The organism is Micromonospora sp. NPDC050187, assembly GCF_044459745.1.
Taxonomy (GTDB): Bacteria; Actinomycetota; Actinomycetes; order Mycobacteriales; family Micromonosporaceae; genus Micromonospora.
On record NZ_JBITJH010000013.1, the window covers coordinates 82,351 to 131,641 of the forward strand.

The window sequence follows — 49,291 nt, forward strand, 5'->3', positions numbered from 1 at the left end:
GGAGTTGCTGCGGCTTGCCGGCTGGCTCTCGTTCGACGACGGCCATCACAGCCAGGCTCAGCGGTTCTGGATCGCCGGCCTCTACCAGGCCCACACCGCGGGTGACCGTGGGCTTGGCGCGAACATCCTCGGTTTCATGTCCTGCCAGGCCAAGGACCTCGGTCAACTACGCCAGGCTGTGACCCTCGCGGAGACCGCGCGAGCCAGCTACCCCGATACCAGCCCAAAGGTGTCGACCATTCTCGACCTGCGGGCCGCCGAGGCGTACGCCAACAACCGGTCGGTGACCGACACCCGCCGTGCGCTCGACACCGCCTTCGACCGGCTCACCGACAGTCGGCCAGCGCACGGCGACCCGGACTGGGCCTACTGGGTCGACGAGGCGCAAGCCCACGCCCAAGCCGGTTACTGCTTCGTCAAGCTTGAGGACTGGTCTCGCGCACGGGAGCACCTGAGGGCAGCGCTGCGGATACAGAGCAACGAGTACACCCGCGAGGGCGCGCTGCGAAACGCACTGCTCGCCACCACCTACGTCAAGCAGGTCCAACCCGACCTGGACAAGGCACTGGCTCTCGGCGACCAGGCCGTCCAGACGCTCACCGGCCAGGTCACCTCCGCGAGGTGCATCAAGCACGTACGTAACCTGGTCGACGCCCTCGGCCCATACCGACGCACCCACGCCGTCCGCCGGTTTTACCAGGACGCGAGAGAACTCGTCGCCGTTTGAGGTGGCCAGGAGGTTCGCCGACGCACGACCCCTGGCCATCACGTTGCCTGATGACGCACCCGTACGACAACGTCAAGGTGCCGGACGTCCGGTCAACTCAGCGGACCGAGCCGGACAGCATGCTTGATGAAGACGACGCCGTCGATCGTGTCGAGCTGGGCCGGGTCCAGCGGGAAATAGGCGAAGTCGGGGGAGACGCGCGGGGCGGGTTCGGTGACGGCCTGGGCCAGGCGGCGGGCGTCGACGAGGGAGTGGTCCCACGGGAGCGTGGACAGGATGCCCTCGACGGTGTCCGGGGACGGGGTGTCCCCTCCGGTCGTGCCGAGGGCTGAGGCCAGGAAGGCGTACCGGTCGCCCAGGTGCGTCGCGACGATCGCGCCCGCGCTCCACCACTCCAGCTGCTGGTCGCCGAGCGCCATGAAGCTCCTGTTCCGCTGGAGATGGAGGTTGGCGGCGTAGACCAGGGCCGGACCGTGCTCGGCGACGGCGCGCAGGTTGGCGGCCATCATCCCGTCTCGCAGGGCCGACAGCCGGGTCCATCGCGCCGGGGACGCGTCGGCCATCCAGTGGTGGTAGCGGAGCAGGCCGGTGGCGGTGCGTCCGTAGAGCGCCGCGCGCTCCCTGTTCTCCGCGCTCAGCTGCGGGGCCTGCGTGTCGAGCAGCGTCACCAGGTCGTCGGCGATCAACCGCAGCCGCTGGGCGTCGGCGGACCGGCCGATCGACCGGGACGGATCCCAGGCCGCGGCCTCGTTCGACCACCGGTCGTCCGGGCCCAGCAGCGTGTCGAGGGTTTCGCTGGTCACCACGGCGCAGGGGAGCGGACCATCGAGGAGCGCGTAGAGGGCGGTGAGCGCCTGGCGCGGACTCGCCGCCCAGTACTCCAGAGGGCCGTCGAACCCGAAGAACCGGAGCTTCTCGTCATGCTTCTCGTTGTAGGCCCGCATCCAGCGCACCAGCTCGCGGTTGGCCGGTATGGCGCCGAAGCCGTGGCTGAAGCCGCGTTCCATGACGTCATCGAGCGTGCCCGCGCCCGTCGTGACGTAGTCGTCCACCACGAGGCCCGCAAGGCAGTCGCTCTCGATGGCGAACGACCGGTAGCCCTCGTGCTCGACCAGGTGCCGGAAGATCTCGTTGCGCAGATCGCCGAGCTCCCCCACGAAGTGTCGGGCCTCGCCCAGACCGAGCAGCAGGGGCCGGGCGGGAAGCGACCGGAGGAACGCCGAGACGCTCGCACCGTCGAGCGGCCGGGCCGTGTCCTTGATATCCATTCCTTCAACGGTATCGTTGAACCTTCGGTGTGAACTTTTCCTGGAGTTGCCTGCTCTCGTCGCGATGTAACCTTCAAACGGTGATGCAGCCATGAGGCCGGTGGACCTGGCGCGCGAACACGGCCTGTCCACCCAGGCGATCAGGAACTACGAGGACGTCGGCATCCTGCCCACCGCCGACCGCACCGTCCACGGGTACCGCACCTACAACCCGCTGCACGCGCAAGCCCTGCGCGCGTTCCTCGCCCTCGCGTCCGGGCATGGTCACCGGACAGCCACGTCGATCATGCGGGCGATCAACCGGGGTGCCGCCGAGGAAGCGCTACGGCTCATCGACGAGAGCCACGGCCAACTGCTCGATGACCGTCGTACCGTCCAGGCCGTCGAGTCGGCGCTCCGCGATCTGGTGCCCGTGCCGCAGGAACGCGGCGACACGTTCATCGGTCCCCTGGCCCGACGGCTCGGCCTCCGCCCTGCCACTCTGCGCAAATGGGAGAACGCCGGGCTGGTCCGGCCGCGCCGCGATCCGCAGACGGGCTACCGGGTCTACGACGCGGCCGACGTGCGGGACGTCCGGCTGGCCCACCAGCTCAGGCGGGGTGGCTACCTGCTGGAGCAGATCGCCCCGCTGATCGCCGAGGTCCGCTCCGCCGGTGGCGTCGCCCCGCTGGAGTCGACCCTGCGCGACTGGCAGGCTCGCCTGTCCGCCCGGGGGCGCGCCATGCTCAGGGGCGCGGCCGACCTGGACGCGTATCTCCGCGCCCGCGAGTCCTGACGCCCTTTGATATCCATCGTGAGCTATCCGAATTCCATTGCGTCCGCCGAACCCGGCGGGATGGCGGAATGACGGATAGACATTGAGCGATAGCTGTTTGTAGTGTGTGGACGGATGTGGTCGTCCGTGTTAAAGTCGGCCCCCGCGAGTGCCTACGATTGGGGTGGGCGGGGGATGCGATCGAACTGGCGTGCATGGGCGCTCGTCGCCGTCGGCAAATTTCGTGGCTGATCCGGGACTGCCTGGTGGCGCGACTTATGCGGTCAGTCGAGCGGATGCTCCACCGTATCGACCTGCGGGTATGTTGCGTTGATCCGTGCGTCAAGCTGAATCCAGCGTTATTTGCGCGCCTATGGGCTGCGCGGAGGAGGCGTTTCTCCCGTCGTCGTGTTCGATACCTTCGAGATCTGATGTGAAGGGCAGAGGAAGCTGATGGCATCTCATGGTCGCTACGACGTGGTGGTAGTCGGGAACGGAGTCGTCGGCTCCTCCATCGCCTTCGAGTTGTCGCGCCGGGGGACACGAGTCGCCCGCATCGGTGAGCCGAACCGGAAGTACGCCGCGTCGACGGCGTCCGGCGCCATGCTGGGCTGCTTCGGTGAGGTGACCACCGCACTGCTGGCCACCGCACACGGCCGCGCCAAGCTGGCCGTCGACTACGAGGCCCGGGGCATGTGGGCGGGCTGGGCCGACGCCCTGGCCGACGCCGCCGCCGACGAGCGGACATTGGTGACCTCGCGGGGCACGCTGGTGATGCTCAACAGCACCGGGTCCAAGGCGGTCGACACCGGCAACTTCCAGGCCATCGAGTCGGCCCTGAGGTCCTACGACGAGCCCTACGAGCGGGTGGACCCGCAGAACGACGCCTGGCTCACCCCGAACGACCTGCACCGGTCGTTGGCGGGGCTCTACATCCCGGCCGAGCGGTCGGTCGACTCGGAGCTGCTGCTGACCAAGCTGGACACGGCACTGGGCAACACGTCGGGGACGATCATCGACGGCCGGGCCCGGACGCTGGTCACGCAGGGGGACCGGGTCACGGGCGTCACCCTCGAGGACGGGACGGTGGTCGGTGCCGACACCGTGATCGTCGCCGCCGGTGCGACCTCCCTTGACCTGCTCGGAACCTTCGAGGACGTCGCCCGACGCGTCCCGCCCATGGTCAGCGGATACGGCGTCTCGGTCGTCGTCGGGACGGCGGACGGCCGGGTGCCCGACTCCGTGCTGCGCACGCCGAACCGCTCCTTCGCCTGCGGCCTGCACTGCGTGCCCCGTGGGGACGGCAGCCTGTACATCGGCGCCACGAACATCATCTCCCCCGATCCCCGTCAGCACGCGCTGCTCAGCGACGTGAAGTTCCTGATCGAGTGCGCCGTCGACCAGCTGCACACCGAGCTGGAGGACGCCTCCCTCCAGAAGCTCCAGGTGGGCAACCGGCCGATCCCGGCCGACGGGTTCCCGCTCTTCGGCCGGCTCGACGGGACCGCCAACGTCTGGATGGCAACCGGCACCTACCGCGACGGCCTGCACCAGTCGCCGCTGCTCGCCCGGCAGATGGCCGACATGCTCGACGGCGGCGAGGCGCACCCGGCCCTCCGCGACTTCGTGCCGGTCCGGGCACCGCTGTCGTCCGGCAGCCGTGAGGAGATCGTCGAGACCGCGGTGGACCACATGCTGGGCACCGGGTGGGAGGCGAAGTGGACCGTCAACCGGGAGTGGCCCACGATCCTCTCGTCGAATCTGCGTACCACGTACCGGAGCATCGCTGACGCCCTGCATCCGACCTTCACGCCGCCGTCGGAGCTGTTGGTGGAGTTGGACGACGTGCTGGACGAGACCCTGCACGACCCGCTGCGGCAGGCGCTGACGTCGTACTACAAGGAGTGGGAGTGAACCGGTCGGACCGTCCCTGACCGCTCCGGCGCCCGTGCACACGCCGGCCGGTCAGCGGGGACCTGCCGCGGTGTACCACCGTCCGCGGCAGGTCCCCGTGCTCGACAGCCGGTCGGCCCCGGCGCCCGCCTCCCCTCGGGTGCCGGTCCGGTCGGGCTCGCCGTCGGGTCAGGTCAGCGGATCCATGTAGAGCAGGCGCAGGTTGTTCACCACGGTCGCCTGGGCGACCAGGTACGCCTCCACCTGGGCCGGTGTCCAGGCCGGATTGTTCTGCAGCACCCGGGCAGCCGCGCCGGTGACGTGCGGCGCGGCCATCGACGTGCCGCTCACGATGCGGGTGGTGGTGTTGCTGCCGTGCGAGGACGAGAGGATGTTCACGCCCGGAGCAAGGATGTCCACACAGCTACCGAAGTTGGAGAAGCTTGCCCGGGTGTCGTTGCTCTGGGCGGCCCCGACGACGATCGCGGCGCTGACCGACTGGGGTGAGAAGTTGCACGCGTTGGTGTTGCTGTTGCCGGCGGCGATCGCGTAGGTCACCCCGTCGGCGATCGAGTTGGCCACTGCGGCGTTGAGCGACGTGCTCATGCCGCCACTGAGGCTGATGTTGGCCGCCGCCGGCTCGCCGGGCTGGTGGTCGGCGGTCACCCAGTTGATACCGGCGATGAGCCCGGCGAGCGTGCCACCGCCGGCACAGTCCATGATCCGTACCGGAACCAGTCGCACCTCCTTGGCCACCCCGTACGTCCTGCCACCGACGATGCCGGCGACCTGGGTGCCGTGGCCGTTGCAGTCGTCGGCGGGGAGCGCACCGTCCACCGCGTCGTAGCCCTGACCGGCCCGCCCGCCGAACTCGACGTGGGTGTGGCGGATACCGCTGTCGATGATGTACGCGGTGACCCCGAATCCCGTACTGGTGTAGCTGTACCAGCCGTTCAATGGCGTCGTCCGCTGGTCGATGCGGTCGAGGTTCCACGGCGCGTTGACCTGCGTGGCGGTGGTCCGCACGGTGTGGTTCTGCTCGACGAGGGCGACCGCCGGGTCGGCGGCGAGGCGTCGGGCGGCGGGTTCGGGTAGTCGTACCTCGAAGCCGTTGAGGGCGTGGCCGTAGCGGTGGCCGACTGTTCCGCCGTAGCGGTGGGCCAGTGTGTCGGCTTGTTGGGACACGGCGGCGGGTCGGGTGCCGGCCGGGCCGCCGACGGCGTTGTCCCGGAGGACGACGAGGTAGCTTCCCGGGACGGCGGTGGCACTGCCGGCGTTCAGGATGTCGCCGACGGCCGGTGCCGCGACCGCCGGGCCACCGACCGTGGCGGCGACCATGGCCGATACCGCGAGCACACCGACGACGCCCGATCGGCGTCGACGGGGGTAGAGGGATGTCATCGATTCGGTCCTCCCTGCTCAGGCCGCCACGGCACGCACGGGGCCGGGCGGTGGTGTGGACGGTACCGACGACGCTATCCGCTCGATTCAGGACAGTCGATGGTGAGGATTTCGGGACGGCGGTGCGGGGTCGTTCACCGGGCGACCAGGGTGTGCGCCGTGTCCGGTGACAGCGGTCGGTCGCTGTAGAGCAGCCGAATGGCCGAGGCGTCGGGATTGCCCGCGTCGGGTCCCCGCCAGACCAGTTCGAGTCCCGCGCGCTCCACCGTCCGCCGGGAGCGGTCGTTGCCCTCCAGCAGGTAGGCGGTCAGCGGCAGATCCGGGCGCAGGTGACCCGCCACCGTGGCGGCTGCCGTGCTGATCTCCTGCGCGTAACCCCGCCCCCAGAACCGGGGCAGAAGGCGAAAGCCGAGGTTCCACGCGACGCCGTAGCGGACGAAGCAGCCTCCGATACCGACGAAGGTGTCGTCCGCGTCCCGCTCCGTGCGCCAGGCGGTCCAGATGCCGAGGCCGTCCCGGTGCCACGCGGCGCGCCAGTTCTCGATCATCCGAGCGGTCTGCCCGGTGTCGTGGTGGCGGCTGAGCGGGTCGGGCCCCCACACCTGCGGGTCGGCGTACAGTCCGAACAGATCCGGCAGGTCCCCCCGGGTGGGAGTTCGCAGGATCAAGCGCTCGGTGGTGAGGCCATTCGCGGCGTCCTCGACGTCAGACACCGGGTCATCGTGGCCCAGTCTGCGCATCTCTCCAAACGATTTGCCGGACCACCCACGCGCCAGGCGGACCGCGTCACGTAACGCGGCGCAGGCTCGGGACGAAGTACCGGTGTCACCAACCGCCGCACCGAGGAGCCGCCGATGGGTCGCCCGCCACCACTGACCGCCCCGGAGGTCTTCACCGCCTTCTACCGCGCGCACGTCGACGCGGTGCTGCACTTCGTCACCCGCCGGGTCGACGATCCGCACCTCGCCGCGGACATCACCGCCGAGGTGTTCTCCGCCGTCATCGCCTCGGCGGCGAGCTACGACCCGGACCGGGGCAGCCCGGTCGCCTGGCTCTACGGCATCGCCCGCAACCAGATCGTCGACGACGCCCGGCGGCGGGCCCGGGAGACGGCCGGACGCCGCCGCCTGGCCGGCCGTCGCCTGCTCGACGACGACGACATCGGCCGGCTCGAGGAGCGCATCGACGCCAACCGGACCGCCCGCGAACTGCACCGGCGGCTGCAACGGTTGCCGGAGTCCGAGCGGGCCGTCATCGAACTGGTCGCCGTCGACGGCCTCACGGTCACCGAGGCCGCCACCGCCCTGCGGATCCGTCCCGGCGCGGCCCGCGCCCGGCTGTTCCGCGCCCGACGTGCCCTCGCCGACACCACCGTGGAGGAACCATGCCTGAGGATCCCGTGACGACCACCTTCGAGGAGCGCCTGCTCGCCCACCTCAGGACCGAGCTGCCGCCGCCCTCGCGAGCCGGCGGGAGGCGGTGGCTGGTCGCGGCAGCCGCGACGGTGGCGCTGGCCGGCACCGGGGTCGCCGGACTGGCCACGGTCCGGCCCGCCTACGCCATCGAGGTCGGATCCGACGGCAGCCTCACGGTGACCGTGAACAGCATCGACGCGGCCGACGTGGCGGAGGCCGAGGCCGACCTGAAGCGTCGCGGCGTGCGGATCGAACTCGTCGCCGCGACCCACGATTGCCTCGGCGTGCTCGGTGCGCCGCTGGTCGTCCCGTCGCACCCGCCGCTGACCGGTCCACCGTCGCGGGAGCAGCGTCCCGAGCTGTACGCGTTCCAGGCGACCGGCGACGGTGTCTTCGTCGTCCGACCCGATGTCATTCCTGCTGCCGAGGTGCTCTGGGTCGCCCTGGCCGACGACGGGAACACCCTGGCCACGGTCGCCGGCTTCGTCCCCACGGGCGCCCCCGGACCGGACTTCTGCGCCTGAGACCCTAGCGTCTCGCCAGTTCGGCCAACTGGTCGAAGGTGCGCACGAGGACCGCACGCCGCTGCTCCCGGTATTCCGGACCGGGCTCCAGCCCGTCGATCGTCCGGTCCCAGACGGCGAGGTACCTGCTCTTCCAGTCGGCGATCGTCTCCGGGGCGGGCAGGTTGGCCCCCACGTACCTCTGCTGCGCGAGGAGGTGGAGCAACTCCAGGTTGCAGGGCACCGCGACGCCCCAGTACTCGTCGGGCTCGATGCCGACCGGGTCGCCGGACATCGCCTCGGTGACCTCGGAGATCAGCCGGCCGGTCAGATCCGCCAGGTGGTCGGCCGCCGTGTCGTCGTCGAAGTTGCCGCTACCCCAGGTGCCCATTGGTCCTCGCTCCACCGCGTCCGATCGTTCGCGGCATTGAACCAGGCACCACCGACACCGCGGTGGTGGGTCGGCGTGCCGTCGTGGCAGGGCTCCGAGCGCACGGCTCCGAGCCCTGCCACGCACCGCGGGCCGGCAACGCTAGGCGAACGTGTACGGCGTCAGGTACTCCGGCACCAGGATCCGGGTACGCGGCGCGGCCCGGCGCACGGCGGCGAGGAACCGGTCGAGCCGGTCCTTGTCACCCGGCGTGACCGTCGGCGGGTTCCGCAGCGCCACCTCGAAATGGTCCCAGTGCACCGGCACCACCGTGGCCGGCCAGTCGAGCGCGGCCAGCAGGCGCGGCACGTACGCCGGGGTGACGTCGGTGTTCGGCACCGCGATCATCGCGACGTCGGGGGCGAGGCCGGCGAGGTTCCGCTCGACGAAGTCGCTCGCGCCCATGAAGAACACCGACGGGCCGCCCCTCGGCGTCAGCAGGAACGCGAGGGTGTCCCCCTCCGGCAGGTCCTCGACCTTCTCCGGTCGGGCCGGCACGGCGACGCGGACGCCGGGGAAGGCCATCGAGTACGAGGCGTTGCGGCTGTGCAGCGCCGCCACCACCTCGACGGTGTAGTCGCCGAAGTCCAGCACCTCGCCGCCGGAGACCGGGCTGAGCTGCGAGGTGGGCAGGCCGTAGGCCATCCCGAGGTGGTACGCCGTGAGCGTGCCGAACACCCGGGCGCCCGAGCGTTCCGCGATGTGCGGCACGTCGTTGAAGTGGTCCCAGTGCGTGTGCGTCACCAGGATCGTCTTCGGGCTGCCCGGGTGGTCGGCGATGCGGGTGGTGTCGACGGTCAGCTCGGTGGCCGGATCGAACGCTCCGTCGAACAGTCCGGTGTCATAGCGGCTCAGGTACGGATCCACCAGCACGGTCGTCGCGCCGATGTCGACGCGCCAGCCGGAGGTTCCGAGCCAGCGGAAGGTGGCTCCGGGACCGGACGATCCACGGCGACGGGGCGCGGCGGAGCCGGCGGACGGAATCGCGGAGGTGGTGGCCACCGTGGCCAGGGCCGCTCCGGCGGCGGTACCCAGGAACCGGCGGCGGCCGAGTGTTGAGTCGGTCATGGCGCGCAGCCAACCACCAGCCGGCGGGGCGCGTCCAAGACGCTCGGGGCACAGCCGCGATACCCGATCGCATATCGGTCCTGCGTGGCACGGCCGGTGGCGGCGTCGGCCGAGGTGACGATCACATCGCGCGCAGCGTCTCGACCGCCGCCCGGGCGGCTTCGCCCATGGCGAGGTCGACGTCGATGCGGCGGGTGGCCAACCGCTGGGTCCGGGCGAACACGGCGATCGCGTACCGGCCGCCGTCGGGGTACTGCGCCACGCCGGCCTCGATGTGCAGCCCGGGCAGGGTGCCGGTCTTGGCGGCCACCGCCACGTCCGGCGGGAAGCCGGACGGCAGCCGCGTCCAGAACATCTGTCGCGACATCAGGTCACGGACCATTGCGCACGCGGCGGGCGGCCCGGCCTCGTCCCGCCAGATCAGGGTCAACAACCGGGTGATCTCCCGCGCGGTGCTGGACGTGGTCCGGTCGGGGTCGAACACCCGCAGAGCGCGTATCCGCTGCTCGGGCAGCGTGGCGAAGGTCCGGGCGAACTCGGCGGCGTCGCGCGCCCCGACGTCGGCGAACATGGTCTCCAGGAGTTGCCGAGGTCCGCCGATCACCCGGGTCCGGGTGAGCCCCAACTCGGCGGCGAGCAGCGGCAGCAGGTCCGGGCCGACCCGGCGCATGAGCAGGTCGGCGGCGGTGTTGTCGCTGACCGACATGGTGAAGTACGCCAGGTCGCGCAGGGACAGCTCCACGTCGTCCGCGCAGCCGGCGGTGCCCCAGCCGCCCAGCCGGTCCTCGGCGCGTACCAACACCCGTTCGGTGGGGTCCAACTGCCCGTTCGCGGCCTGCCGGGCGAACTCCAGCACCAGCAGGATCTTGAACACGGACGCGATCACGACCTGTTCGTCCGCATCGACACCGACCTCGTGGCCGGTGTCGATGTCGACCGCGTGCAGGCGCGCGTCGACCCCCACCCGTGCGAAGACGTCCCCCGGTAGCATGCCGTCACCCTAGCTATCGTCGGTCAGGTGGATCTTTTCCGGCACTTGCGCTATTTCGTCGTGGTGGCGGAGGAGCTGCACTTCGGCCGCGCCGCCGAACGCCTCGGCATCGCCCAGCCCCCGCTGAGCCAGGCCATCCAGCGACTGGAGCGGGAGTTGGGCGTCGAGCTGTTCGACCGCTCCCGGCGTCAGGTCGAGCCCACCCCCGCCGGCCGGCTGCTCCTGGACCAGGCGCGCGGGCTGCTCGCCGGCGAGGAGCGGATGCGGGCGCTGATGCGGATGGTGCGTGAGGGCACCCTGGGCACGCTGCGCGCCGGCGTACCGCCGGAGACACCCGCGGCCACCCTCCAGGCCCTCCTTCGGCGGCTGGCCGAACGGGTCCCCGGTCTGGACATCGACCTGCAGGAACTGACCACGGGCGAACAGGTGCGGATGCTCGCCGACGCCCGACTCGACATCGGGCTGCTCCACCATCCGGTCGACGTCCCGGACCTGCGGTTCGGCCCCGCCGTGCGGGTGCGGCTCGGGGTGGTGCTGCCCCGGGTGTCGCCGTTGGCCCGCCTGCCCGAACCGGCCCTCGCCGACCTCGCCGGCCACGACCTCGTCCTGCCACCGCGCGTCACCGCCCCGGGCTGGCACGACCACGTCCTGGACGTGTGCCGACAGCACGGCTTCGCACCGGCCCGGATCCGGCACGCCCACAACCCCGAATTCCTCATCGGTCTGGTGCTCGCCGGGCGGGGCGTGGCGTTCGAACCGGAGAGCACCGCCCGGCGGGAGCCGCGCGTGGTCTGGCGACCCCTCGCCGGCCATCCGCTGGTCCGGACCACGTCCGCCGCGTGGCCGGCGCAGGCGCCGCACCCGGCGGCGGAGCGGTTCGCCGACATCGCCGCCGAGACGCTGGCCGAGGCGGCGCCGGTACCGGCAGCGCTGCGGGCGCCCACGGCGCCGGATCCCTGGACGGTCGTGTACGCCCCACGCGCCACCGAACCCTGAAGGCACCACACGGTGCCGTCGCTCCCGTCGGGAGGGCTGCGCCGGGCCACAGGTCCGACTTGGCCTCGGACCGCCGGCCGAGGAAACCTGGTCCATAACGGCTAGATTTTCTCAGGGGATTGGGGTAGCCTTCTTCAGGTCGAGAACAGAGAACAGCAAAGACGCAGACGGACCGCCCGGCCGTGAGGTCACGACGGGCTTGGGGGACGGGAGCACGTTGCGCCGTCCGCCATCGAACGGAACCAGAGGTACGCCAGCCCCGGGGCTACACGCGAGGGGATGGTGCAGGTGTACGGGGCCATGAAGTCGCGTGGGCTCCGACGCCGGTAGACCGCTCAGCAAGGGAAAGAAGAGGAAAGGGAGGGCCTTACACCGTTGGATCGCCCGCCGTCAGCCGTGAAACCAGGCTGGGCGGACACCGCAGTTTCCATCGAACGAAAGGTGGTCTCCGGTCACGCTTATGCGATCCCCGCACCCGAAGCCTTCACATCGGGCCGGTGCGGATACGACTAGCCGACACTCCTGTCGGCAGATGGTGTTCTGACCCGTAAACCCTGGGCCCCGGCGCGCGAGCGCCGGGGCCCTCGACGTGGAGGTGACATGGGGCAAAACCCCGATGACATGTTCGGCGACGAGGACTACCCCGCCTACACCATCGGCCAGGCCGCGGAGATGCTCGACACCTCCCAGGACTTCCTGCGCCGGTTGGACGAGGCGAAACTGATCGACCCGCACCGCTCCGCCGGTGGCCATCGCCGCTACTCCCGCTATCAGCTGCGCCTGGCCGCCCGAGCCCGGGAGATGGTGGACCAGGGCACCGCTCTCGAGGCCGCCTGCCGGATCATCATCCTGGAGGACCAGCTCGAGGAGGCCCTTCGGCGCAACGAGGAGCAACAGGGGACGCAGCAACCCGGTTGACCGCCCCGCACCCGCGTGACCTCCGCGTCTGCCAGCGTGGGGTGTGGATGTCCGGCTCAAGTGGTTGCTCCCCGTGATCCCTTGAGCCGGAATCTCGTCGTACGGCGTCTGCCCACTGCTGGTCACGGCGACCGTGACCGGTCGGGCGGCCGGTCCAGAAGGTGTGCAGGTCCAGGGAGCCCGGCGCGGGCACGGGTAATCCACCTGCACTGTCGAGGGTGACCGGACATCATGGGGCTGTGCTCTGCATCGACGCGCCTCTGGAGACCGACCGCCTACTGCTGCGCCCGTTCCGGGTCGACGACGTGGACGCGCTCCACGACCTGCGTACCCGTGAGGAAGTGCTCCGCCATCTGTACTGGCCGCCGGCGACTGTCGAGCAGACCCGTCACGTCATCGAGCAACGGCTCAGCATGAACACCCTGGCCGGCGAGAACGACTCCCTGGTGCTGGCAGTGGAGCAGCGGGACACCGGACGCATGGTCGGCGAGGTGGACCTGCGGTGGCTGAGTGTCGAACATCGGCAGGGTGAGGTGGGGGCGATCCTGCACCCGGAGGCGCAGGGACGCGGGTTCGCCACCGAGACGGTGTCGGCCCTGCTCGATCTCGCCTTCGACCGGCTGGGGCTGCATCGGGTCACCGCGCAGACCAACGCGCGCAACGCGGCGTCGATCCGGGCGCTGCACCGGCTCGGCATGCGTCAGGAGGCCCACCTCCGCCAGTGCATCCACTTCGCCGGCACCTGGCACGACGAACTGGTCTTCGCGATCCTGGCCGAGGAGTGGGCGTCGAGGACCCCGGCCGGTGGGTGAGTCCGCCCTGCCTCTCGCCCCCGCCCGTTGCCCTTCCTGACGTACCAACCCGCCGACCGACGGCGTCGGTGACACGGTTCCCGGAGGTTTCCCACCATGACCCGCAAGACCTACCAGGTCATCGTGCGCGGCAAGTTCGCGCCGCTCGACGAGGAGCAGCGGGCCGCGCTGCTCTCCAGAGCCGACGAGCACGACGTCTTCGGGGCCAGGTTCACCGAGGAAGGCACCGTGACCTACGAGCGGTCCCTGCTGACGTTCACCTTCCGCTGTGTCGTCCCGGCCACCGAGGAGGACGAGGAGGCTGCCGTGATCGGCCGGGCGGAAGCGCTCGCCGCGTCCGCCGTCCGGGGACTCGGTGCCGACCACCGCGAGCTCACGTCGGTGTCGACCGATCTCGACAGCATCAAGATCCGGCGGCGCGGACGATGACACCGGCGGTGTTCGGGTAACTACGGATTCACCTCCTGCCTGCCCCGTACGTAGGCGCCTTCCCGGGCGGCGGCTGCGGCAGCTTCGGCGGCCCGGTCGGCGGCGGCGACGTCGAGGGGGTCGCCGCTGATCAGCAGGCGGTAGTAGAGCGGTGCCGACACCGCGCGTATGACCTCGTGGCTGTCGGTGCCGTCGGGTACTTCCCCGCGGCTGACGGCCTGTTCCACGCAGGGGGCCCATTCCCTGATGCGGATGTCGTAGAACCGGCGTAGCGCGTCAGCCGTTCTGGGGTCGCAGGTGGCTGCCGCGATGACCGCCTTGAACAGCGCACCCTGGCGTGGGTCGGTGAGGGTCCGCTGCACGAGCCGCGCGTTGGCCCGCAGGTCGGTGCGGAGTGAGCCGGTGTCGGTGCGGGGCAGTGACTGTTCGGCCATGTCCACGAGCAGGTCCGCGACCAGGCCAGCCGGTGATCGCCAGCGGCGGTAGAGGGTTGTCTTGCCCACGTCCGCGCGACGAGCGACGTCGGCGAGGTCCAGGTGGTCGAAACCGTGCTCCGCGAGCGCGTCCCCGGCGGCCTGTAGGACCGCCGCGCGCACCCGCGCCGTGCGCCCGCCGGGACGGACGGTTCCGACTGCGGTCTCGTCAGCACTCATAACGGGTCTCCCGTTTCGTTTAGGGCTCGCGGCTGTTATCGTAGCCAGCGTCTTAATGGAACGCCGGAACCGTTAAGGGTTCGGCGGATGGGCTACGGCGCTGCCGGGCCACGGAAGGGTCACGATGGAATTCCGACGATTGGGTGCATCCGGGCTCAAAGTCCCCGCGTTGAGCTTCGGTGCCGGCACGTTCGGCGGCCGAGGGCCACTGTTCGGCGCCTGGGGGACCACGGATGCCCGGGAGGCACGCCATCTCGTGGACATCTGTCTGGAGAACGGCGTCACGATGTTCGACACCGCCGACGTCTATTCCGACGGCGCGTCGGAAGAGGTGCTGGGTCAGGCGATCAAGGGCCGCCGGGACGAGGTCATCCTGTCCACCAAGAGCGGCTTGCCGATGGGCGAGGGGCCCAACGACGCCGGCTCCGCACGCCTGCGGCTGATCAGGGCGTGCGAGGACGCGCTGCGTCGACTCGGCACCGAATACATCGACCTCTTCCAGTTGCACGCCTTCGACGCAGGCACGCCGATCGAGGAGGTGCTGTCCACGCTCGACGGGCTCGTGCAGGCGGGCAAGGTCCGCTACCTCGGTGTGTCGAACTTCGCAGGCTGGCAGTTGATGAAATCGCTCGCCATCGCGGAGCGGCGCAACCACCAACGCTACGTCGTCCACCAGGTCTACTACTCCCTGCTCGGCCGGGACTACGAGTGGGACCTGATGCCCCTGGGGATCGACCAGGGTGTCGGCGCGGTCGTCTGGAGCCCGCTCGGGTGGGGCCGGCTCACCGGCCAGGTGCGCCGGGGAAAGCCGCTACCAGCGCAGAGCCGGCTGCACCGGACCGCCGACTACGGCCCACCGGTCCGGGACGAGGACCTCTTCCGGGTTGTCGACGTCCTTGACGAGATCGCTCAGGAGACCGGCAAGGCCATTCCGCAGATCGCCCTCAACTGGCTACTGCAACGGCCCACGGTGTCGTCGGTCGTCATCGGCGCCCGCAACGAGGCGCAGCTCCGCCAGAACCTCGGTGCCGTCGGATGGACGTTGACTCCCGCCCAGATGGCCAGACTCGACGCGGCGAGCACACGGACAGCGCCCTACCCGCACTTTCCGTACCACCGTCAGGAGGGCTTCGCCCGCCTGAACCCACCGGTCGTACGCAGCGCGGACCGACCGGCCGCATGACGCGCTCGTCGTCACCCCGGCATCCGCCCCGGCAGCGGGGCGGTGCAACTCAGGTGCCGCAGAACGTCCGGTAGGTGCCGAAGTCCGGTGGGGCGGGAGCGGCGTAGCGGTCGCGGCCGTCGCGCTCGTCGTAGGGGGCGGTCACGACCTCCAGCAACCGTCCGAGCGGAGCCAGGTCACCGTCGGTCGCGGCGGCGAGAGCCTCCTCGACGAGGTGGTTGCGGGGGATGTAGAGCGGGTTGACCCGGTCCATCGCGTCGGCGTCCGGACCCAGGGCACGCCAGCTCGTCAACCAGTCGTCGACCGTGTCGGGGTCGAGGAACAGGCGGCGCGTGGGCTCGACCTCGCCCCGGGCGGCGGCGGCGAGCACGCGGAAGAAGGACGTGAAATCGACCTGGCTCGCCCGCAACAGGCCGAGCAGCTCCTCGACCAGCGGTGCGACGACCGCCTGGTCGAGGCCGTCGGGCAGGCCGAGCTTGGCCCGCATGCCGGCGGACCAGACCGCGTCGTACTGAGGACGAAACCCGCCGAGTGACTCCACCGCCAGGGCGACCGCTCGATCCTCGTCGTCGTGCAGGAGGGGGAGGAGGGCCTCGGCGAGTCGGGCGAGGTTCCACTCGGCCACCTTCGGCTGGTTGCCGTAGGCGTAGCGCCCGCCGTGGTCGATCGAGCTGTAGACCGTGGCCGGGTCGAAGGCATCCAGGAACGCGCACGGCCCGTAGTCGATGGTCTCGCCCGAGATCGTCATGTTGTCGGTGTTCATGACCCCGTGGACGAACCCCACGAGCATCCACCGGGCCACCAGCGACGCCTGGGCAGCGACCACCGCCTCGAAGAGAGCGAGGTACGGGCGCTCGGCCCCGGCGGCACCGGGATGATGCCGGGCGATCGCGTGGTCGGCGAGGCGGCGCAGGAGGTCGACGTCGCCGGTGGCCCTCGCGTACTGGAAACTCCCGACGCGCAGGTGACTGTCGGCGACCCGGGCGAGCACGGCCCCCGGCAACGGGGTCTCGCGGTGCACCGTCTGCCCGGTGGCCACCACGGCGAGGGACCGGGTCGTGGGGATGCCCAGGGCGTGCATGGCCCGGCTGACGACGTACTCCCGCAGCATCGGACCGACCGCGGCCAAGCCGTCACCGCCGCGCGCGAACGGCGTACGGCCGGAGCCCTTGAGATGCAGGTCGCGGAGGCGGCCGTTCGCGTCGACCAGTTCGCCGAGCAGCAGCGCGCGCCCGTCGCCGAGCCGTGGGGAGTATCCGCCGAACTGGTGCCCGGCGTAGGCCTGCGCCACCGGGGTCGCGCCGCCGGGGACGGCGGTGCCGACCAGCAGCCGCACGCCGTCGGGGCTGCGCAGCCACCCGGGATCGAGGCCCAGTTCGACGGCGAGCGGCTCGTCGAGCACGAGCAGTCGTGGGTCGGGGGCCTCCTCGGCCTGCCAGGGGACGGCCATCTCCGCGAGTTCACGGGCGAAGCGGCCGTCGAGGGCGCCGGTCGGTGGCGGGGCGATACTCACCCCGACAAGGGTACGGGGGACCCGGGGGAGAGCCAGCGGTCGCTGCGTAGCGCGGCCCGCCGGCCGGTCCTGTCGTTTGTCAGTAGTGCGGCAGCAGGCGACCGAAGGCCCGCCGGGCGCGGATCATGGCAGCTCCGGGCCGGGTACCGGCCGGGATGTCGCCGTCGGGCCGGCCGACCCGGGGCGCGGGCACCATGTAGCCGAGCCGGACCGACGAGGGGTCGGTGGTGGCACAGGCACAACCGGTCCGCGATGTTACGGACCCACGTGGCGGCGAGAAAGTGCCCTGCGAGTTGAACAGCTGTTCGTCGACGACCGAGACGCCACAGCCGCGTGCCCGGTGGCCCGCTCCGGGCGGGGGTGGACGAGCTCGGCGACCGGCTCGACACCTACGGGGCCGGTGCCGGTGGACCGGGAGCGGGCGGCGTTCACCGTTGTGCCGGAGCGGGTGCTGTCCGCGCCGACCGTGCACAGCGTGCTCCGTCCGCCCCGCTGAGCCGCCCCCCACCGCCTACCTTTTAAGTCCTATGTGCTGACTTGCGCACTTCGGAGGGCCGAGTCCATACCCACTGAAGAAGCCAATCGGCAGTCGGAAAAGGACAGCTTCCTGACATTCCGAAATTGCTGATCTCGCCCTGTTCGTAGCATCGACGGCACTGGTCCGGTCGCAAAGACAATGAAGGGAGCAACCGTGACTGAGCAATTCTCGCATTCACTTCGGCGCCGTCGGGGGATTCTCGCGGGCGCATTGAGCCTGCTGCTGGCCGTCGCCGCAGTGGGGTCGTTCACCGCCATGGCCACCGCCAAGCCGTCTGCGGTCACCAGCACGAACACGGCGAGCGTGCCTGCTGGTGTCTCCGCACAGGGGATCGGTGTCCAGGCGATCCCGGGCAACTGGACCCTCGCTTTCGACTGGTACTGCGACGGCAGCTACAGCACCACCCCCATCGTTTTCAACGCCAATGGAACGTGGAGCGACGGTTCCGGATACACGGGGCCGTGGGTCTCCGTCGCCGGTATGTTGACGTTCACCTTCAACAATTCGGAGACGACATATTCCGGTGTCGTCGCCAGCAGGTCGGTCACCGGCATCCAGACCACCTTCACCGGACTCAGCGGGTGCTTCTACATGGTGCAGGGCGGCGCGCTGTCCGTTACCGGCACGCACGACGACCGCCGCGACGCGGCCGGCAAGTCCTGACCGGACAGACGCCCGCAGCTGTCTCCTGACAGTTGGCCGGAGCCGTGCTCACCGGCCCGGGTACGCGATCACCGCGTACCCGGGCCGGTCCCGGTGCCCGACATCCCACGCAGGATCGTCGCGTCGCAGAAGACCGGTTTCGGTTCGCCCGGCACCCGGACGAACGAGTAGCGGGGCAGCCCCCGCCGCCGGAAGAAGCCGGCCGCAGGCGGCCAGGTGAAATGCGATAGACGACGATCTCTTGGTGGCGTGGATCGACGCCGCGTGGGCAGGTGGACCTGCGGACGGCCTCTCCGACGAGTGCGAACGACGGCGGTTGCCGGAGACGGCGTCGGAGGTCCACAGTCTGAGGGTGTCGAACGGGTGTCGCTGGCGACCAGTCGCTCCCGGACCACCGCGATCGCGACGCCCCGGCGTCCGGGAAGGAACAACCGCGTGCCCACAGCGCCGTACCGCGACCCCGCCCTGCCGGTCGCCGACCGTGTCACCGACCTGCTCGCCCGCATGACCGTGCCGGAGAAGGTCGGCCAGATGCTCCAGCTCTCGGCCCAGGACGGGGTGCGCGACCTGGTCGAGCGGATGCACGTGGGATCGATCCTGCACGCCTCACCCGAGCGGATCGTCGAGGCGGTCGACCTGGCCGCCCGGACCCGGCTGGGCATCCCGTTGCTCGTCGCCGAGGACTGCATCCACGGCCACTCGTTCTGGGCCGGCGCGACGATCTACCCCACCCAGCTCGGCATGGCCGCCACCTGGGACCCGTCGCTGGCGCAACGGGTCGCCCGGGCCACCGCCGTCGAGGCCGCCGCCACCGGGGTCCACTGGACCTTCTCCCCGGTCCTGTGCATCGCCCGGGACCTGCGCTGGGGCCGGGTCGACGAGACGTTCGGCGAGGACCCCTTCCTGATCGGCGAGTTCGCCTCGGCGATGGTGCGCGGCTACCAGGGCTCCGGCCTGACCGATCCGACGGCGGTCCTGGCCTGCGCGAAGCACTTCGCCGGGTACTCCGAGACCCAGGGCGGCCGGGACGCCAGCGAGGCCGACATCTCCCGGCGCAAGCTGCGGTCCTGGTTCCTGCCGCCGTTCGAGCGGGTCGCCCGCGAGGGCTGCCGCACGTTCATGCTCGGGTACCAGTCCATCGACGGCGTGCCGGTCACGGTGAACGGCTGGCTGCTCGACGAGGTCCTGCGCGGCGAGTGGGGCTACACCGGCACCCTGGTCACCGACTGGGACAACGTCGGCCGGATGGTCTGGGAGCAGCACATCCACGCCGACTACGCGCAGGCCTCGGCGGCGGCGGTGCGGGCCGGCAACGACATGGTGATGACCACGCCGGGTTTCTTCCAGGGGGCCCAGGACGCGATCGTCCGCGGGCTGCTCGACGAGACCGACCTGGACCGGGCGGTCAGCCGCATCCTCACCCTCAAGTTCGAGCTGGGGCTCTTCGAGGACCCCCGCCGGCCGGACCCGGAACGCCAGGCGCAGGTCGTCGGCAGCGCCCCGCACGCCGCGCTCAACCTGGAGGTCGCCCGCCGCAGCCTGGTGCTGCTCCGCAACGACGGCACGTTGCCGCTGGCCGGCGGACGCACCGCCGACGACACCGGGCGCGCCGTCGCCGGAGACGACCCGACGCCCCGCCGGATCGCGGTCGTCGGTCCGAACGCCGACGACCCGCACACCCAGCTCGGCGACTGGGCCGGTGCCTCCGGGCAGGCCGACTGGCTGACCGACGGGCACCCACGCGACCTGACCCAGACCGTCCTGGACGGGCTGCGCGCGCACGTGCCGCCGAACTGGACCGTCACCCACGCCCGTGGGGCCGACATCCTGACCCTCGGGCCCGACCCGGCCGGTGGGTTCTTCCCCGACGGGCAGCCCCGACCACCCGTGGTCGTCCCCGCCGCGCCCGACGAGCGGCTGATCGCCGAGGCCGTCGAGGCGGCCCGGAACGCCGACTACGTCGTCGCGGTCGTCGGGGACCGCATCGAACTGGTCGGCGAGGGCAAGTCGACCGCCACCCTGGAACTGGTCGGCGCCCAGGTCGCCCTGCTCGACGCGCTCGCCGCCACCGGCCGGCCCCTGATCGTCGTCCTGATCGCCTCCAAGCCCCTGGTGCTGCCGCCCTCCGCGCTTTCCGCCGCCGCCGTGGTCTACGCCGCCAACCCGGGCATGCGGGGCGGTCGGGCGGTCGCCGAGCTGCTGCTCGGACTCACCGAACCGGAGGGCCGCCTGCCGATCTCCTTCGCCCGGCACGCCGGCCAGCAGCCCACCTACTACAACCAGATCCGGGGCCAGCACGGCACCCGGTACGCCGACCTCACCCAGAGCCCGGCGTTCGCCTTCGGCGAGGGCCTGAGCTACACCACCGTCGAGTACGCCGACCTGCGCGTGCTGACCCCGACGGTGGGCGCGCGGGACACCCTGCGGGCCCGGGTCGAGGTCCGCAACACCGGGCACCGCCCGGTGCGGGAGACCGTGCAGGTGTACGTCAGCGACACGGTCACCTCGGTCACCTGGGCGGAGAAGGAGCTGAAGGGGTACCGGAAGGTGTCCCTCGCCCCCGGTGAGGCGCGCACAGTCGAGCTGACCCTGCCCGTGGCGAGCTGCGCGCTCGTCGACGCCCGGGGCGCGCGGATCGTCGAGCCGGGCGCGTTCGACCTGCTCGTCGGGGCGTCCTCCCGGGACGAGCACCTGCTGCGGGCCGGCTTCACCGTGGTGACCTGACTGACCGGCCTGACGGCCAGCGGATGGTCTGCGGTGGCGGTTCACCCGAGGCTGCTTCTGATGATCGGTCCCTCAGGCCTGCCGGACCGGCCCAGGCGCCACTGTGGACGATGGGACATACTCCACGGACGGGAAGCGATAGGGCGCCTGTGCCGGGGCGTGGGCCCGGGTCCGGTGGGCGGGACTCCGGTGGGGTAGGGGCTTGCCCATCCCCTTCTGAGTGGTGGAACGGACGAGCGCCGTGCGGGACGACCTGGGGGCGTCACGCCTGCCCCGGGCCATCGCTCCCGCCGTACACATGCGAAGGGTATGGATTCATGCGACGACCAGCCGCATCGTTGGTGAGCCTCGCGCTCCTGGTCGGCATCACGTCGGCGTGTACGGACAGCGGCGAGACAACCGCCCGGGATGACGCGACCGACACGACGGTCACGGTCGGCGAGTCCGAGCTCGACGGCGGAAGCCTCAAGCTCACGACGGTCGAGCCGCCGACGGTGGGGACTGGCGGCTACAAGCTGTTCGGCGGCTCGGCGACCAAGGTCGAAGTCCAGGGCGGCAAGCTCGAGCCCGACGCCAACGCCACCATCACCATCTCGTACCCCGAGAACGCCACGCAGGAGCAGGTGGACAATCTGGCGATCCTGCGCCTGGAGGACGACGAGTGGGTGGCGCTGCCGCCGGACTCCGTCGACAAGAAGAAACACACCGCGACCGTCCGCACCGATCGGTTCTCGGTCTGGGACATCGGCTGGTGGGACGTCGAGCAGGCGACAGAGCGGGCCAAGACCACGGCCAGGAACCTGCTCAGCAGCGACAACCTCCTCCTGGGCGGAATCGGCCGGGCCGCAGGCAACCCGCCGGTGGCGCAGGACTGCAAGTACCAGGCCCTACCGCTCACGATCACGCTGAAGGCCTTCGTGCCCAAGACGATCGAGTGCGTCACGTTCGTCCGGGAGGACGCCACCCGGAAGACGTTCACGCTGCACCTCAGCAACCGCCACACCGAGCCGTACCTGCTGCGACTGCCCAGAGGGGTCACGTACGAGGCGGTCACCCCCGAACCAACCAACCCGTACAGCCTGCTGGTCGACCTGCTCGGTCGCCGCATGAACGACCAGTCGGTCGTCATGGCGGGCGGCAGCATGATCACTTTGAAAGTGGACGCCGCGCAGTTCGGCAGGGACAAGCCGTTGGTCATCAGCGGTTCGCTGGACCTTGCCCGCCCCATCCTCGACCTGATGTCGGCCTCGCTCCAGGTGGTCATGCCGGCCAAGCCGACCGACGCTGTCGTCCGGGCCATCGCCGCGACCGACCAGGCCGCCCGGGTGGGTTCCTGTGTCTACAAGCACTTCGAGAAGATCGCCCAGCTCAAGCCGACGACTACCCAGGCGCTCGGGGACGCCGTCGGTGATGCGTTCACGGACTGCGCCGAGGTCATGAAGAACCTCGGTATGATCCTGGCCCAGAAGATGGTCGAAGGCTGGAACCCCGCGCAGTACGCCTCGGCCGCAGCCAAGGCCCTGCTCGGGTCGCAGATCAAGGCCGTCGTCCTGATCTGGCAGAACTCGCACGTCATCCCGCAGATGATCGGCGTCGTTGACGAACTGGCCCGCAACGGCTTCCGTACGTACACCGCCGAGGTCACCTACCAGGACCCGCCATTCGACCGGCTCGACGACGTCATGCCGGTAGCCGGTGGTGCCTTCGACAACCCGAGCAGCCCGCACGCCTCGGTGCGCACCTTCCCGACGATCGGCACCCAGTGTGTCGACAAGATCGCCGGCAACGACTGGAACAACTGGCTGCACAGCCCGTCCCGGTTCGCGGGTAAGTGGTACACGCAAGGCAAAACCAGCTCCGCCGCCTACGTCACGTACGTGAAGCCGCAGTTCCGCAGCACGGTCAAGGACTACTTCGTCCACCTGACGGGCAACGGGGAGTGCAATGGCAAGCTCAAGGAGGAGCACGGCACCTACCACCAGGAATGGCGCAGCTACGACAGCAAGCCGGACCTGAACGGGTTCGTGGTCTTCCACCGAGTCTTCGTCTACCTTCCGAACAGCGACGGCTGGACGCCGTTCTTCAGTGCGACGCTGTTCGATCCGGTCACCGGTGCCCTGGTCTATCTGACCGTCTCCGACACCGTGCAGACGCTCGGGGAGGAGGTCCCGGCCGAGGACGTGCTGAAGTCGAAGCTGAGTTCCCAGCTCGAGTACCTCACCCACCGCACGGATGCACAACTCGGAACGAGCTTCGTCCCCGCCGGCTGAGACCCGGGTGCGGAAAGCGCCGGGCTCGACCGCGAGCACCCTGATGCCGAACGGCGCGACCTCCTGCCGCAACACCTCCGTCAGCCCCTCGACGGCGAACTTCGCCGCCGTGTAGAAGCCGAATCCGGGCGTGCCGACCAGGCCGGCAACCGAGGACATGTTGACGATGCAGCCGGCGCGCCGGGCCCGCATCCCGGGCAGCACGGCGCGCGTCACCCGCAGCACCGAGAAGAAGTTCAGTTCGAACGTCTTGCGTACGGCGGCCTCGTCCATGCCCTCGACTGAGCCGTACCAGCTGCGGCCGGCGTTGTTGACCAGTACGTCGGTGCTCCCGAAACGCCGTTCGGTCAGGTCCTCATGACTTCCTTTCGGATTTCCTTCCTGAAACGGTTCGATGGTCCGGGGGGCGTCAGGGTGCGATCTCCAGCTGACGGATCCGGTCGCCGGCGAGCGTGAACCGCCAGGTCAGATCGGCCGTACCGCCCGGGAAGTTCCCCTCGATGCGGCCGCTGACCAGGAAGGCGTCCGTCCCGGCCGGCTCCACCCGGCGCAGCTCGGTCGTGTACTCGTACCGCGACGCCGGCCCCTCCTGCCAGGCCCGGATCTCCGACCGGCCGCGCCGGGTCTCGCTCTCGTCGACGACTGCCGCGTCCTCGGCGAACAGACCGACCACGCTCTCGACGTCGCGCCGCGCGCTCGCGTCGAAGTACTCCTGGACGACCTGGGGAACTGCCGTGTCCATGTCTCTCCCTCCGCTGCTACATGCGCTACACAACTTACTGTAGCGCTACATGGCGTACCATAGCGCAATGCCTCGTCGTGTGCTGAGCGGCAATGCCCGGGACCGTCTCCTGCTGGCCGCCGCCGAGCTGATGGACAGTTCCGGCGACCGTGACCTGTCGACCCGGGCGGTCTGCGAGCGCGCGGGGGTGCAGGCGCCGACGCTGTACCACCACTTCGGCAGCAAGCAGGGCCTGATCGACGCGGTGATCAACCACGGCTTCAGCCAGTACGTCCATTCCCCGCGGCCCTCCGGCGACACCCGGGACGCGCTGGACGACATCCGCCAGGGCTGGGACGAGCATGTCCGGTTCGGGCTGGAACATCCGACCTTCTACGCCCTGCTCTACGGACGGGTCGAGCCCGGCCGGCCCTGCGCCATCACCGCGCCCGCCCACGCCATGCTGCGGGACCTGCTGGGCGCCGCCGCGCGCCAGGGGCTGCTGCGGGTACCGGTCGACGAGGCGGCCGAGCAGCTTCTCGCCGCCAACGTCGGCGTCACCCTCAGCCTGATCACGCAGCCTGAGGAGGCGCGCGACCCGGGCCTCTCGGACCGGGTACGGGAGGCCGCGCTCGCCGGCGTCCTCGACACCACCGCGCGCGGCGACTCCCCGGCGGCGACCCGCGCCAGCACAGCGCTGGCGCTGCGGACCCTGCTGGAGCAGGATCCGACCGGGCTCACCGCCGGGGAGCACGCGCTCCTCGGCGAGCTGCTGGACCGCCTCGGGCGCTCCTGAACCGTGCCGGTCCGGCCCGGAGCGGCAGGGGTTGACGGCGGTCCCTGCTGTCCCAGATGTGGCTGCCCCATAGGTGGGGCAGCTCGACAGTGTCGACGAAGTGCACTGTGCCCCGGTCCTGACGGCCAGCGCGGGCCACCTCTCTGGTCCCGTCCTCTTCGCCCGGTCGTAGGTTGCTACGCCCGGAACGATCTGATTGTCTTGCCAGGCTGGCGGGTTGATCTACAAAGGACGGTAAACGGGATGGTCTCGGCGCAGGAGACGACGCTGCAACAGCTGTTGGAGGGTGCGAAGCAGTATCACGTCCCGCTCTACCAGCGGACCTACTCGTGGACCGAGCTCCAGCTCGCCCGGATCTGGGACGATGTCTGCCAGCTTGCCAGGGACCGGGCGGACCACCCGACCGCCACCCACTTCATCGGCTCGCTGGTGCTCGCGCCCAGCCCCACCATGGGGCCGGTCGGGGTCGCCGAGTACCTGGTGGTGGACGGTCAGCAGCGGCTCACCACGCTGACGATCCTGCTCTGTGCCCTGCGCGATCATCGGGCCGAGCACGAGGACCCGAAACACCGGCTCCGGCTGGACCAGCAGTACCTGACCAACCCGTTCGAGGAGCAGCGCTGGCTCAAGCTGATCCCCACCCAGGCCGACCGGGACGCGTACGTGGCCTGTGTGAAGGCGACCCCGCAGGCCCGCGGTGACAACCCGGTGGGCCGGGCGTACCGGTTCTTCGCCAAGGCGCTGACCGCGCTCGGCTCCGCCGAGGACCCGGTCGACGTCGGGCAGATCGAGAGTGCCGTGGTCACCGGACTGGCGCTGGTGGCGATCACCGCCCAACCCAACGACAACGTCTACCGGATCTTCGAGTCGCTGAACAACACCGGGTTGACGCTCACCCAGGCTGACCTGCTGCGCAACTACCTCTTCATGCGGCTGCCGACCCGGGGCCAGACCGTGTACGAGTCGCTCTGGCTGCCGCTCCAGCAGCGGTTGACCTCGACGGAGCTGGTCCTGCTCTTCTGGCTCGACCTGGTCCAGCGCAACCCGAAGGTCAAGCAGACCGACACGTACGTCGACCAGCAGAAGCGCCTCGAAAAGCTGCACACCGAAGCGGACATCGAGGCGGAGGTACGCCGGTTCAGCCGGCTCGGCGCGCTGCTCCGGGTGATCCTGCACCCCGCCGAGGAGCAGGACCCGGGCGTGCGGCGGCGGCTGGAACGGCTCAGCGCGTGGGGCACCACCACCGTCTACCCGGTACTGCTGCACCTGCTCGACCGGCGGGACCAGGGCACCGCGACGTCGGCGCAGATCGCCTCGGCGATGCTGTACCTGGAGAGCTTCTTCGTCCGGCGGCTGCTGATCGGCCGGAGCACCATGAACATCAACCGCATCCTGCTCGCCGTGGTCACCGAGATGGACAAGGACCTGCCGGTGGACGAGGCGGTGCGGAAGTACCTGTCGACGGGCCGCAAACACTGGGCCACCGATGCGGGCCTGCGCGCCCTGGTACGGACCATCCCGTTCTACCTCAACGGCCGGGCCGGCCAGCGCAGTCTGGTGCTGCGCTGGTTGGAGGAGTCCCACGACAACAAGGAGCCGGTGGCGCTGGACAAGCTGACCATCGAGCACGTGCTGCCGCAGACCCTCAGCGACGAGTGGCGGAAGATGCTCGCCACCGACCTGGACGCGGACGAAACCCCCGATGAGGCGCACGACGCGCTCGTGCACACCCTGGGGAACCTGACCCTCACCGGCTACAACTCGGAGTTGAGCAACAAACCGTTCGCCGCCAAGCGGATCGCCCTGGCGAAGAGCGGTGTCCGGCTGAACCAGGACATCGCCGACCGGCAGCGGTGGGGCCGCTCGGAGATTCTGGCGCGAGCCGACGACCTCGCCGAGCGGATCATCACCATCTGGCCCGGCCCCACCGAGCAGACCGGCAACCAGTCCGACGTGCCCTGGGACGTACTGGCGAAGGCCCTCGCCGAGCTGCCAGCCGGCTCGTGGACCACCTACGGCGACCTGGCCGCCCTGATCGGCACGGCGCCACAACCGGTGGGGAACCGGCTGGCCAACCACCCGACCCTGAACGCCCACCGGGTGCTCCAGGCTGGCGGGATCGTCGCGGGCAACTTCCGGTGGCTCGAACCCGACCGTACCGACGACCCGCGTGACGTGCTGCGCGCCGAGGGCGTGACGTTCGACCAGCACGGCCGCGCCGACCAGGCCCAGCGCATCACCGTCGAGGAATTGGCGCAGCTCGCCGGGGTGACGCCGGCAGATCTGCCCGAGCCGTGGTCCCGCTCCAACAGTGACGTCGACCACGCCGCGCGGTTCATCGAGCAGCTCACCACGTCCCAGGGGCCGGCGGTCGCCACGGCCACCGCCGTCGTGCTCGACGCGTGGACCATGATGGGCGGAACCCTGTCCTATGGAAACGGCAACGAGACCTCCTGCTTCCTCATGGCCCGGGGGAAGGAACACGAGTACGGCAACATCTGGCCCGTGGCGCTCTACCCCAGCGGGAAGTGCGAGGTCGTCTTCCAGCACCTCAGCATCCGTACGCCGTTCGACGACGTGACCCTGCGGGAGGAGCTGCGGCAGCGGTTGAACCAGTTGCCGGGTGTCGAGATCGCCGCCGCCAAGCTCGCCCTGCGGCCGGGCTTTCCGCTGGCGGTGCTCGCCGACGCCGACGCCAGGGATGCTCTGCTCGACCATCTGCGCTGGTTCTATGACCAGGCACAGGCCAACGGCGACGACGAGCCGACGCTGGTCTGACCCTGCACCGCCCCGATCCACCGACCCGGAGGTCCGTCCGTGCCGCAGCTCGCCTTCGCCAACAGCTTCTGGCAGAGCTACGACGTCCTGGAGAACCCGGTCAAGGCCGGGGTACGCAAGGCGATGGCGAAGTTCCAGCAGCTCACCATCGCCGAGCTGCACGCCGACAAGGGGCTGCACCTGGAGTCGGTGCACAACGCCCGGGACCCCCGGATGCGGATCATCCGGATCAACGACTTCTGGCGCGGGGGCGGGTGAACTACCGCAGCACCGCGGAGATCCTCACCTGGTCGACCGGGGTGCTGGTCGGGTCACGGGTGGCGGAACTGGGCGGGGAGGGCGACGACAGCCTGGCCGGGTACCGGTCGCTGCTGCACGGCCGGCGACCCCCGGCGGCGGGACACCCGACGGGCGCGGCCGAGGTCGCCGCCCTCGTCGAGCAGGTCCGCGAGTGGCGGGCGCAGGGCGTACGGCCGGGCGAGATCGCGGGTCTGTGCGCGCTTCAACGGCGACGGCGGTGCCGTTCGCCAAGGAGGTCACCCCGCCCGAGGTGGACCAGGTGCAGCACGACAACGACCTGCTGCGGGAACGGTGTCTGCTCTTCGTGGCCAGCACCCGGGCCCGGGAGGCTCTACGTTTCCTGGAGCGGGCAGCCCAGCCCGTTCCTGTCCGTCGTCTCCTGAGACCCGGTCGACAGCATTCGAACGAACACCGGATGTCCCGCTTCCAGGTGGGCGGCGGGAAAACGGCGGCCGGCTGCACTCCCGGATCACTTGCCCCGTAAGCGATTCCGTGTCGGCAACCCGATCCGAATGAGCCTGTGGGCCGACTGACCCGGTGCGGGTGAGGTGGTTAGAGTGCACATGCTTCCGGAGGATCATGGCTTTCACGCATCGTGAGCCGGCCTCTGCCGTGAGCCCATAACCCGTCGACGCCTGCAGAAAGGCCCGAACCGAGTGGTACCTGAGATCGTGGGGCGCAAAGGGCCCCTTGCCGGGCGGCGGATTCCGGTCGGCGACACCCGGTTCACCTTCGGCCGCCTGAGTGACAACGACGTGGTGATCTCCAGCAGTGGAGTCTCCCGTTCCCACGCGGAAATGGTGCGCGAGGAGCGCGGCTACGTGCTGTACGACCGGGGCAGCCGTAACGGCACGCTGGTCAACGGCCGACGGATCACCTCGCACGTTCTCCAGCACGGCGACCTGATCACGATCACCGACGAGACGTTCTGTTTCGAGGTGACGGCCGACGTGACCACGATGATCTCCGATCTCACCCTCTTCCAGCCCTCCATCAAGCCGGCCGCCGTCGTCGATCCGGGTCCCGTCCTGCGGGTCACCGTCTCGGGTGGTGGACCGGTCGGGCTGAGCCTGGCCCTGCTCCTCGAACGCCTCCTGGGTCACCGGGTCGCCGTCACCGTGTACGACGGCCGCTGGACCCGGGACGGCTCGCGGGTCGTGTGGAAGAACGAGACGCAGGGCAACACCCGGCGGCAGCAGGTCGTAACCGTCCAGAGTCGCCAGTACCTCAATCTTCCCGAGGAGGCGCAGGACCGGCTCTTCGTCCCCGGTGCGTACTCCGAGATGTGGCCGTCGGGTCCCGACTCGATCCGTGGCTACGGCCCCCGCAACATCCGGATCGCCTACATCGAGGACAAGCTCCTGGAGTTGGCGAACGAGAAGTCCGACCGGATCCGGTTGGTGCCCGCCCGGTTCGATGCGGCCGAGCAGCACGAGACGGTCGCCCAGGAGCATGTGCTCGCCATCTGCGACGGCGCGCGGTCGCGGACCCGCGAGCACTTCACCACCAGGTTCGGCGTCGCCGACAGTTCGATCTACTCGGTCGACGGTCGGCACCTCCAGGACGTCGTCCTGGGCCTGCGAGTGAAGTCCGACCTGCCGGACGCGATGAGTGTCCTGCTGACCGTGGCCCAGAACCGCTTCCTGCTCAACTCCCTCGGCGGCGAGGGCTTCCTGAACATGCGCCTCACCGACGCCGAGGCCGCCGAGGTCGTCGGGCTCGACCCGGTCCGCCGTGAATTCAAGGACTGCATCGCCTCCCGGCCGTGTCTGATGGCCCGGGAGGACGACGGCGACTTCCAGTGCTCGACCCACGGCACGCTGTTCCTGCCCGCCCTGCTCAGAGGGTCGCCGTTGTGGAGGCGGGTGCTGGAGGGGCTGGCGTTCTTCGGCGTCAGCCCGGAGAATCTGAGCGCCGTCACCGCGTTCCGCCTGGACATGGTGCAGCGGCCCCGCTTCACCGGCCGGCTGTACGCCCCGACGGCGACCACCCCGGGCACCTACGGCTTCCTGCTCGGGGACGCCGCCAACTCGATCCACTTCTGGCCGGGGCGCGGGCTCAACAGCGGACTGGCGTCGGCCATCTCGCTGGCCCGGTCGCTCGCCAGCGGCTGGAACGGCAGACCCTTCCGGGACGCCGACTTCGTCCGGCACGAGGCGGCGATGTCGATGCTCCAGTACCGGCACAAGAGCCGCGCGTGGAACGCGATGGTGACCACCGACGAGCAGGGTGCCAACCGCGCCATCAAGGACGTGATCGCCGACGTGATCGCCGAGAGCGGCGGTGCACCGGCGACGGACGGTCCGGACCGCGAGGCGGACCTCGAGGCGCTGATGGAGCGGATGCGTGAGATCCGCGCCCGCCTGTCGTCCCGCCTCGCCGGCCTGCCCGACGATCAGGTCCTCCTGGACCATCTGCGGACGCTCAAGGGCGAGACCGTACGGACCCTGCTGGCCAGTGGCGCCTGGGACACGCTGACGGTCGGCGGGGAAGAGGTCGACATCGACATCTTCTACCGGCAGGAGCTGCCCGTCCCGGCCTGATCCGGTGTCGGCCGCACCGCTGCTCCGGGCCGAGGCGGTGGACCACCTCTCTGGCTCCGGCCACCCGTCACGCCGGCCGGAACGCGGCGCCCGTCGCGCTGCCGGTCTCCGGGCGGGCCAGGCAGTGCACCAGCCAACCCTGGTCGGTGGAGAGTTCCATCGGCCAGGCGTCACGTACCCAGCCCCGGGTGTCGTCCGGCACGGCGCTGCGCGCCGTCAGGCTCGACGCCGAGCAGGCCGTCCTGATCACGTCGTGGGTGAGCAGTTCGTCCTGCGGCAGGTCCACCGCGTCGTCGGGCCGCCGGATCGCGGCGAACGTCTCCCAGGTGTGCTCGCCGGCACAGTCCGCCTTCCGGGGCGGCATCGCGGTCCCGCTGATGCTGACCAGACCACCCCAGCACAGTGGGGTGGTCGGACAGAACGCCGCGGCGCAGGCGGCGAACCCGGCCGGCACGGACGGTCCGGCCGACGGCGTGGCGTTCTGCCGGAGCGGGCCGGCGTCGGCCGGTGACCCGGTGCCGTCGCGGCCTGTCGCCTGCCAGACCGCGACCCCGCCAGCCAGAACGAGGGCGACCGTCCCGGCCAGCACCACCCACCGTCGCCGCGTCGACCGTCCAGGGGCGGGGGCCGCCGGCCCCGGTGGAGGAACGGAGACCAACGAACCCGCGACCGGCGGGACCGGCAGTGGTGGAACCGGTGCCGGCCCGGCCGGCAGCGGTGGGGCGGCGACCGGTGGGGGCGCGGGCGGGTGGGCGGCCGTACCGGACGACCAGCGGGCGGCAGCGGCCAGCGCGGCGGCGGACGGCCAGCGGTCCGCCGGCTCGGTGGCCAGGGCCCGCTCGACAACGGCCCGCACCGGCTGCGGTACGTCGTCACCGAGGGTCCGGGGGACCGCCTGCACCCGTTGCAGGGCGATCGCGTACGGGTTGTCCCCGGTGAACGGACGCTGCCCGGACAGGCACTCGTAGGCGGCGAGCCCGAGCGAGTAGACGTCACTGAGCGCGGTGGCCGGCCGACCGAGCACCTGTTCCGGCGAGAGATAGGTCGGCGTGCCGAGAACCGCGCCGGACGCGGTCAGCAGTGACGCGTCGTGCCGGCGCGAGATGCCGAAGTCGGTGATCAGCAGCGACCCGTTGGGGCGGACCAGGAGGTTGGCCGGCTTGATGTCCCGGTGCACGATGCCGCATTCGTGGACCGCCTGGAGCCCGTCCGCGGCCTGCGTCACCAGGTGCATGGTGTCGGCGGGGGAGAGCCGGCCGTGCCGGGCAAGCAGTTGGGACAGCGACTGCCCGTCGACGAACTCCATCACCAGGAAGGTCAGCCCGTCGCTGTGTCCGTAGTCGTGGATCGACGCCACGGCGGGATGGTTCACGCTGGCCATCGCCTTCGCCTCGACCAGGAACCGACGGGCGAAGTCCGGGTCGTCCGCCACGTCCGGCAGCATGGCCTTGACCGCGACGGTCCGTCCGAGCAGCACGTCGACCGCCCGCCACACCTCGCCCATGCCACCGGCACCGATCCTGGCGTCGAGCCGGTACCGGTCGCCGAGTCGCAGGCCAGAGCGCAGCATTACCACTCACCGTCCGTACGTCGCAATGTCTGACGGCGGGCCGACCGTCGCGACATGATGCCACAGCGGGGGCTGCCCACCATCTCCACCACCCCGTCCCGACGACGACGGCGGCGGCCAGTTCCAGGATCACCCTCCGGCCGTGCCTCCGTTGACGATCCTCGCCGATGTCGACACCCGGGAGGCGCTGCTCGTCCACGTCCGCTGGTGCTACGACCAGGCGCAGCTCCTCTTCTGAGCTGCTGTTCAGCGTGGCGCCGACCGGGCGGACCCGTCGAGATCCGCGACAAGTCCGAGAAACGTACGGTCGGCCTGGGCCAGCGTCGGCGGGCCGTAGAGCGGCGAGACCAGGACCCGTCGACAGTGGTCGAGTTCGACGTACACGGTTCCGCCCGCTCCACCCGGGTTGGCGAGCACGGCGAACCGGTGCGCGTTGCCCGCGCAATCCGTCGCAGGGGGCAGCGTGGTCAAGGCCCGCTCCACGGACTTCCGTTGCTGCGGGGAGAGGGTCCGCCCGTACGCGAAGTCGCCACCGGGATCCGCCAGCCCGCGCTCCTCGGCGGGGACGCGGTATCCGCACAGCCGCACCGGGGCGGTGGACCGGAACGGGACCGATCCCCGGCCCGGCCGTAACGACGAGTCGGGATACCCGGTCTCGGAGGCCACCACGTTCCGGTGATCCTGCGAACAGCCGGCCCTGGCCGCGCCGGCCGACTCGATCTCGCGGACGACCCGCTCCGAGACAGTGGCCAGCCGCAGTCCTCGCACCGCCGGCACCAGGTCGGGGAGCGGCTTGCCGCAGCCGTCGACCGGGATTCCCGGCCGGATCCACCGGCCGCTAGCGTCGAGCAGCAGCAGGTTCGGCACCCAGGGCATTTCCAGGGTGCACGCTTCGGGGCCGGCCGACGTGTCGGGGCGGCGCAGCGCGGTGAGCAGGACCGTCAGGTCAGTGGCCCGACCTTCGGTGAGGACCAGGTCGAGACCACCGTCGGCACGTCGCCGGTAATCGAGCTGACAGTGGATCGCGGCCGTCGCGCGGAAACCGCCGTCGAGGCGCGGCAGGGTGAGTGCCTCCTGGGGCGGCTTTGGATCCATCGGCGCGTCCACCGCGCAGGAGGCCCATTCGGCGTGGACAGTCGGTGCGCCCGTCGCCGGGACGGGGAATCGTGCCCCCTGGTCGGCCGGTGACTGCGCGACGGTGACGGTTCCGCAGGACGACAGTGTGGCCACGGCCGCCACCAGGCCGAGCCCTCGGACGATCTGACGCATGGCACTCCTCGACGAGCGGTAGCCGACAGCGGCGAGGGGTGCCGATCGGACGACGTGGGGCCGAGGGGGCTTCCCGGCGGTCCGTCGACCGAGACTGGTCACCGAAGGTTATCGAACGTGTGGGAACTTGTCCTGCGTGCACCGGACGGCGGCACCTCGCCTCCTACCCGGGTAGGAGCGCTGACGGTACGGTGGCGGGCCCGACCGTTCCGGCGAGGATGTCGGTGGTGAGGTGGGCCCGGATGCCGGGTTGCGCGCTGCCGCCGGAGCGTGCGACGACGGCGCGGACGTGCTGCTCGGCGGCGTCGGCGAGGCCGTCGTAGACGGCGGCGAACACCTCCCGGGCCGGCTCCCGGAGCCATCCGGGGGGAAGCAGCTGGATGGGTAGCTGCGGATCGAGCGTGGGAAAGCGGCGGAAGGTGTCCATGACCTCGGTGCGGGCCCGCACCGCCTCCGCGCCGCTGACCTGCCCGGATCCCACCTGCGGAAGGAGTGGACGCCAGCGCCGGAGGAAGGTCTCGTAGTGCCGGGCGATCGCCGCGATGTCCCAGGCGTCGAGGGGCTGGCGGTTGGTGACGGTGTCGAGGTCGGCCGGTCGTCCACGGAACACCGTGACGGTGCCGGTTACCTGGCCGAGTCGGCTCTGGGCCTGCGGGGTCAGCTCGTGCGGTGAGATCCACAGGCCGTCGTACAGCGGCGCGAAGCCCAGCCACCGGAGCTGACCACGCAGGGCCCGCCGTTGGGTGCCGCGCTCCTGGGGCAGCGAGAAGGCGACGAGGGTCCAGCATCCGTCCCACGGCTGCGCCGTGGCGGTGGCGGTGAGGATCCACCTGCCACCGCCGGCCAGGTCGACGGCGGCGGCCCGGCTGAGCCGGTAGAAGCTGTGCCGTCCCTGTCGGCTGCCCTCCAGCACGCCACGGCGGACCAGTCGACTGATGGCGGCACGGGCACCGGTGGGGCTCACCCGGGCCTCGGTGAGCAACGCGACGATCGCCGCGGACGGGAGCCAGGCCAGGTCCCGCAGCGTGTAGTCGGCCAGCAGTGTCACCGCGAGCCCCTGTGGCGAGTTCCCGGTCTGCCGTCGGGGCAGCCGCGCCGAGTGGTCCCCGTCGTCGGGGAAGATCTCCTCGATGTTGAAAGGGCTGTTCACGAGGGTGCTCCGGGGCGGCTCGGGGACGGTGCCTCGACTGTAGACGGGGTCATTGGCGGCGACCGGTCGACGCTCCAGACGCCATCGAGCTAGTTCAATTGACACTTGACGGCCCGAGGGGGAGACTTTCTGTCACGCGACGTGCGCGGGGCCGGACAGGGCAACCCCAGATGTCGTAGGCCAGGACGTGCCAGCGCGGGGAACCGGGTGTACCCGTGCCGGGCACGCGGCCGATCTCAACCTGCAGAGGTGAGAGAACGTGCGTACGAGAATCAGGCGGAGTCTGCTGTTCGCCCTGGCTGCGTCCCTGGCGGTGGCCGGCCTCGTGATCCCCGCTCTCAAGCCGGCCCACGCGGCGTCGCTGGTCGAGGTGACCAGCTTCGGCGACAACCCGGGCCGGATGCGGATGCACCTCTACCTGCCCGACTCCCGCCCGGCCAGGCCGGCGATCGTGGTCGCCATGCACGGCTGTGGCGGGTCGGGCCCCGGCTTCTACTCCGGCAGCGAGTTCGCCTCGCTGGCCGACCGGTACGGATTCATTGTCATCTACCCGACCGCGACCCAGCAGGCCGGGTTCGGCAACTGCTTCGACACCTGGTCGGACGCTGCCAAGCGGCGCGGCGGCGGCAGTGACCCCGTTTCACTGGTGTCCATGGTCAACTTTGTTCAGCGTCAACACGGCGGCGACCCCGAACGGGTCTACGCCACCGGCAGTTCGTCGGGCGGCATGATGACCAATCACATGCTGGCCGTCTACCCCGACGTGTTCAAGGCCGGAGCCGCGTTCATGGGGGTTCCGTACACCTGCTTCGCCAACGCGGCCGACTACCCGCCCGGAGCCAGCCAGTGCACCGGCGGGAACATGAACCGGACCCCGCAACAGTGGGGTGACGCGGTCCGGCAGGCGTACCCCGGCTACTCCGGTCCGCGCCCACGGGTGCAGCTCTGGCACGGCACCAACGACACGCTGGTGCCGTACCAGTTGTTGCAGGAGACGGTCGAGCAGTGGACCAACGTGTTCGGTCTCAGCCAGACGCCCACCTTCATCGACACCCCACAGTCCACCTGGAACCGCCGCAGGTTCGCCGACCCGACCGGCACCGTCCAGGTGGAGGCGTACGCCATCCAGGGCGCCGGGCACAGCCTGCCCTCCGGCGGCATGGCGGCGGCCGCGATCCAGTTCCTCGGTCTGTCCACGCCGCCGCCCACCACGCCGCCGCCGACCACTCCCGCGCCGACCACGCCGCCGCCAAGTTCCGGTGCCTGCCGGGTGGCGGTCAGGGTCAACGCCTGGAACAGCGGGCTGACCGAGGACATCACCATCGCCAACACCGGCACCAGCGCCGTCGACGGCTGGTCCCTGGTCTTCACCCTGCCCGGTGGTCAGGTCGTCACCTCCGGGTGGAACGCGTCCTACGCGCCGTCCTCGGGGCAGGTGACGGCCCGGAACGTGGCCCACAACGCCGCCATCCCCGTCAACGGTTCGATCACCGTCGGTTTCCAGGCCACGCACACCGGTGACGCCGCCAAGCCGAGCGCCTTCACCCTGAACGGCGCGTCCTGCGTGATCGCCTGAACCGACCGGACGCGATCCGTCGGTTGACCCGGTGGCCGCGCATGCCGGTGACCGGGTGATGTGCCCACAGACCCTGTCGACGTGCTGCCGCCGCGGTCGGCGCCGGCACTCGGCCGAACCCGTCCGCTCCGAGCGGACGAGGCCCAGAGGAGCAGATCATGAGAACGATGGACGAGGCTCGTCCCGCCTTCACCCCGGGACGCCGCGGGCGGTCCGGACTGGCCGTCCTCGCGGCGGCTGTCGTCGCGACCGGCACGGTGGTCGCGGTGAACGCCGTCCCCGCCGACGCCGCGTCGGTGGACACCAACGCCTGGTACGTGGTGGTGAACCGCAACAGCGGCAAGGCGCTGGACGTGTACAACCAGGCGACCGGCGACGGCGCGCGGATCACGCAGTGGTCCCGGAACGACGGTAACCATCAGCAGTGGAAGTTCGTGGACTCCGGAGGCGGCCACTACCGGATCACGTCGCGGCACTCGGGCAAGGTCCTGGATGTGGCGAACCGGTCGACGGCCAACGGGGGGACGATCCAGCAGTGGACCGACCACAACGGGACCAACCAGCAGTGGCGGTTGGCCGACTCCGACGGCGGGCACGTCCGGTTGATCAACCGGAACAGCAACAAGGCGCTGGAGGTGCAGGGCGCCTCGACCGCTGACGGCGGGAACATCGTGCAGTACGACGACTGGAACGGTGCCAACCAGCAGTGGCAACTCGTCCGCGTCGACGGTGGCACCCCACCGCCCACCAGTGCACCGCCCACCACGTCACCCCCGGGGGGCGATGGATGTGGCAAGGCCCCGACGCTGCGCAACGGCACGCACCAGATCCAGAGCAACGGCAGGAGTCGGTCGTTCATCCTGCGGATGCCCGCCACCTACGACAACAACCACCGGTACCGACTGGTCTTCGCGTTCCACTGGCGGGGCGGGACCGCCAGCGAGATCGACTCCGGTGGCACGAGTGGACAGGCCTGGTCCTACTACGGTCAGTGGGAGCAGTCGGGCCACAACGCGATCCTGGTCGCGCCCCAGGGCCTCGGCAACGGTTGGGCCAACTCCGGTGGCGAGGACGTCACCTTCGTCGACGACATGCTTCGGCGCATCGAGGGCGACCTCTGCGTCAACCCGGCACAGCGCTTCGCCACCGGCTTCAGTTGGGGCGGCGGCATGAGCTACGCCCTCGCCTGCGCCCGACCGACCGTCTTCCGGGCCGTCGCGGTCATCGCCGGTGGGCAGATCAGCGGATGCAGCGGCGGCACCCAGCCGGTCGCGTACTTCGGCCTGCACGGCATCACGGACAACGTGCTCACCATCGCCCAGGGGCGGGCGCTGCGTGACACGTTCGTCCGGAACAACGGTTGTGCCCAGCAGAACCCGCCCGAGCCGGCGGCAGGTAGCCGGACGCACATCACCACCGCCTACTCCGGCTGCCGGGCCGGGTATCCGGTGCAGTGGGCCGCGTTCGACAACGGGCACCTACCCGCCCCGGTCGACGGGACCTACGCCGAGAGTGGCGTCACGACCTGGACCAAGGGCGAGATCTGGCGGTTCTTCGCGCAGTTCTCCTGACATCAGGCAGACAGCCGGGCGGCACGACGTCAGAGCGGTGACCGAGCGGGCGGGCTCCCGGCGGGCCGGGGTTCACGAACTCCGGCGGCCGGGGGTCCGGCCCGCCCCGGTGGGCCGGCTCCGGAGTCTAGTCCGGCGTCTCCGGGCCCAGCAGGCGGATCTCCTCGATGTCCAGTGCCGCCTGGAGTTCGCGCAGCACGGTGTCGTCGATCTCGTTGGTGTCGCGCAACCGGGTGATCTCGCGCCGTTTGCGATCGAGCACCTCCAGCCGTAGCTGACGCTCGACCTCCCGGGTCCCCGCCGAGACCTGGCCCTCCTTCTCGGCCTGGATGTCGTCGAGGTGGGCCTGGTAGTCGGCGCGTACCCGGTCGACGACGTCCGCCGCCGCGCCGAGCCGCCGGGCCACCTCCGGCAGCGCGGCGAGCCCGACCCGGGTGGAACTCAGCCGGGCGTGGTGCACCTCGTCGGCGCGGGGCTGGTCGCCGACGAGACCGGCCCACCGGACCACCAGTGGCAGGGTGGTGCCCTGCACCAGCATGATCAGGACGATCGCCACCACCGTGCAGAAGATGACCAGGTCACGGTCCTGGACCGGTTCGCCGGTGGCGGCGGTCAGCGGGATCGCGAGAGCTGCGGCCAGGGAGACCGCGCCCCGGAAACCGGCCCATCCGGCCGCCGTGCGTACCCGCCAGCCCACCTCCAGTTCCCGTTGGGAGCGGCGGCGGTCGACGACCCGGAGGACCTCGGTCGCCAGGTGCACCCACATCATCCGGGTCGCGGCCACCGTCACGGCCACCACCAGCGCGATGCTCAGGGCCCGCCCGATCGAGGTGCTGGTCTCGCCCCGCAGGGCGCGCGGTATCTGCATCCCGAGCAGGACGAACAGCCCTCCGTTGATCAGGAACGTGGTGAGGTCCCAGAAGGCGTAGGCCATCAGCCGGGAGGGGGCCCGCACGACCCGGGGACCGGCGTACGAGAGCAGCAGACCCGCGACGACCACGGCGAGCACCCCGCTGGTGTGCACCTCCTCCGCGATCAGGAACGCGACGAACGGGGTGAGCGCGCTGAGCGCGCCCTCCCGGAGCGGGTCGTCGAGGCGTCGCCGGATCAGCACGACCACGCCACCGACCACCAGCCCGGTCGCGACACCGCCGAGGAACGAGCCGCCGACCCGCCCGACGAGTTCCCAGGCCCCGGGCGCGGCACCCCCGCCCAGCAGGCCGAGGGCGACGGAGAACAGCACCAGCGCCGTGCCGTCGTTGATCAGACTCTCCGCCCGCAGGATGGTGAGGAACCGGCGGGGCATCCGTTTGGCCAGGCCGGCGACGGCCGCGGCGTCGGTGGGCGCCAGCACCGCCCCGAGCACCCAGGCCGCCGCCGGGTCGACGCCGAACGCCTGCGCGACCAGCGACACCGTGACCATGGTGACCCCCACCAGCACGACCGCGAGCAGCGCGATGGCCGGCAGGTTCGCCCGGATCTCCCGCAGGCTCGTGGTGAGGCTCTCCCGGTAGAGGATCGCCGGGAGGAACAGCAGCAGCACCACGTCCGGATCGAGCACCACGTCGGACAGCGGCGGAGCGAGGGCCAGCAGTGCGCCCATGCCGATGAGCAGGACCGGCGGCGCGACCCGGTACCGCCCACCGAGCGTGGTCCCGACCAGCACGGTGGCACCCAGCACCGCGATCAGCACGAGACCTTCCACGCCGCCCCTCGCCCCCCGTCCGGCCGTCGCCCCGGCCAGCCCTCCTCGTCCGCCCCCTCAGTGTGGGACGGCGGACCGGCGGCGCGTCGCGGAACGGCGTGAGCAACCCGGCGGAGCGCGGCGTCGGGGCGCTGCCTCCCGACGCCGACGGGTTCCGGCGGGTGCCGCCCGGGTCAGAGCAGCGTGTCCACGTACAGCAGGCGCAGGTTGTTGACCGGGGTCGCCTGGGCCGTCAGGTACGCCTTCACCTGGCTGTCGGGTAACGCTGGAGCACCCGGGCGGCGGCTCCCGGCGACGTGGGGTGCCGCCATGGGCGTGTCGCTGGAGAGGGCGGTGGCGACCGCCGCGGGCGAGTAGGCGCACGCGTCGGCGTCGTCGTTGCCGGCGGCGACCATGTAGCTGATCCCGGTGGAGATGGAGAACTGCACCGCGCTGTTCAACGCGGAGCCGTAGACGCCGACGACGCCCATCAGGGCCACCGCCGGCCGACCGGTACGCGTCGGCGACCTTACGGCCGCCACCAGCCGGCCCCAGGGCTGTGACGGTGTCCTGATGCTCCGTCACCCGGTGCGGTGCGGCGCCCCGGTCAGGGCGCGGGCCAGTTCCGCAACAGGGCGTCGAGGGCGTCCAGGACGCGTGCCCAGGTCTCCTGGGTGTCCGGGGCGCTGTGGCTGAACGCGCCGCCCATCTCCAGGCTGACGTACCCGTGGAAGACGCTGCCCAACAAGCGGACCGCGTGCGTCTGGGCCGGCTCGGTCAGGTCGTAGCCGCGCAGGATCGCCCGGGTCAGCTGGGCGTGTCTGCCGCCAGCGCTGGCCGCCGCCGTCTCGGGGTCGAGTCGGAGCTGGGCCGCCGCGTAGCGGCCGGGGTGCTCCCGGGCGTAGTCGCGGTAGACGTTCGCGAGGGCGGTGAGCGCGTCCCGACCGGCCCGACCGGCCAGGGCGTCGGCGGCCCGGTCGGCCATCTCCGCCAGGGCGAGCAGGGCGATCCTGGTCCTGAGGTCCTGGGAGCTGCGCACGTGTGAGTACAGGCTCGCGACCTTGACGTCGAACCGCCGGGCGAGCGCCGACACGGTCACCTGCTCGAAGCCGACCTCGTCGGCCAGCTCCGCTCCCGCCCGGGTCAGGCGTTCCGCGTTCAGCCCCACACGTGCCATGCCACCCCTCCCGCCTGCCTCACGAGATTATGCATTTGCCTAACTCCTTTAGGCAAATTAGCGTTGCCTGTCGTGAAGCCGTTGACCGAACACGAGATCCGTACCGCCTTCGTGAACTGCACCAAGGGCCAGGCGAAGCGGCTGTACGTTCCGCGCGACCTCGCCGACCGCCCCTGGGACGACCTGGACTTCCTCGGCTGGCACGACCCCCAGGCCCCCGACCGTGCCTACCTCGTCGCCGAGTTGGACGGCCACCCGAGCGCCCTCGCGTTGCGCCGTCCCAGCCCCGTCGTCGGGCAGACGCGACGCGGCATGTGCTCGATCTGTCTGACCACCCACAGCGGCGTCTCCCTTATGGTCGCGCCGAAGGCCGGCAAGGCCGGGCAGCAGGGCAACTCGGTCGGCACCTACCTGTGCGCCGACTTCGCCTGCTCGCTGTACGTGCGGGGGAAGAAGGACGCCGGTGCCGGCGCCCGGCTCCACGAGTCGCTCACCCTGGAGGAGAAGATCGAACGGACGGTGGCGAACCTCGCCGCGTTCGTCGCCCGGGTGACGGCGTGAACCGACGTCGTGGATGCGACAGCGGAGACGTGCGCGCGCCCGACAGGCCGCCTTGCCCCCGCGAGCCACGCGCTACGTCGTCGACGTGTTGTACCGATCGAGCGTCGCCTTGGACGTCGAAGCGTCCTGGAAGACGAGTTCCCACGGGCCGGTGTTGACGTCCATGTCCTTGCCGAAGCCCACCCACTTTCCGGCCATCCGTCGACCCGTGGGCTCGGCCAGAAGCTGGATCGCGCCGTGGTATCGGGCGCCCCGGTAGTAGCCGGTCGGGTCGGTCTGCTCCACCCACGTGCCGGTGACGACAGCGCCGTCCACGGTCAGATCCAGCGACAGCGACGATGCCGCCGACCCGGGCAGGCTGCGGGCGGTCAACCGGTCGCCGTGTTGAAGCACGACCAGGAAGTGCTGTCCGGCGAAGGACTCCCCCCGGCCGCTGGAGTAGTACTGGTAACGGCTGAGCCATACGCCCTCGTACGACCGGTGAACCGTGGCTGGCCTGGGCGTGGGCGTGGCCAGGTTGGACATGGGGGATGTCAGGTCGTGCCCACCGTGCTGGTCGTCGGCGACCTGGCCGTCGGGCACTGCGGCGAAGCCGAGCAGCGAGATGGGTAGGCCGGTGACGACCTCCAGCGCGCGGGCGTAGACGGGCCGCGGCGCGGCGATCGCGCCGGACTCCCATCGCTGGACGAGTCTCTTGTTGGCGTCGTTGGGCTCGCCGACGCGGTGGCCGGCGGCTTGGAGCGCGCGAGCGAAATCGTCCTGGCTCATGCGCATTCCGATGCGGACGGAGCGCAGGGCGGTGTTCGGGACGGTCATGACCGCCACCATAGCGTGATGTCGCCTGAATGTCGCCAGCCACGTGACCGGTTTGCCGCGTCTAGTGTCGTCGCGGTCGGTGACATCTCGGCGTCATGGTGGATGGCGCGCGACGGCTGAGCTTGCCGCCGTGCTTCTGCTGACGGAGGTGGGGATGCAGGGCGAGGGCGACGACCCGGCGGTGAGGCCGGGCGAGCAGGTCCAGGCGGCCGAGCGGGAGGCGGCGAAGCAGCGGATTCTTGCGCAGGCCGAGGCGGATCGGGTGCCGATCGAGGAGACGACCCGCGCGGTGCCGGATCGGCGGTGGCGTCGTGGACCGCACTGATCTGCTGCCGGTCGGTCGTCGGGTGGCGTACTGGCGAGGACGGCGGAAGCTGTCTCAGCAGGTGCTCGCGGATCGGCTGGGCAAGTCCAAGAGCTGGGTCGACAAGGTCGAGCGGGGTGTCCGGTCGCTCGACAAGGTGTCGACGCTTCAGAGCATCGCTGCCGTGCTGCGGATCGACACGGCGGTGCTGCTCGGTCGGGACGCTCAGCCGGCCGGGCTGATCGAGCGTGTCGAGGGTGTGGAGCAGATCCGGGTGGCGCTGTCGACGTACGAGATCGCGTTGGAGCGCCCGACGGCCCGCCGGGTGCTGCCGGGCGATCGGCTGGCGCGGGAGGTCGCGCATGTGTGCACGACCTTCCAGCATGCCCGGTACCCGCAGGTCGTCGATCTGCTGCCGCAGTTGGTGGCCAGCGCGCAGCGCAACCATGCCCACGATCCCGGCAGGGGTCGGGTGCCGCTGGTGGAGGCGTACCGGGTGCCGGCCGCGCTGCCGGTGAAGCTCGGTGCCCCCGACGTGGCGTGGCTGGCCGTCGACCGGGCGATGACCGCCGCTACCGGTGACCGGGTGTCGGTGGCTGCCGCTGCCGTGCAGCTCGGGCAGGCGTTGCGCGCTTCAGGGCGGGCGCGGGTGGCGAAGTCGGTGACGCTGACGGCGGCGTACCGCATCGCCCCGCCAATGATCGAGTTCGGCGACCCGTCGGAGCTGTCCCTGTGCGGAACGCTGCTGGTGCAGGCCGCCCTGGCCGCCGCCCGTGACGGGGACGACGGCACCGCCGTCGAGCTGATCGACGAAGCCGCCGAGATGGCGGCGCGAGTGGGGGACGGGCACGACTTCTACCGGACCGGGTTCGGGGCGACGGCGGTGGAGTTGGCCCGGATCGCCGTGGCCGTGGAGTCGGGTGACGCGGAGGAGGCCATGGCCCGGCACGAGAAGGTGACCAGGCGGGACGGCTGGCGGTGGCTGGCCGCCGAACACCGCGCCGCGTATCTGGTCGACGTCGCCCGTGCCTACCTCCACGCCGACGACCCGGTCAGCGCCGGCCGGGTCCTGACGGAGGCCGAGCGGATCGCACCGGCCGAGATCCGTCACCGACCAGCCGGCCGAGAAATCCTCGCCCAGGTCGCCCGCGACCCTGCTGCCCCGACGACGCTCAGCCACCTCGCCGCGACGCTCGGGGTGGGCTGAACGGTGACCGCGCCGTTCCTGTCCCTGGCGCAGATCCGCAACCGGCTGTCTGCTGCCGGTCGGGCGCGACGGGAGGTGCCGGTGACCGGTGGGCGCATGGACGGGGCAGCTCCACAGCGTGCCGACGAACTCCCCACCGAGCCGCGCGGAACCGGGCCGGACCACCGCTTATCGCCGATATGGAGGTGTCCTGCTGCCCGGACACCCCCATATCGCCGGAACGGAGTGGAGCGGTGCGGAACCGGACCGGGCCGCCGAACGGCGAGCGGGATCGTCGACCGTGGACGCGGCGGTCTGGAGCGCGTCGAACCGCCCGAGGTCGACACGCAGGACTCGACCGCGCCTGCCGACCTCCTGTTAAGTATTGACAAACTTTGTTTCCAGTTGCAGCCTGTGAGAGCGCTCTCTCAACCTGTCCCCCACGTCTGAGGTGGTCCTATGAGCGTTCGACGACACCTGTTCGCCATTGTCTCCGCCCTCCTCGTCACCGTGGCGGCGACCATCCACGCGACGCCCGCGCAGGCGGTCGGGCCAGCCCTGCTGCCCGTCACGGTCACCAACAGCACCGGCCGGGGCGAGGCGGTGCACCTGTACGTCATCGGCACCCAGCTCTCCAGCGGCCGGCTCGGCTACGTCACGGCGGGTGGCTCGTTCGTGCCGTGGACCGGCGGCCAGATCCCGCCGTCCCCCGCGCCCGACGCCTCCATCCCCGGCCCCGGCAACGGGGGCCGCACCACCATCCAGTTCCCCCGGGGCTTCTCCGGGCGGGTCTACTTCTCCTTCGGCGAGAAGCTCAAGTTCTTCCTCACCCCGGACGGCCTGGTGCAACCCGCGCCCTGGGCGGCCGGCGACGCGAACCGGAACATCCTGTTCGACTGGAGCGAGTTCACCTACAACGACGCCGGACTCTGGCTGAACAGCTCGCAGGTGGACATGTTCGCCGTGCCGCACGCGGTCACCGTCACCGGCGCCAACGGGGTCACCAAGCGGACCGGGGACGTCGTCACCAACGGCCGCGCCAACATCATCAACGGGATCCGGGCGCAGGCCGGCTGGGGGAACTCCGTGTACACCCGGTCGGACGGCACGGTGCTGCGGGTCCTGGCCCCGGGCAAAGCCGCCGGTGCCGGTCTGTTCAGCCCCACGTACCTCGACCCGTACATCAACTCGGCGTGGAACGCGTACACCACGAAGACGTTGACCGTGGTGCCCTTCGCCGACCAGCCCGGCATCCGCTACTTCGGCCGGACCTCCGGCACCACGATGACCTTCACCAACGGCTCCGGCCAGGTGGTGGCCTCCTTCCAGCGGCCCTCCTCGGCCAGCGTGTGGGGCTGCGACGGCCAGTTGCACGCCCCCAACGACCAGGTCGTCGGTCCGATCGCCCGGACGCTCTGCGCCGCTCTCAACCGGGGCACCCTCGGCACCATCGACACCCAGCCCAGCCTCAACCCGGCCGAGTTCTACCGCAGCAACCCCACCAACCAGTACGCCCGGGTGATCCACGCCAACATGGTCGACGGCAAGGCGTACGCGTTCGCCTTCGACGACGTCGGCGCTTTCGAGTCGCTGGTGCACGACGGTGACCCGCGCGCCGCCGGCCTGGTGCTCAGCCCGTTCGGTGGGGGAGGCACCCCGCCGCCGGCCGGAGTGCCGGTGCTGAGCACCTGGAACAACAAGTGCATCGACGTGCCGAGCTCGAACTTCGCCGACCGGGTGCCGCTCCAGATGTGGACCTGCAACGGCACCAACGCCCAGAAGTGGACGTTCTCCGGCGGGGCGGTGCGGAGCCAGAACAACAAGTGCATGGACGTCGACGGCGGCGCGACCGGCAACGGCGCGGTCGTCCAGCTCTACACCTGCAACGGCACCGGCGCCCAGCAGTTCACCCTCACCGCCAGCGGTGACCTGCTCAACCCGGCCAGCAACCGGTGCGTGGACATCAAGGACTGGAACAGCGGCGACGGCGCGCGGCTGCAGCTCTGGGACTGTGCCGGCAGCGCCAACCAGAAGTGGCGTACCGGCTGATCGCCCGACCCGGCCACCCCGCACCCGGCGGCGGGGCCACCCCGCCGCCGGGCAGCACCAGATCCCCCACAGGAAAGGACACCGATGAAGTCGTTCCTCGCCCTGCTCGCCACCGGTGTGGCGGCCGTCGGGCTGACCGTGCCCGCCGCTGCCGCGCCCCCACCCGATCCGAACTCCGCCGACCGGGGGGCCGCCCGCGTCGACGCGGCCAACCTGCCGGCCGGGATGGCCGAGGCGATGCGACGGGACCTCGGCCTGACCGACCGGCAGGTCGCCGACCGGTTGCGGGTCGAGGCCGCCGCCGCCGTGGTCGACCAGCGGCTGCGCACCGGACTGGGGACAAAGTACGCCGGTTCCTGGCTGGCCGCCGGAAACAAACTGACGGTGGCGGTCACCGACCCGTCCGCCGGGGCCACCGTTCGCGCCGAGGGAGCCGAGCCCCGACTCGTCTCCCGGAGCCTGGCCGCGCTCACCGCCGCCCAGACCGCCCTCGACGGGTACGCCGCCCGCCACCGCCCGACCAACACGGTACGGAGCTGGTACACCGACGTCGCCGACAACAGCCTCGTGGTGACGGTCGCCCCCGGCGGCACCACGTCGGCCCGGGACTTCGTGGCACGCAGCGGAGTCTCCGCCGCCCTCGTCCGCTACGTCGTCCAGGCGGAGGCACCCCGTCCGCTGTACGACATCCGGGGCGGCGACCAGTACGTGATCAACGGCAACACGCTCTGTTCGGTGGGCTTCGCCGTCGCGGGTGGCTTCGTGACCGCCGGCCACTGCGGGGGAACCGGAAGCCCCACCCTCGGTTACAACAACGTGTCCCAGGGCACCTTCGCCGGCTCGTCGTTCCCGGGCAACGACTACGGCTGGGTCCGGACCAACGGCAACTGGACGCCCCGGCCGTGGGTCAACAACTACGCCGGTGGCACCGTGTCGGTCGCCGGTTCGGCCGAGGCCGTGGTCGGCAGCGCGGTGTGCCGCTCCGGCCGGACGACCGGCTGGCGCTGCGGCACGCTCCTCGGCCGCAACGAGACGGTCAACTACCCGCAGGGCGCGGTGTCGGGCCTGCACCGCAGCAACGCCTGCGCCGAGGGCGGCGACTCCGGGGGCGCCTGGCTCGCCGGCAACCAGGCGCAGGGCGTCACCTCCGGCGGCTCCGGCAACTGCTCGACCGGCGGGACGACGTGGTTCCAGCCGGTCAACGAGATCCTCGGTGTCTACGGGTTGTCGCTGGTCACCACCGGTGGCGGGGGACCGGGCACCCGGATCATCAGCAACTGGAACAACAAGTGCATCGACGTGCCCAACTCCAACTTCTCCGACGGCGTACCGCTGCAGACCTGGAACTGCAACGGCACGTCCGCGCAGAGCTGGACCTTCACCGGCGGCACGCTGCGCACCCAGAACAACAAGTGCATGGACGTCGCCTGGGGCTCCCGCGAGAACGGCGCGGTCATCCAGATCGCCAACTGCAGCGGCAACCCGGCCCAGCAGTTCGTCCTCTCCGCCGCCGGTGACCTGGTGAACCCGCAGGCCAACAAGTGCGTGGACATGAAGGACTGGGTCAGTGGCGACGGCGGCCGGTTGCAGTTGTGGGACTGCGCCGGCACCGCCAACCAGAAGTGGCGCACCGGCTGAGGCATCGTCGGGGACCCGTCGGGTCCACCTGTCGGCCGCGCACCGGCCGGACCGGTCACATCCGGTCCGGCCGGTGCCTCCGCGTCGTCGGCCGGGTTCGATGTCGGTGGTGCCGTCTACGGTGTGGCCCGTGGACCACATCGACCCGCCCTGGGAGCCGCCGCTCGCCGGCAGTGAGGCCGCACACCTCGTCGGTGCCCTCGACCGCCTCCGGGCGACGTTCCGCTGGAAGACCGACGGGCTCGACGCGGCCGGCCTCCGTGCCCGTGTCGGCGGCTCCGTCCTGACCCTCGGCGGTCTCCTCAAGCACCTGGCGTTGGCAGAGGACCAGATCTTCACCGTCTGGCTGCGTGGCGAGTCGATCGGCGCGCCCTGGGCGGCGATCCACCGGACCGACGAGCCAGACTGGGAGTTCACCTCCGCGCAGCACGACAGCCCGGAGCAGCTCTACGCGTACTGGGACGACGCCGTCGAACGGTCCCGGGCGCGGCTCGCCGCAGCCCTGGCCGACGGCGGGCTCGACCAGCTCGTCCACATCGCCACCCCCGACGGGCGGCACGCCAGCCTGCGTCGCCTCGTCTGCGACCTCATCGAGGAGTACGGCCGCCACACCGGCCACGCCGACCTGCTCCGGGAGGCGGTGGACGGACGGGTCGGCGAGGACCCGCCGCCCGACTGGCGTCCCAGGCGGTAGGCCGGCGGACCGGATCGGGTCCGACGCCCGAGGACATCGGCTACGTCAGCCACTCGCGCAGGCGTGCGACGTTGGCGACCTCGCTCTCCACCCGCTGCTGGTCGGCGTCGGTCAACTCGACCGACCGTAGCTGGGCGACCCACTCCTCGGCCCGGTCGGGCTCGTCCATGGCGACCGCCAGCTCGGCCAGCGCCACCATGGCCAGGGCGCGTTCGACCGCCGGAGCCGTGTCGCCGTGCCGGCGCAGTGCCGAGGTGAGCGTCCGCACGGCCGCCCGGTCGTCGTTCTTGAACTCCCGGAAGATGCGGGCGTTGTCGAGGGCCCGGGGAATGCCCTGCAACCGCTTCGACCCGCCGTACTCCAGGGTCTCCTCCTCGTCGCGCTGGATGAAGATGATCGAGTTGCCCGAGGGGTCGACGAGTGTGAACCGGCTCGCCCCGGGCCGGAAGCGGGTGATGCGGGGCAGGCCCCGGGCCAGCACCTTGCCGTACGCGGCCCGCATCGCCGCGCTGAACGCGGCGTGGTAGGGGGCGACGGCGTCCACCATCACCAGACACCCGCCGGCGTTCTCCTGGCTCGGGTCCAGGTGCGCGGGCGCGGCCCCGTAGTGCAGCTCGAAGCCGCTCCACGCGAAGGCGAGGTAGAGGTAGGGGCGGGTCTGCCGGTAGGTGACCCGGAAGCCGAGCGCCTGGTAGAAGGCGAGGGTCTCCTCGGCGGACACGCAGGGCAGCAGCGGAACGGTGGTCTCGTTCGGACGTACCTCAGGATCGGTCACGGCGGCCATTGTGCCGAAGTGGAGGGCTCGGCCGCCTATGGAAATCCCCTGCGGTCAGTCCGGCCGCAGCTCGGGGTACTGCGTACGCTCCCAGCGGTTCATCGCGTGGATCCACTTGAGACCGGCACCCTCGCAGATCGGGCAGATCCGCCTGGTGAAACAGAGGTTGCACCGCTGTCGGCGTTGGCAGTCGTCTCGCGTGAAGCCGCGTCCCAGGCAGCCGGGGCACCAGCCGAGGCCGTCGCACTCGTAGCAGAGGAGTGCCCCGGTGGGCAGGGACCCGGTGGTGACGACCGGCTCGGGCGGGACGAACCCGACCGGCTCGTGGAGCAGGACGTGCGGGGTCTCGCCACCGATGCCGTAACTGTCCCCGTAGTGGCTGACGTCCTGCTCCCGGTGGACGGCGTACAGGGTGATCACGAATCCGTCGCGGCGGGCGACGGCACGGGCCTCGGCCGGGCCGGTGTCGTTCTCGACACTCCAGCCGAGTGCGGTGAGCAGGTCACCGCCGTACCGGACGGCGTGCGCGGCGGACGGGTGCTCCCTCGCGACCAGGCCCAGGGTGGCCTTGTAGGCGTACCGCAGCGGCTCCCGCCAGTCGAGGATGGCCGGTTCCGGCAGCATGGTGATGTCCGGGTGCTGGCCCGGTTCGAGGAGCCTGGCCAGGGACAGCATACGGTCGCGGAGGAAGCGGGCGGCGTTCTCCAACTCCTCGCGCGTCCCGGGGATCTCGGGCATTCCCGCCGCCTTCCGCCGCCACACGACCGGGAGTGCGCGCCATCCGGCGCTCCCTGTCTCCGAGGATAGTCCCGTCATCGACCGCCATCGTCGTGCGGACGCGGGTGAGGAAGCCCACGACGGCGGCGGGGCCCCCCCGGGGGGGGGGGGGGGGGGCCCCCCCCCCCCGGGGGGGGGGCCCCCCCCCCCCGGCGCCCCGCCCCCCCCCCCCCCCCCGCCCCGGCGGGGGGGGCCCCCCCGGGGGGG

At 70.9% G+C, this 49,291-nt stretch carries 45 protein-coding genes and 1 pseudogene (1 of these 46 cut by a window edge); 26 read left to right on the top strand and 20 right to left on the bottom strand.

Annotated elements, in window-relative coordinates:
• Window positions 1-727 carry the 3' portion of a hypothetical protein gene (locus ACIBJE_RS20380; RefSeq protein ID WP_396750529.1) on the top strand. 716 nt of this gene lie to the left of the window's left edge, so only the last 727 of its 1,443 coding nucleotides appear in the window; its start codon lies beyond the left edge, outside the window; its stop codon occupies window positions 725-727.
• A 92-nt stretch (window positions 728-819) separates the two neighbouring features.
• On the opposite strand, the gene ACIBJE_RS20385 is transcribed toward ACIBJE_RS20380, so the two are convergent.
• A complete protein-coding gene (locus tag ACIBJE_RS20385) occupies window positions 820-1,995 on the bottom strand; it encodes an erythromycin esterase family protein (RefSeq protein ID WP_396750531.1) in 1,176 nt (391 codons plus the stop codon).
• A gap of 91 nt (window positions 1,996-2,086) precedes the next feature.
• On the opposite strand from ACIBJE_RS20385, the gene ACIBJE_RS20390 reads away from it, so the two are divergent.
• The gene (locus ACIBJE_RS20390) at window positions 2,087-2,770 is read left to right on the top strand and encodes a TioE family transcriptional regulator (protein ID WP_396750533.1); all 684 of its coding nucleotides are present in this window, start codon (window positions 2,087-2,089) and stop codon (window positions 2,768-2,770) included.
• A 432-nt stretch (window positions 2,771-3,202) separates the two neighbouring features.
• The gene (locus ACIBJE_RS20395) at window positions 3,203-4,663 is read left to right on the top strand and encodes an NAD(P)/FAD-dependent oxidoreductase (protein ID WP_396750535.1); all 1,461 of its coding nucleotides are present in this window, start codon (window positions 3,203-3,205) and stop codon (window positions 4,661-4,663) included.
• Between the two features lie 168 nt (window positions 4,664-4,831).
• Here ACIBJE_RS20395 and ACIBJE_RS20400 read toward each other — a convergent pair whose 3' ends face one another.
• Both ACIBJE_RS20400 and ACIBJE_RS20405 read right to left on the bottom strand, forming a co-directional pair.
• Window positions 4,832-6,043, bottom strand: coding sequence for a S8 family serine peptidase (locus tag ACIBJE_RS20400; RefSeq protein WP_396750537.1), 1,212 nt, complete (start codon window positions 6,041-6,043; stop codon window positions 4,832-4,834).
• Between the two features lie 134 nt (window positions 6,044-6,177).
• Window positions 6,178-6,756 carry a GNAT family N-acetyltransferase gene (locus ACIBJE_RS20405; protein ID WP_396750539.1) on the bottom strand — a complete coding sequence of 193 codons (579 nt, stop codon included), beginning with the start codon at window positions 6,754-6,756 and terminating at the stop codon, window positions 6,178-6,180.
• Between the two features lie 141 nt (window positions 6,757-6,897).
• On the opposite strand from ACIBJE_RS20405, the gene ACIBJE_RS20410 reads away from it, so the two are divergent.
• Both ACIBJE_RS20410 and ACIBJE_RS20415 read left to right on the top strand, forming a co-directional pair.
• Window positions 6,898-7,446: an RNA polymerase sigma factor gene (locus tag ACIBJE_RS20410; protein WP_396750541.1), complete on the top strand. Its 549-nt coding sequence runs from the start codon at window positions 6,898-6,900 to the stop codon at window positions 7,444-7,446.
• The gene (locus tag ACIBJE_RS20415; protein ID WP_396750543.1) at window positions 7,428-7,982 is read left to right on the top strand and encodes a hypothetical protein; all 555 of its coding nucleotides are present in this window, start codon (window positions 7,428-7,430) and stop codon (window positions 7,980-7,982) included. Before ACIBJE_RS20410 ends, ACIBJE_RS20415 begins: the two co-directional genes overlap by 19 nt.
• 4 nt (window positions 7,983-7,986) lie before the next feature.
• Here ACIBJE_RS20415 and ACIBJE_RS20420 read toward each other — a convergent pair whose 3' ends face one another.
• The 3 genes from ACIBJE_RS20420 to ACIBJE_RS20430 form a co-directional block, all read right to left on the bottom strand.
• On the bottom strand, window positions 7,987-8,367 hold the full coding sequence (locus ACIBJE_RS20420; protein WP_396750545.1) for a DUF4259 domain-containing protein: 381 nt from the start codon (window positions 8,365-8,367) through the stop codon (window positions 7,987-7,989).
• A 126-nt stretch (window positions 8,368-8,493) separates the two neighbouring features.
• Window positions 8,494-9,459 carry an MBL fold metallo-hydrolase gene (locus tag ACIBJE_RS20425; RefSeq protein ID WP_396750547.1) on the bottom strand — a complete coding sequence of 322 codons (966 nt, stop codon included), beginning with the start codon at window positions 9,457-9,459 and terminating at the stop codon, window positions 8,494-8,496.
• A 121-nt stretch (window positions 9,460-9,580) separates the two neighbouring features.
• Window positions 9,581-10,450, bottom strand: a complete 870-nt coding sequence (locus ACIBJE_RS20430) for a serine hydrolase (RefSeq protein ID WP_396750549.1) — start codon at window positions 10,448-10,450, stop codon at window positions 9,581-9,583.
• Window positions 10,451-10,477: 27 nt separating this feature from the next.
• On the opposite strand from ACIBJE_RS20430, the gene ACIBJE_RS20435 reads away from it, so the two are divergent.
• From ACIBJE_RS20435 to ACIBJE_RS20450, 4 genes are all read left to right on the top strand, one after another.
• Window positions 10,478-11,446 carry a LysR family transcriptional regulator gene (locus tag ACIBJE_RS20435; RefSeq protein ID WP_396750551.1) on the top strand — a complete coding sequence of 323 codons (969 nt, stop codon included), beginning with the start codon at window positions 10,478-10,480 and terminating at the stop codon, window positions 11,444-11,446.
• Window positions 11,447-12,046: 600 nt separating this feature from the next.
• Window positions 12,047-12,364 carry a helix-turn-helix domain-containing protein gene (locus ACIBJE_RS20440; RefSeq protein WP_088983772.1) on the top strand — a complete coding sequence of 106 codons (318 nt, stop codon included), beginning with the start codon at window positions 12,047-12,049 and terminating at the stop codon, window positions 12,362-12,364.
• 239 nt (window positions 12,365-12,603) lie between these two features.
• Complete coding sequence (locus ACIBJE_RS20445; RefSeq protein WP_396750553.1) at window positions 12,604-13,176, top strand: GNAT family N-acetyltransferase; 573 nt, start codon at window positions 12,604-12,606, stop codon at window positions 13,174-13,176.
• 96 nt (window positions 13,177-13,272) lie between these two features.
• The gene (locus ACIBJE_RS20450) at window positions 13,273-13,605 is read left to right on the top strand and encodes a DUF6204 family protein (RefSeq protein WP_396750555.1); all 333 of its coding nucleotides are present in this window, start codon (window positions 13,273-13,275) and stop codon (window positions 13,603-13,605) included.
• Window positions 13,606-13,625: 20 nt separating this feature from the next.
• Here the strand turns inward: ACIBJE_RS20450 and ACIBJE_RS20455 are convergent, their stop codons facing one another.
• The gene (locus ACIBJE_RS20455) at window positions 13,626-14,258 is read right to left on the bottom strand and encodes a TetR/AcrR family transcriptional regulator (RefSeq protein ID WP_396750557.1); all 633 of its coding nucleotides are present in this window, start codon (window positions 14,256-14,258) and stop codon (window positions 13,626-13,628) included.
• Between the two features lie 169 nt (window positions 14,259-14,427).
• Here ACIBJE_RS20455 and ACIBJE_RS20460 point away from each other — a divergent pair, with 169 nt between their 5' ends.
• Window positions 14,428-15,441: an aldo/keto reductase gene (locus tag ACIBJE_RS20460; protein WP_396750559.1), complete on the top strand. Its 1,014-nt coding sequence runs from the start codon at window positions 14,428-14,430 to the stop codon at window positions 15,439-15,441.
• A 49-nt stretch (window positions 15,442-15,490) separates the two neighbouring features.
• Here the strand turns inward: ACIBJE_RS20460 and ACIBJE_RS20465 are convergent, their stop codons facing one another.
• Window positions 15,491-16,954 carry a YdiU family protein gene (locus ACIBJE_RS20465; RefSeq protein WP_396750561.1) on the bottom strand — a complete coding sequence of 488 codons (1,464 nt, stop codon included), beginning with the start codon at window positions 16,952-16,954 and terminating at the stop codon, window positions 15,491-15,493.
• Window positions 16,955-17,645: 691 nt separating this feature from the next.
• Between ACIBJE_RS20465 and ACIBJE_RS20470 the strand changes: the two genes are divergently transcribed.
• The 3 genes from ACIBJE_RS20470 (at window position 17,646) to ACIBJE_RS20480 (ending at window position 23,149) form a co-directional block, all read left to right on the top strand.
• On the top strand, window positions 17,646-18,155 hold the full coding sequence (locus ACIBJE_RS20470; RefSeq protein ID WP_396750563.1) for a hypothetical protein: 510 nt from the start codon (window positions 17,646-17,648) through the stop codon (window positions 18,153-18,155).
• 435 nt (window positions 18,156-18,590) lie between these two features.
• The gene (locus ACIBJE_RS20475) at window positions 18,591-20,879 is read left to right on the top strand and encodes a glycoside hydrolase family 3 N-terminal domain-containing protein (RefSeq protein WP_396750565.1); all 2,289 of its coding nucleotides are present in this window, start codon (window positions 18,591-18,593) and stop codon (window positions 20,877-20,879) included.
• A 317-nt stretch (window positions 20,880-21,196) separates the two neighbouring features.
• The gene (locus ACIBJE_RS20480; protein WP_396750567.1) at window positions 21,197-23,149 is read left to right on the top strand and encodes a hypothetical protein; all 1,953 of its coding nucleotides are present in this window, start codon (window positions 21,197-21,199) and stop codon (window positions 23,147-23,149) included.
• A gap of 42 nt (window positions 23,150-23,191) precedes the next feature.
• Here ACIBJE_RS20480 and ACIBJE_RS20485 read toward each other — a convergent pair.
• A pseudogene (locus ACIBJE_RS20485) lies at window positions 23,192-23,545 on the bottom strand (SDR family NAD(P)-dependent oxidoreductase); the annotation flags it as partial.
• Window positions 23,546-23,558: 13 nt separating this feature from the next.
• Window positions 23,559-23,891: a nuclear transport factor 2 family protein gene (locus ACIBJE_RS20490; protein WP_396750569.1), complete on the bottom strand. Its 333-nt coding sequence runs from the start codon at window positions 23,889-23,891 to the stop codon at window positions 23,559-23,561.
• A 67-nt stretch (window positions 23,892-23,958) separates the two neighbouring features.
• Between ACIBJE_RS20490 and ACIBJE_RS20495 the strand changes: the two genes are divergently transcribed.
• The 3 genes from ACIBJE_RS20495 (at window position 23,959) to ACIBJE_RS20505 (ending at window position 27,702) form a co-directional block, all read left to right on the top strand.
• Window positions 23,959-24,666 carry a TetR/AcrR family transcriptional regulator gene (locus ACIBJE_RS20495; RefSeq protein ID WP_396750571.1) on the top strand — a complete coding sequence of 236 codons (708 nt, stop codon included), beginning with the start codon at window positions 23,959-23,961 and terminating at the stop codon, window positions 24,664-24,666.
• Window positions 24,667-24,909: 243 nt separating this feature from the next.
• On the top strand, window positions 24,910-27,444 hold the full coding sequence (locus ACIBJE_RS20500; protein WP_396750573.1) for a DUF262 domain-containing protein: 2,535 nt from the start codon (window positions 24,910-24,912) through the stop codon (window positions 27,442-27,444).
• Window positions 27,445-27,483: 39 nt separating this feature from the next.
• Window positions 27,484-27,702 (top strand): hypothetical protein, encoded by a 219-nt coding sequence (locus tag ACIBJE_RS20505; protein WP_396750575.1) that lies wholly within the window; start codon window positions 27,484-27,486, stop codon window positions 27,700-27,702.
• Window positions 27,703-27,755: 53 nt separating this feature from the next.
• Here the strand turns inward: ACIBJE_RS20505 and ACIBJE_RS20510 are convergent, their stop codons facing one another.
• Window positions 27,756-27,950: a hypothetical protein gene (locus ACIBJE_RS20510; protein ID WP_396750577.1), complete on the bottom strand. Its 195-nt coding sequence runs from the start codon at window positions 27,948-27,950 to the stop codon at window positions 27,756-27,758.
• Window positions 27,951-27,961: 11 nt separating this feature from the next.
• Here ACIBJE_RS20510 and ACIBJE_RS20515 point away from each other — a divergent pair, with 11 nt between their 5' ends.
• Together ACIBJE_RS20515 and ACIBJE_RS20520 are read left to right on the top strand one after the other, a co-directional pair.
• A complete protein-coding gene (locus tag ACIBJE_RS20515; RefSeq protein ID WP_396750579.1) occupies window positions 27,962-28,228 on the top strand; it encodes a hypothetical protein in 267 nt (88 codons plus the stop codon).
• 187 nt (window positions 28,229-28,415) lie between these two features.
• Window positions 28,416-30,287 (top strand): FHA domain-containing protein, encoded by a 1,872-nt coding sequence (locus ACIBJE_RS20520; protein ID WP_396750581.1) that lies wholly within the window; start codon window positions 28,416-28,418, stop codon window positions 30,285-30,287.
• 67 nt (window positions 30,288-30,354) lie between these two features.
• On the opposite strand, the gene ACIBJE_RS20525 is transcribed toward ACIBJE_RS20520, so the two are convergent.
• The 3 genes from ACIBJE_RS20525 to ACIBJE_RS20535 all read right to left on the bottom strand — a co-directional run bounded on the left by ACIBJE_RS20525 (window position 30,355) and on the right by ACIBJE_RS20535 (window position 34,276).
• Window positions 30,355-31,857 carry a serine/threonine-protein kinase gene (locus tag ACIBJE_RS20525; protein WP_396750583.1) on the bottom strand — a complete coding sequence of 501 codons (1,503 nt, stop codon included), beginning with the start codon at window positions 31,855-31,857 and terminating at the stop codon, window positions 30,355-30,357.
• A gap of 246 nt (window positions 31,858-32,103) precedes the next feature.
• On the bottom strand, window positions 32,104-33,126 hold the full coding sequence (locus ACIBJE_RS20530) for a hypothetical protein (RefSeq protein ID WP_396750585.1): 1,023 nt from the start codon (window positions 33,124-33,126) through the stop codon (window positions 32,104-32,106).
• 163 nt (window positions 33,127-33,289) lie between these two features.
• Window positions 33,290-34,276: a PaaX family transcriptional regulator C-terminal domain-containing protein gene (locus ACIBJE_RS20535; protein ID WP_396750587.1), complete on the bottom strand. Its 987-nt coding sequence runs from the start codon at window positions 34,274-34,276 to the stop codon at window positions 33,290-33,292.
• A 259-nt stretch (window positions 34,277-34,535) separates the two neighbouring features.
• Here ACIBJE_RS20535 and ACIBJE_RS20540 point away from each other — a divergent pair, with 259 nt between their 5' ends.
• Both ACIBJE_RS20540 and ACIBJE_RS20545 read left to right on the top strand, forming a co-directional pair.
• Complete coding sequence (locus tag ACIBJE_RS20540; RefSeq protein ID WP_396750589.1) at window positions 34,536-35,852, top strand: PHB depolymerase family esterase; 1,317 nt, start codon at window positions 34,536-34,538, stop codon at window positions 35,850-35,852.
• A gap of 167 nt (window positions 35,853-36,019) precedes the next feature.
• Window positions 36,020-37,423: an RICIN domain-containing protein gene (locus tag ACIBJE_RS20545; protein ID WP_396750728.1), complete on the top strand. Its 1,404-nt coding sequence runs from the start codon at window positions 36,020-36,022 to the stop codon at window positions 37,421-37,423.
• Window positions 37,424-37,550: 127 nt separating this feature from the next.
• Here the strand turns inward: ACIBJE_RS20545 and ACIBJE_RS20550 are convergent, their stop codons facing one another.
• The 3 genes from ACIBJE_RS20550 to ACIBJE_RS20560 all read right to left on the bottom strand — a co-directional run bounded on the left by ACIBJE_RS20550 (window position 37,551) and on the right by ACIBJE_RS20560 (window position 40,284).
• Complete coding sequence (locus ACIBJE_RS20550) at window positions 37,551-39,128, bottom strand: Na+/H+ antiporter (RefSeq protein ID WP_396750590.1); 1,578 nt, start codon at window positions 39,126-39,128, stop codon at window positions 37,551-37,553.
• Between the two features lie 173 nt (window positions 39,129-39,301).
• Window positions 39,302-39,598 carry a hypothetical protein gene (locus ACIBJE_RS20555; protein ID WP_396750592.1) on the bottom strand — a complete coding sequence of 99 codons (297 nt, stop codon included), beginning with the start codon at window positions 39,596-39,598 and terminating at the stop codon, window positions 39,302-39,304.
• Window positions 39,599-39,714: 116 nt separating this feature from the next.
• The gene (locus ACIBJE_RS20560; protein ID WP_358050472.1) at window positions 39,715-40,284 is read right to left on the bottom strand and encodes a WHG domain-containing protein; all 570 of its coding nucleotides are present in this window, start codon (window positions 40,282-40,284) and stop codon (window positions 39,715-39,717) included.
• 72 nt (window positions 40,285-40,356) lie between these two features.
• On the opposite strand from ACIBJE_RS20560, the gene ACIBJE_RS20565 reads away from it, so the two are divergent.
• Window positions 40,357-40,845 (top strand): FBP domain-containing protein, encoded by a 489-nt coding sequence (locus ACIBJE_RS20565; protein ID WP_396750595.1) that lies wholly within the window; start codon window positions 40,357-40,359, stop codon window positions 40,843-40,845.
• Window positions 40,846-40,917: 72 nt separating this feature from the next.
• On the opposite strand, the gene ACIBJE_RS20570 is transcribed toward ACIBJE_RS20565, so the two are convergent.
• Entirely contained in the window at window positions 40,918-41,673 is a 756-nt protein-coding gene (locus ACIBJE_RS20570; protein WP_396750596.1) for a helix-turn-helix domain-containing protein, read from the bottom strand.
• A 118-nt stretch (window positions 41,674-41,791) separates the two neighbouring features.
• Between ACIBJE_RS20570 and ACIBJE_RS20575 the strand changes: the two genes are divergently transcribed.
• From ACIBJE_RS20575 to ACIBJE_RS20595, 5 genes are all read left to right on the top strand, one after another.
• Complete coding sequence (locus tag ACIBJE_RS20575) at window positions 41,792-41,986, top strand: hypothetical protein (RefSeq protein ID WP_396750598.1); 195 nt, start codon at window positions 41,792-41,794, stop codon at window positions 41,984-41,986.
• Complete coding sequence (locus ACIBJE_RS20580; RefSeq protein ID WP_396750600.1) at window positions 41,973-43,172, top strand: helix-turn-helix domain-containing protein; 1,200 nt, start codon at window positions 41,973-41,975, stop codon at window positions 43,170-43,172. Before ACIBJE_RS20575 ends, ACIBJE_RS20580 begins: the two co-directional genes overlap by 14 nt.
• Window positions 43,173-43,610: 438 nt before the next feature.
• Entirely contained in the window at window positions 43,611-45,200 is a 1,590-nt protein-coding gene (locus ACIBJE_RS20585) for a beta-1,3-glucanase family protein (RefSeq protein ID WP_396750602.1), read from the top strand.
• 84 nt (window positions 45,201-45,284) lie between these two features.
• Window positions 45,285-46,838 (top strand): ricin-type beta-trefoil lectin domain protein, encoded by a 1,554-nt coding sequence (locus ACIBJE_RS20590; RefSeq protein WP_396750604.1) that lies wholly within the window; start codon window positions 45,285-45,287, stop codon window positions 46,836-46,838.
• Window positions 46,839-46,968: 130 nt separating this feature from the next.
• Window positions 46,969-47,532: a DUF664 domain-containing protein gene (locus ACIBJE_RS20595; RefSeq protein WP_396750606.1), complete on the top strand. Its 564-nt coding sequence runs from the start codon at window positions 46,969-46,971 to the stop codon at window positions 47,530-47,532.
• A 40-nt stretch (window positions 47,533-47,572) separates the two neighbouring features.
• Here ACIBJE_RS20595 and ACIBJE_RS20600 read toward each other — a convergent pair whose 3' ends face one another.
• Complete coding sequence (locus ACIBJE_RS20600) at window positions 47,573-48,307, bottom strand: glyoxalase (RefSeq protein WP_396750608.1); 735 nt, start codon at window positions 48,305-48,307, stop codon at window positions 47,573-47,575.
• A gap of 54 nt (window positions 48,308-48,361) precedes the next feature.
• The gene (locus tag ACIBJE_RS20605; RefSeq protein WP_396750610.1) at window positions 48,362-49,045 is read right to left on the bottom strand and encodes a hypothetical protein; all 684 of its coding nucleotides are present in this window, start codon (window positions 49,043-49,045) and stop codon (window positions 48,362-48,364) included.
• Window positions 49,046-49,291 lie beyond the last annotated feature (246 nt).

What these genes read in the sequence shown, in the direction of transcription:
- ACIBJE_RS20560 (WP_358050472.1), bottom strand. Translation starts at nt 40,284, where the DNA reads ATGGCACGTGTGGGGCTGAACGCGGAACGCCTGACCCGGGCGGGAGCG.
- ACIBJE_RS20385 (WP_396750531.1), bottom strand. Translation starts at nt 1,995, where the DNA reads ATGGATATCAAGGACACGGCCCGGCCGCTCGACGGTGCGAGCGTCTCG.
- ACIBJE_RS20450 (WP_396750555.1), top strand. Translation starts at nt 13,273, where the DNA reads ATGACCCGCAAGACCTACCAGGTCATCGTGCGCGGCAAGTTCGCGCCG.
- ACIBJE_RS20585 (WP_396750602.1), top strand. Translation starts at nt 43,611, where the DNA reads ATGAGCGTTCGACGACACCTGTTCGCCATTGTCTCCGCCCTCCTCGTC.
- ACIBJE_RS20545 (WP_396750728.1), top strand. Translation starts at nt 36,020, where the DNA reads ATGGACGAGGCTCGTCCCGCCTTCACCCCGGGACGCCGCGGGCGGTCC.
- ACIBJE_RS20530 (WP_396750585.1), bottom strand. Translation starts at nt 33,126, where the DNA reads ATGCGTCAGATCGTCCGAGGGCTCGGCCTGGTGGCGGCCGTGGCCACA.
- ACIBJE_RS20525 (WP_396750583.1), bottom strand. Translation starts at nt 31,857, where the DNA reads ATGCTGCGCTCTGGCCTGCGACTCGGCGACCGGTACCGGCTCGACGCC.
- ACIBJE_RS20390 (WP_396750533.1), top strand. Translation starts at nt 2,087, where the DNA reads ATGAGGCCGGTGGACCTGGCGCGCGAACACGGCCTGTCCACCCAGGCG.
- ACIBJE_RS20480 (WP_396750567.1), top strand. Translation starts at nt 21,197, where the DNA reads ATGCGACGACCAGCCGCATCGTTGGTGAGCCTCGCGCTCCTGGTCGGC.
- ACIBJE_RS20425 (WP_396750547.1), bottom strand. Translation starts at nt 9,459, where the DNA reads ATGACCGACTCAACACTCGGCCGCCGCCGGTTCCTGGGTACCGCCGCC.
- ACIBJE_RS20555 (WP_396750592.1), bottom strand. Translation starts at nt 39,598, where the DNA reads ATGGGCGTCGTCGGCGTCTACGGCTCCGCGTTGAACAGCGCGGTGCAG.
- ACIBJE_RS20415 (WP_396750543.1), top strand. Translation starts at nt 7,428, where the DNA reads ATGCCTGAGGATCCCGTGACGACCACCTTCGAGGAGCGCCTGCTCGCC.
- ACIBJE_RS20500 (WP_396750573.1), top strand. Translation starts at nt 24,910, where the DNA reads ATGGTCTCGGCGCAGGAGACGACGCTGCAACAGCTGTTGGAGGGTGCG.
- ACIBJE_RS20430 (WP_396750549.1), bottom strand. Translation starts at nt 10,450, where the DNA reads ATGCTACCGGGGGACGTCTTCGCACGGGTGGGGGTCGACGCGCGCCTG.
- ACIBJE_RS20440 (WP_088983772.1), top strand. Translation starts at nt 12,047, where the DNA reads ATGGGGCAAAACCCCGATGACATGTTCGGCGACGAGGACTACCCCGCC.
- ACIBJE_RS20400 (WP_396750537.1), bottom strand. Translation starts at nt 6,043, where the DNA reads ATGACATCCCTCTACCCCCGTCGACGCCGATCGGGCGTCGTCGGTGTG.
- ACIBJE_RS20410 (WP_396750541.1), top strand. Translation starts at nt 6,898, where the DNA reads ATGGGTCGCCCGCCACCACTGACCGCCCCGGAGGTCTTCACCGCCTTC.
- ACIBJE_RS20605 (WP_396750610.1), bottom strand. Translation starts at nt 49,045, where the DNA reads ATGCCCGAGATCCCCGGGACGCGCGAGGAGTTGGAGAACGCCGCCCGC.
- ACIBJE_RS20395 (WP_396750535.1), top strand. Translation starts at nt 3,203, where the DNA reads ATGGCATCTCATGGTCGCTACGACGTGGTGGTAGTCGGGAACGGAGTC.
- ACIBJE_RS20490 (WP_396750569.1), bottom strand. Translation starts at nt 23,891, where the DNA reads ATGGACACGGCAGTTCCCCAGGTCGTCCAGGAGTACTTCGACGCGAGC.
- ACIBJE_RS20495 (WP_396750571.1), top strand. Translation starts at nt 23,959, where the DNA reads ATGCCTCGTCGTGTGCTGAGCGGCAATGCCCGGGACCGTCTCCTGCTG.
- ACIBJE_RS20590 (WP_396750604.1), top strand. Translation starts at nt 45,285, where the DNA reads ATGAAGTCGTTCCTCGCCCTGCTCGCCACCGGTGTGGCGGCCGTCGGG.
- ACIBJE_RS20455 (WP_396750557.1), bottom strand. Translation starts at nt 14,258, where the DNA reads ATGAGTGCTGACGAGACCGCAGTCGGAACCGTCCGTCCCGGCGGGCGC.
- ACIBJE_RS20570 (WP_396750596.1), bottom strand. Translation starts at nt 41,673, where the DNA reads ATGGTGGCGGTCATGACCGTCCCGAACACCGCCCTGCGCTCCGTCCGC.